Consider the following 57,671-nt stretch of genomic DNA (forward strand, 5'->3'; position numbering starts at 1 on the left):
TTCATGGGGTTGAAAAGGATTAGAAGAAACGAGGTTGAAAAGCAGGCCGCTCCTGACGCCGAAACGGCTCTCGGTACGGGGCAGGGATACAAGCGGTAGGACGGGTAGGTACACGGGCGGTAGGGCGGGCGACGGACTGAAGTCCGTGCCACAAGCAACGACCAGGCACCTGCTTGTTGTGGCACGGACTTCAGTCCGTCGCCCCACTACTCAGAGCGGTCTAAAGCTGAGTATAGGCCGAGGCGGGACCAGCCCCTGCTCCACCGTACCCTGAATCCGAAACCGCTCTAAGCTCGTGCGGCTTCGGCGCGCAGCAACGGGGCAAGCACCGCCGGGGGCTGGGCACCTTGCAGCACGCGTCCACCCAGCACAATGCCCGGCACTCCCGTGACGCCCAGCTCCCGGGCCCGTACCTGGTCGGCGTCGAAAGCCGCCCCGGCTTCTGCCGACTCCACGTAAGCCCGCACGGCGGCCGGGGCGAGGCCGAGGGAAGCCGCCAGTTCCAGCAGCACCTCCATCCGGCCGATGTCCATGCCTAGCTCGAAATATGCTTGCGTGATGAGGTCAGTGAGGGGGCTTTGTTGGTCGAGTGGCGCGGCGGCAATGACCTTGTGCGAAAGCCGGGTGTCGGGCATGTACTGAATTCGCTCGAAGCGGAACGCCACGCCCGCCGCGGCGCCAAGCTCCGTGATGCGGGCAAACGCCGCTTGCAGCCGCGCCGGCTCCCGCAGAATCGAGAGCATGTAAGTGCGGTAATCGACGCCCGCGGCCGGAATGGCCCCGTTGAGCAGGTAGGCCCGTTGCCGCACTTGCACGGCCTGGGGCGTGGCGGCCAGGGCCTGGGCGAGATACTGCTTGCCCAGGCGGCACCACGGACACACGGTGTCCTGAAAAACTTCTATCGTCATGGCAGAGAGAATCAGGCGGCCCATTCCCGCAGCAGCGGCGTTAGCTCGGTTTGCAGCGCGGCGGTGCCATCGAGACGGTACCAGGCGCTGACGGCCTGGAAAAAATCGGCCAGGGGCGCGGCGGGATATTGCTGTTTGTATTCGGCGATGAACGCTTGTACGGGGGCCGGGCGCGGACCCCAGGTGCCTAACACGCGGCTTGCTGCCGGGTCCCAGGCAATAAGCTTGGGAATAGACCGGCCGCCGTTGGTCAGAAACGCGTCCATCAGGGGCAGGTGCTGGTCGCGCAGCACCAGGCGCAGCTCAACGTGCGGCGAGCTGTCAGCCAAGCGGGCCAGCACGGGCAGGTTCTCGGCCGCATCACCGCACCACGATTCCGTGAGCACCACCCACCGCTGCGGCCGCTGTACCAGCGCCACGGCGTGCTGGAGTTCAGGCGTTAGCACTAGCTCCTGGTCCAGCGCCGCCATGCGGGCCACGTTCTGGCGCGCAAAGCCCAGGATTTCCACCGACTGCTGGCCGTTGGTGGTTTGGCCGGCATCTAGCAGCTCCTGGCTCAGGCGCTGGTACGCCGGGTACGTCAGCGCATTCTCCCAATCAAGAGATTCAAGTAGAGCAGACATGGCAGTGGCTCAGCCTAGGCGGCTATTTCCTGCACCAGCGCCCGCACATCAGCCAGCATGGCGTGGCGGGCCGCGTCGTCTACCGAGGGTACGGAGTGCAGGTATTTGTGGGCCAGCACCTCAATGCCGCAGAACTTGAGGTTGCCGTCGGCGGTGTGGTGCAAGGCTTCCTGCATGGCGGCGTACCACTGCTCGGGGTTGCCGCCGGTGCTCACCAGGAAGGCGCGTTTGCCTGTCAGCAGGCCAATGGGTCCTTCGGCGCCATAAGAGAAGGCGAAGCCGTACGAAAACACCCGGTCGATGTAGCCCTTGAGAATGGCGGGCATCCCCACCCACCAGGTCGGGTACACGAAGCTGATGACGTCCGCCCAGGCCACGTGCTCCTGCTCGGCTTGGATGTCGGCGGGCGGGTTGCCGCTGCGCAAACCCGCAAAGTCACTGCCCGACAGCACGGGGTTGAAGTTGAGCGCGTACAGGTCGCGCACCACCACGGCGTGGCCCTGGGCGCCGAGAGTTTGGGCTATGGTGTCCTGAATGGCGTGGTTGAAGCTGGCCGGATTGGGGTGGGCGTACACAAGCAAATGATTCATGGCAACGGGCTGGTTTTGAGGTTCAACTGAATGCCCAAAACTAGACCAAGCGCCACCGCGCCGAAAGTCACAAACCGCCTAACGTCGGGTACTATTCGGAAACCGCCCCCGAAAAACCTGCGGCGTGCTGCCCGTCTGCGCCCGAAAGAAACGGCTGAAGTAAGAAGGGTCCTCGAAGCCCAGCGCAAACGCAATTTCCTTGATGCTGTCGGACTGATAAGCGAGCAACCGCTGCGCCTCCAGCGCCAGCCGCTCGTGCACCAGCCGCTGCGCCGACTTCCCCAGGGCGGCCCGGCATATCTGGTCCAGCCGCTTGGAACTCACGGCCAGCTGCGCGGCATAGGGCGCCACCTGGTGCCAGCGGCGGTATTCCTGCTCCAACAAGGCCTGAAACGCGCTCAGGCGCTGAGCAGCCAGCGGCGCGGCAGCCGGGCCAGTAGTGGGCTGGTGCTGCCGCGCCACCAGTCGAAATACCACCTGGAGCACGAGGCGAAGAGCTTCGTAGTCGCGGGTGGGACGGGCGTATTCCTGCTCCAGCAGCGCCAGCAGGGGAGCGAAGGCTGCGTCCCGCACACTGGCCTGCCAGGGCGTGGCTGGGCTTATCCAGGGTGCCAAATCACGCAGCAACTCCCGGTCGGCAGCATCGCGCACTATAAATTCTTCCTTGAAGATTAGAATGGCGGCCTCGTCCAGTTGGCCCTCGCCGGAACGCAAATGGTAGACCTGCCCCGGCGCAATAATTACCAGCTGGTCGTCCTGAATGGGGTAGGCCACAAAGTCGATGTTATGCACGCCCGCACCCCGCCGAATCCAAAGCACCTCGTAGAAATTGTGGCGGTGCACGAAATCGGTGTTGCTGCGCAGGAAGCTAGCCAGTGGCACCATCCGGAAAGGCGCATCGGAGTTGGCCAGCACGTGGCGGGGAATAGCCGCCCCGGCGGATTTGGCTACGGACATCAGCCGCAATATATATGCTGATTAGCGGCTAAAGCTAGCTCCCCTCCTTTCCAAGGAGGGGTTGGGGGTGGTTGATAATCGTTGAACGATGCTAGACCTAATTTTAGTAAATCGTTCTGACGTGAATCAACCACCCCCGGCCCACGCCGCTTGATGCGCGGAATTTTCCAAGGAGGGGAGCTAGCTTTAGTCGCTAGTCGGAGACTACTCCATAGTGCTACTTACACGAAGCCGGGGCGGTCCAGCTTTTTGGCGATACGGTAGGCGGCATTCACGAGGCCCACGTGGCTGTAGGCCTGCGGGAAGTTGCCCCACTGCGAGCCGGTGCGGGCGTCCACGTCTTCGGAAAGCAGGCCCAGGTGGTTGGTGTAGGTGATGAGCTTCTCGAACTCGCGCACGGCATCGTCGAGGCGGCCCACGCAGGCCAGCGTTTCCACGTACCAGAAAGAGCAGATGAGGAAGGTAGTTTCGGGCGTGCCGAAATCGTCGGGGTGGCGGTAGCGGTAGAACAGGCCCTCGGGCGTCTTCAGGTCTTTTTCCAGGGCTATGAGGTGGGTGTGGGCCCGCTCGGAAGCCGGGTCGAGGTAGCCCATCATGATGAGCTGCAAGGTGCTGGCATCGAGGTGGGGCGAGCCGATGGCGTTGGTGTAGGCCCCGCGCTCCTCGCTGAAACATTGCTCGATGCGGCGCTCCGACTCCTGCATCAGCCGGGTAGCCAAGGCTTCCATATCGGCGTTGCCGAGCATGTGGGCCACCCGACGGGCGGCGTGGCTGCCAGCCCAGTGAAAAAGATACGTGTAGCAGTGGTATTGCGCGATGTGGCGGAACTCCCACAGGCCGGCGTCGGGCTGGTCCATGGTTTTCTCTATCATGTTCAGGGCCTCGTACACCAGTTTTTCGGGGTTGCTGCGCTCCGGGTCCAGGAAGCGGCAATCAACGTAAAGTGGCAGCAGGGCCACCAGAATCTGGCCGTACACGTCGTTCTGAATGTGGGTGTAGGCATCGTTGCCGATGCGCACGGGCTGGTTGCCGAGGTAGCCCGCCAGCGGCAGTTCCCGCTCCGTCAGCTCCGAGGCCCCGCTGATGCCATAGAGCGGCTGGTATCGGTCGTGCACCTTGCTGGAAATATTGGCGATGTACTGGAAATACCGCTCCATCTCCTCGAAGTGGCCGATGTTGTTGAAGGCCGTGAGCGTGTAGTACGTGTCGCGCATCCAGCAGTAGCGGTAGTCCCAGTTGCGGGTGCTGCCGGGCGCTTCGGGCAGGCTGGTAGTGGTAGCCGCGATAATGGCGCCCGTATCCTCGTACTGGTGCACCTTGAGCGCCAGCGCCGACCGGATAACGGCTTCCTGGTGGAAGTTGCTAATGCTGGTGCTCTTCACCCACTTACGCCAGTAGTCGATGGTACTGCGCAAAAACCGCTCGGCGGTGCTTTCCAGGGCGGCTTCCAGCGGGGCGCCATAGGTCAGCACTAAGTATTGAGGCTGATTAAGGACGAAATCTTCACCGTCGAGCACGTAGGTGAGCGGGATGTCGGTGGTGAGGCGGATTTCCTCGTCGAGGCCCAGGAAAGCAATGTGGTTGGAGCTGCGGCGCCGGCTCAGGCGGGTCTGCCCGTAGTCGCCGACGGGGTTGCAAACGACGCGCACGCGGGGCGTGCCCACCAACGGCTCCAGCTTCCGAATAATCATCAGCGGCCGGTAATACCGCTCGTACTGCGGGAAACGCGGCGCGAAGTCCGTCACCCGGTAGCGCCCGTCTTCATTCTCGATTTCGGTGCACAGCACGTTGGTGTTTTGCAGGTAGTATTGATTGGTCTGAAACTCGCCCAGTGCGGCCGGCCGGATGCTGAACTCGCCGCCTTTCTGCGTATCGAGCAAGTCGCCGAACACGAAGCTGCTATCGAAGCGCGGCCAGCAGAGCCAGGCCACGGAAGTATCCTTGCGAATGAGGGCGAGGTAGGCACAGTTGCCAATCAGGCCCATGTCGTAGGTATGTTTGGTCATTCTGGGGGAGGTTGGGCTGGTCGGTGCCAGCAGATGATAAGGCTGCCTCAGTAAGCGGCGCATTAGGCAGTAGTACCGTTCTGGCGCCGCGGAGGTTGCCGCAGCCTTCGCGGTTGAAGCGGCGAACTGCGATTCCACAGCTTGGGCTGCCCCCGAAATTTGTGCGCTCAATCACCAGTAAGAATGGGATTGATGCAAGCCAGAGCAGTTTTAAGGTTAATATTCCTGGCCCCGCTCCGTAGCCTAGGGTTTAAACTCTGGGCCACTGATACGTATGCTACCGGCAAAGACGCATTACAACCTGCTCTACCCTACTACATGACCACCGTTTCCACCGCACCCCAAGCACGCACCAGCAGCCGTTTACCACTCTATATGTCTCTCGCTTTATTAGCTAGCTTGGTTGCTGCTTATTTCCTCTGGCCGGCTTTTCAAGCAGGTGTGCAGGAAGGTTTCGAAGTGCTCAAAAGCGGCGAGCAGCAGCGTATTGCCGCCTGGATGCAGCAGTTTGGCTACTGGGGCCCAGTGGTACTGGTGCTACTAATGGTGGTACAGATGTTTCTGTTCGTGGTGAACGTGGTGGCGCTGATATTGGTGGCGGTGCTGGCCTACGGGCCGTGGTGGGGCTCGTTGCTGGCCCTAGTAGGTATCGTAGTGGCATCCACGGTAGGCTACGGGCTCGGACGGATGCTGGGCGAGTCGTTCGTGAGTCGGGTACTGGGCGCGAAAACGGAGAAGAAAGTACTTGATGTAGTGCACCGCTACGGCATGTGGGCCATCGTCATTGCCCGCCTCTCCCCCGCCCTCTCCGACGATGCCATCAGCTTCGTGGCGGGCGTGGCGCGCCTGGGCTACTGGAAATTTATGGCGGCCACAGTGGCCGGCGTAGTGCCCTTGATTGCGCTGCTGGCCTATCTGGGCGAAGAAAGCAACCGCCTGAAAACCGGTCTGCTATGGGTTTCCGGCGTGAGCGTGGTGCTCTTCGTGGGTTACGTGTGGTGGGACCAACGGCGGCAAAAAACCCATCCAAACGTGGCCTGAGACTTGCAGCGTACCTTTTTCGTGCCTTATCTTTGGGGCACCCAAACGGAAAACACCGTTTTTCTGGTCCGTTCGTCTAGGGGTTAGGACAGTAGATTTTCATTCTACCAACAGGGGTTCGATTCCCCTACGGACTACACCACAACAAACGAAAACACCCTATAAACGCTGGTTTTATAGGGTGTTTTCGTTTATAATGGTTTCGCTGCCATAGCTGCCATATTGGGGAAGCCGGTTACTAGCCTCAGAGGTACGAGTTCGAGCTGTTTTTACCACTGACAGCAACACCATATTTTTCCCGAAATTCATGCCGGAGCGAAGCCGCATCACCACCGTAATCATTGAGCGACTGAGCCATACGGATTGTTGTAGTTGCTTTGCTATTCGCGTAGTGTTTGAGTTGTGATTGGCTCAGTATTCACGCTCCTTTTTTCTAATGCACATGAACAATTACTCTTTATCATCTGGCCAGCGACTACGCCCCCGCGCATCCCGGTTGCTTCAGCTCCTACTAGCTGGATTGCTGATGCTTGCCGTGGTGTCAGCTGCTGGTCAGACCCTCAATACGAAAATCATCATGCGGAAAGCCTCCACCGGGAAACCGATTCGGCTTAGAAACCTTGATGGGGTGTCCATTGATTCTCTACGCGCACTGTTAAATAATCCCAACCTGACCGACTCTTCGCGATACCTGGCCATGAATCATCTCGGCGGCCAGCTCATAGAGGAAGGCTCCCGCGAGGCCTTGGACGTGACCTTGAGAAACCTGGCTCACGTGCGCAGAATGAAGAATGAGAATTTTATCTGTAAAACGCTATTCAACACGGGCCTCTATTATCAGGAATTCGCCGAGTACCCCAAGGCGATGAAATATTACAATGAAGGAGCCATACTGGCCGAAAGGCGGGCCTGGCCGCAGCTGACGTGGAATTTCTACAATGCAATGGGGTCCATTGAGGGGCTGTACATGGGCGACCCAGTCAAAGGTCTCAAATGGTTGAACCGCTCCCTCCGGGCTCAGCTGCAAGTTCCCCTTAATAAACTCACCTCAGAGATGCGTGCCAGTGTCCGCTTCAATCTGGCCAATCTTTACTCTCAAGCCAAAAAATACGATTCAACGAATTATTACGCTCAGCAGGCGCTCACCATTGCTAAAGCCAACAACGATCTAAGAAGCATGAGCGCTTTGTTCGGGCTCAAAGCAACTTCTTTTACCCGTATGAAACCAGAACCTCTGGGAGCCCTGGATTCAACCATTTTCTATTTGAATAAGTCGTACAACTATGGCATGGAAAGCAAATATTATGGGTTTGCTACGGCTGCTTGTTTAGGCTTGGCTGACGCCTGGCGCCAAAAAGGCAATCCAGTGGAATCACAGAAGGCCGCGCAAAGAGCCTTGGAATTGGCGCAAAGACTTCATGCTAGAGACCATGAGCATCAGGCCTTTCAGTGGCTCGCCTATGCTTATGCTGACCAAGGAGACTACAAGAAATCTATCGACCTGGGAGACCGTGCCGAGAAGCTGCGTGATTCGGTCTTGAACACGGAAAAAGCGAAGGAAATAGCTACTCTTCAGGTTCAATATGGAGTCGAGCAGTTGGAGCAGCGAAATCGTTTCGCCCTGGAACAAAACCGGGCGGTGGCGGCGCAGGCGCTGGTCCAACAGGCGCGGGTGCAGCTGCTCACGCAGCAAAACCGCGCCGCCGCAGCTCAACAGCAGGTACAGCGCACCAGCATGGAACTGCTGGCCGAGCAGAACCGCGCCGCCGCGGCCGAAACCCAGACGCAAACGGCCCGGGTGCAGCTGCTCACGCAGGAAAAGCAAGCGGCCCGGCGCGCGGCGCTACAGCAGCAGAAGAACCAACGAGCCCGCTTGCAGTCGCTCATTATCTGGCTTGGCGTGCTTGGTTTGTGCCTTTTAACTGGCCTGCTGCTCTACTGGCGCCTGCGCCGGCAAAGTGCGCGGCTCCGGCTGCAAAGCGAGTTGCTGAACGAAGCTAATGAGAAGAACAAACAGTCGGCGGCGGAAAAGGAGGTGTTGCTGCAAGAGATTCATCACCGCGTGAAGAACAACCTCGAAATCGTGAACAGCTTGCTTTCCTGGCAAAGCAGTGCTCTGCCCGACCCGACCTTGGTAGAGGTGCTGCGCAGCAGCCAGTCGCGAATTCATAGCATGGCCCTGGTGCACGAGTTCTTGTACCAGGCGGAAAACCTCTCGCAAGTGCGGCTCGACGAATACCTGTCGCGCCTGCTGAAGGAGCTTCACCAGAACCTGACCACGCCCACGCAGCGCATCTCGCTTACGTCTGAGTTGGAACCGTTGGTGTTGGAGGCCAAAGTGGCCTTCAACTTCGGCTTGCTTGTCAATGAATTAATTACCAATGCGTTGAAATATGCTTTCCGAGGCCGTAGCAGTGGGCACCTGCACGTGGAGTTGCGCGACCTGGGCGGCAAGTTTCGTCTGGTGGTGTCCGATGATGGCGTTGGGATGCCCACTGCCGAAGTGGTGCAAAAGAACTCGGCATCATTGGGCACGAAACTCATCCACACTATGGCCCGACAGTTGAAAGCCACGCTGACTATTGAGCCCAACCAGCCTTCCGGTACGCGGGTCGTCATCGCGCAAGAGGTGGCTCCTACGCCGAATTTTGCCCCTAGTGAGCGGGCCGTTGTTGCCCAGGTGTAAGTCTACCAAAAGCACAGACGCCTAGCTTGGTCCCAGTGGCGTCAGGCTCACCTTCCCGCTCTACCTCGGCGGCCACCTCTTCAGATCAAGCCTGATTGAAGGAGGAGTGAAGCACTGCGGTAGTAGTGCAACAGCCGCGAGCCGCAGCGCGGCGACATATTGGTAGTTAGTGCTGCTAATACATACCAGAGCCCCAGCGGGGCGGCACCCATCGTCCCAACGGAATGTCGCCCCGCCGGGGCTCTGTTGTTGATGGCTGACTAGTAGCTACCGATATGCCGCCGCGCCGCGGCTCACATAGAGGCCCCACTACCGCAATTCTTTGTTAAATGGCTCCGGTCTGCCCGCTTTTTCGGTGGGCTGAACGGTCGAAGGGCGCGCTAGTTGTTTAATGAGGAATGAAGAATTGAGGCGAACGAGCAGATGAAACAACATCAGCTAGCGGCGACCGGTCAGCCCGCGAAAAAGCGGGCAGACCGGCACCCACCAATTCAGAATTCCTAATTCAGAATTCACCTCACCGGCAGCTCGATGCTGACGATGGTGCCTCGGCCGGGGCGGGAGTCTAGGTTGAGGGTGCCGCCGAGCAGGCCCACGCGGTTGCGGATGCCAGGCAGCCCAATGCCGTTGATGGAGGCGTGGCTTTGGGTGGTGTCGAAGCCTTCCCCGTTGTCTTCCACCGAAATGGAAAGCTGCTCGCCTTCCCGGACCACGTGAATGAAGGCTTCCTGGGCCTGGGAGTGCTTGATGATGTTGTTGAACAGCTCCTGCACCATGCGGTACACGGCCAGTTCCAACAGCGCTGGTAGCGGCGCCTCCAGGCCCGCCACGTACACGTGGGCCTGGAGGCTGGCGCGTGGAATGCGGCGGGCTAGCTCCTCCAAAGAATATTTCAGGCCGAAATCTTCCAGAATACCCGGCGTCAGCTCGAAGGAGATGGAGCGGGTCATTTTGATGGCATCGTCGAGCAGAGACAGGCTTTGGTCGCGCTTGGTGGTGGCGTTGGTGCGCTCCAGGTGCAGCTTGGTGGCGTAGAGCAGCTGGCCCAGGCCGTTGTGCAGCGCCTCGGCAATGCGCTTCCGCTCTCCTTCCTGGGTGTTCAGAATAGCCGACAGCACTTCCTGCTGCTGGCTCAGCTTGAGGCGGGTGGCTTCTTCGGTTAGGCGGTTGCGCTCCGTTACGTCCCGGAACATGATGAGGATGCCGGTGGCTTCGGCCTCGGGGTTTTCTTTCAGGGGCACGTGATAGGCATCGTAGTGGCCGGCGCGGTGCTCAAAAGCCTGGCCTTCCCACACCACCAACTCGCCGCCCAGCACCCGCCCCACTATCTGCCGGGCGTAGTCGGTATCGAGGTAGGGCAGCACCTCGAAAAGCGGCCGACCTATAACCGCCGCTGCTGGCTGCCCAAAGTAGCGCGTGGCCTGGCTGTTCCAGGCGGTAATGCGGCCTTCCCGATCCAGCGCGACAATGCCATCCACGCTGTTTTCGAGCAGGCTCTGGGTGAATTCCTTTTCGAGCCGCAGCTGCTCGCGCGCCTCGTGCTGCTTGGTTATGTCGCGCCACACCACGTGGATGAGCTGCTCGCCGCCCACGGTAATGAGCGTGAGCACGATTTCCAGCCACATTCCTTCGCCGTGCAGGTTGTAGCGGTACCACTCGAAGCGGTGCGCGCCTTTCTTGTTGAGGTAGTGCAGGTGCTGGTGCATCAGGTCGCGGGAAGGCATACCGCCGGGCTGATACTCGGACACCAGAAACCATATGGGCTTGCGCACCAGCTCTTCCTTGGCCGTGGCTCCTATCATGCGCACGGCCGCCATGTTGCAGTCAATGATGTGCAGATCACGCACCAGCACCACGGCGTCGGCGCTCTGCTCAAAGAGCTTCCGAAACCGGGCCTCGCTCACGGCCAAAGCATCTACGGCGGCGCGACGCTCGGTCACGTCGAGCAGGGCTACGCGGTACTGGAGCGCTTGGTCGGGCAGTTGCACCTCGCTGCCCACCAGCTGGGCAAACCACTGCTTGCCAGCTTCCCGCTGCACGGCCAGCTCGCAGGTCTGGCGCTGCTCGACCCCGCGCATTTTCAGCAGAAAAGCCGCGAACTGCTCCCGGTCGGCCTCGGCCACGAACAGGGCCATGCGCCGCCCTAGCAGCCGCTGCCGCATGGTGCCCAGCTGTTGCGCCGCGCTCAGGTTAAGCTGCTGAATAATGCCCTGAGCGTCGAGGGTGAGGTAGCCGATGGGGGCGAAATCATAGAGACTCAGCAACTCAGCGCGGGCACTCTCAGCTTCGGCCTGGGCCAGCAGCAGCTCCTCGTACTGCATTTCCAGCTCTATCTGGTGGGTTTGCAGCTCCTGCACCAAGCGCTCCACCTCCTCGGGCGTTTTGTTGGTTATAGCCTGCGTTACGAGGCTGCGGCGCTTCTCGGCCCGCTCACGCAGGGCCAGCAGCGCTTCGTGGGCATTCAGGCGGCCACTGGAGTCGTGTTCGTTCATAGCGGAGCATACCTGGCCAGGTCCTGTACCTTGCCCTGCGGTGAAAGGAAACTACGGCAATAAGGGCCGCATGGCTGTACGCGTAGGTTCCTAACAGCGTTATGCTTGAGTTCCTTCCGCGTGCTGCACACCCAGCAGCAAATGCTCCGTAGGAGAGCCGTCGCTCAGAATCCGTCGCCCGTAGAGCACTACTGGCCTTTTGCCCTCGCCCGGCAGCTTCAGCTCCAGCACGAAATCGTCGAAGGCGGCGGTTTCCTCTTCCAGCAGCTGGTGCAGCAGCTGGTTGAGGCGGGGCTGGTTCCAGGCGCCCTTGCTGAGCGAGGACAGCGGCTGCCCTTTCACGGTATCGGCCCGCACCCCAAACGCTTCGGCGAAGGATTGGCTCACGGTCAGGATTTTTAGCTGCCCGTCGAGCACCACCAGCGGGTCGCGCACGGTTTCGACGATGCTCTCGGCCAGACGGCGGCTGGCTTCCATCTGCTCTTCCATCTGCTTCATGGCCGTGACGTCGGTGAAGGTGATGACGGCCCCGCTGATGTAGTTTTCGAGGGTGCGGTAGGGCAGGATGCGCATGGCGTACCAGGCCCCGTTGGTGGCCTGAATGGTGGCTTCGGTGCTAATGAGCCGGTCGAGCACCTGCTGCACGGTTTCGGCCAGCTTGTCGTAGCGCAAGTTGCTGGCAAAGTGCGTGATGGGCCGGCCCACGTCGGTGGGCAGCAGGGAGATGATGCGCGCCACGGGCGGCGTGAAGCGCTTAATCACGAGGTCGTTGTCGAGGAAGATGGTGGCTATTTCGGTGGCGTCGAGCAGGTTCCGCATGTCGTTGACTGCCTGCGAGAGTTCCTCCGTCTTGCTCAGGTACTGCATGTTGAGCGTCATCAGCTCCTCGTTGAGGCTCTGCATCTCCTCCTTGTTGGTCATGGCCTCCTCGTTGGTGCTTTGCAGCTCCTCGTTGGCGCTTTGCAGCTCCTCGTTGGTGCTTTTCAGCTCTTCGAGGCTGCTTTCCATTTCCTCGATGGTGGTTTGGAGGCGGTGGCGGGTGTATTGCAGCTCTTTTTCGAGGGAGGCCACCAGATCGGCGCGGCCGGCGTCGGTGGGCGGGGTCTTGCCCTGGCGCACCCGGCGCGGCGTGGGCACATCCTCGAACGAAACCAGCAGCAGGCCGCTCAGCAGCTCGGGCTCCGCGAGGTATTTCACCCGCAGGCGCAGCAGCTGGTAGCCAATCTCGGTTTTCACCTTCACGCTCTCGCTCACCACGTCCTGCCGCTGCTGGCTGGCCCGGTGCACGGCGTCGCTGAGGTCGAAGTGCAGCTCTTCGCGGGCCATCTCGAAGATGTTCATGCCGCTCAGGCCAGGTGCCGGCTCCAGGTACTTGCCGGTGCGGCCGTGCACGTACAGAATGTCGCCTTTGGCATTGACCACCACGGCAGGCGGGGCGTAGGTGCTCAGCATGGCGCGCTGCACGAGGCCGGCAAAAGTATTGTCGCGGCGGGGGGTGGAGGGAGTCATGCTGTGGGAGCTGGGGGGAAGAGCGGCCGTATACGGCGGCACGGAAGAGAGAGGAAAATTGGCGAACCGCATCACCGACGGCGAGAAGTCGGTGCGGCGCGATATCTTCCACTTTACGTCCAGGGGCGTAAACAAGTCCTGAAACCCGGTCAGGTTCTCGCTGGGGCCGAGAAACAATAGGCCATTGGGCTTGAGGGCGTAGTGAAAGATGGGAATGAGGTTTTTTTGCAGCGCGCTCGACAGGTAGATGAGCAGGTTGCGGCAGCAGAGCAAATCGAGCTTGGTGAAAGGGGCGTCCTTGTTGAGGTTGTGCAAGGCGAAGATTACCGCGTCGCGCACGTCCTTGCGAATCTGGTACAGGTCGCCGGTTTTCATGAAGAAGCGCCGCAGCCGGTCGGGGCTCACGTCGGCCACGATGTTGCTGGAGTAGAGCCCGGCGCGGGCCGTATCGATGCCCTCGGCGCTGATATCGGTGGCGAAGATTTGCAGCTTAAGGTTGCGGTCCGGCTCGGCATCGAAGCATTCAATCAGCAGCATGGCCAGCGAGTAGGCTTCTTCGCCGGTGGAGCAGCCGGGCGCCCACACCCGAATGATAGTGTCCGGCTCCTGCTGCCGCAGCATGAGCATGATCTGGCGCCGCAACGACACGAAAGCCTCCGGGTCGCGGAAAAACTTGGTGACGCCGATGAGCAGCTCCTTGAAGAGCTGCTCCACTTCCGGCGGGTTTTCTTGCAGGTAGCGCACGTAGTGCGTAAACTCCCGGATCTGGTGCCCGTTCATGCGGCGCTCAATGCGCCGGAACACGGTGTTGCGCTTGTAGAAGGAAAAGTCGTGGCCGGTTTGGTTGCGGATCAGGATGAAGATCTTCTGCAAGGCGTGGGCCGGCATGGTTTGCCGGACGCCGGCTGCTGCCGCCGCGGCCCGCAGCGGGCGGCGCAGCGGCGGCTGCTTCACGTATTCGAGCAGGCGGGTGGGCATTTCGGCGGCGGGCAGCACATAATCCACGAACTCGGTGGCAATGGCGGCCCGCGGCATACTGTCGAACTCGGCCTCGTCGGGGTCCTGCACCATCACCATCCCGAAGTTTTCCATCACCAGCTTCAGCCCCAGGCTGCCGTCGGAGCCCATGCCCGAGAGGATGACGCACACCGCCCGGTCGCGGGCATCTTTGGCCAGGCTCTGCAAGAAATAGTCGATGGGCAGGCGGCGGCCCGGGGCCTGGGTGGGCTCAAACAAGTGCAGCGCCCCGTGCAGCAAGGCCATATCCTTGCCGGGCGGAATTACATAGACGTGGTTGGGGCGCACTTTCAGGCCGTCCGCTACCTCGTGCACTAGCAGCTGGGTGAAGTGCTGGAGCACCGGGGCCAGCTCGCCGCGCGGGGCGTCCATCTGGTGCGTCACCACGATGTAGGCCAGGCCGCTGCTCACGGGCACGGCCTGCAGAAACCGCTCCAGGGCGCTGAGCGAGCCCGCCGAGCCGCCCAGGCACACGATGGGAAACGTGGTGCGGGAGCCGGCCTCCACGAGCCCCACGCTGGCTACCGGGTCGGGCCGCACTTCCAGGTGGCCGCCGGATGCAGCCGGAGAGGAATCAAGCAGGGGCTCGTCGTCGGGGACAGACGGAACGGGGGACGTCATAACAAGGCGGGGCGCAATCGGTGGGGGAAGGAAAAAAGAAGCGAGCGGGGACGTCAAAAGTAGCCAGAAACCCATTACCCCATAACGACGAGCTTCGTGCCCAGCTGGCCCTTCTGCCCGGCAAAATGAAGCTCGACACACAGCCAAAGCCCACTTTCACCCGTAAGAGCCTTACGTAAGCGGCTGCCCGGTGCTCTGGTTGCCGGCCTTGTTTTGCTTCGATGCCTCCTCAAAATCAACCTCCTTATCTTATTGTGGTGGGTACCTCGGCCGGAGGGCTACCGGCCCTCACGCGGCTGGTAGAGCAGCTGCCCGCCGCGCTGCCCGCCGCCGTGCTGGTGGTGCAGCACCTGGCCCCCGATTCGTCGGGGGAGTTTTTGGTGCGCCGCCTGAGCCAGCACACTACGCTGCGCTGCCACCTGGCCGCGCATCAGCAGCCCATTGAAGCCGGCCACCTCTACTTCGCCCCCGCCGACCGCCACCTGCTGGCCAAAAACGGGCAGCTGCTGGTCACAAAAGGCCCGCGCGAAAACAATTTCCGCCCCGCCGTCGACGCGCTATTCCGCTCGGCGGCCGTGAGCTACGGCTCGGCCGTGGTGGGGGTGGTGCTCACGGGCATGCTGCACGACGGCACGGCGGGCCTCGAATTTATCAAGCGCTGCGGGGGCCGGGCCGTGGTGCAGGACCCCCATGATGCCGAGTTCCCCAGTATGCCCGAAACGGCCCTCCGCAACGTCGCCATCGACTACGTGGTGCCGCTGGCCCAGCTGGGCTCCCTTTTGCAGAAGCTGACGAGCCAGCCGCCGCCCGCTCCCACCCCCATTCCCCAGGACTTAATCGCTGAAGCCGCCATCGCGGAACGTATTGTGGGTACTATCGAAGAAATTGACCGCCTGGGCAAGCCCGTGGCCATGACCTGCCCCGACTGCGGGGGCTCTCTCTGGCAGCTGGAACACGGCAATGTGCTGCGCTTCCGCTGCCACACCGGCCACTCCTTCACGGCCGAGGTCCTGCTCGACGGCACTCGCCACGCCCTCGAAGAAACGCTGTGGGTGGCCCTGCGCATGATGGAGGAGCGCAAAAACCTGCTCAGCAGTATGGCTTCCCGCGAGCCGGGCTTCTGGAACGTGCAGCAGGCCGAGCGCATCGAGGAAATCAAGCGCCACATCAACCGCCTGCGCGAGTTCATGCTCAACGGAGTAAGCGGCACGGGCAGCCGCGCTGGCCAGAACGACGAGGGCACCATACGCAGCCTGGACAACGCCGGCTAACCAGAAACTCCAACGAGCATTCCCGCAAGGGCAATCGGCACCGCGCCGGTTGCCCCTGTTGGCGTTTAGGCAGCATGAGACGGAGTGGGTAGCATGGGTTTCGGATGAGATATGAGAAGTGATACAGGCGAATGTTTTCGGAATCTTACAGCCTGGGCTTTATTTCCAACCACCTATTTATCTCCAGTGTAGGGTGGGTAAGGTAGGCCCGGCGGGGCGGCATATCGGTAGCAAAAACAATACTAAGGTTGTAGAGTCCCAGCGGGGCGACACTGAATCGTTGGCCGGTTTGTGCCGCCCCGCTGGGCCTTTGCAACGTTATACACATCATTACTACCGACATGCCGCCCCGCTGGGGCTACACTGCTTGCACTGCGCCGAGAAGGCGAAGACATATTAATATGGCAAAGTCTAAACTTAACTGTCCCCGTTACGCTTCACCTTCTACCGACAGTAGTGGTAGCGACACGTATGCCAGTGGCAGAGCCAGCTTTCTGTGGGTTAAGTACAACGTTTCGAACGTATTCTGTCCCGCTGACGACGGCGGGGAGCATCTGGCGTGCTGCGCGCAATGCTCCGCCAAACTGAGTACTTACCCAGCGCCTGGTCTTACTTCTCTATTCCCACCTGCCTCTCGTGCTACTCTCCTACCAGCCCTCAGCCGAGCTTCTCCAAGCATTCGGCTTTACGCGGTATTCCTCGCCGGCCCGCCAACTGCGCTATAGCCGCCCAAGCGAGCGTGGTCAGGAAACCATCGTGCTCTACGAGGATGGCGAGATGCTCCTGCTCGAAGCCATTGACGGCCAACTGCTCTATAACTTTCAGGGGCGCGTGGCCTCCGAAGCGGAGTTTCGGGTGTTGCTGCGGCAGGTTAACTGGCCCGCTGAAATCCTGCCTTCTCTCTAACTTTTTTCCGTAGTACCATGACAGATGCTTACCTGCGAAGCCTCGGCTTTACGCCCGCTCAGCAAGACCAAACCGGCAGCCGCCCAGCCTTCGCCGTGGCCTGGCGCTACCAGCACGAGCGCCGGGCCAACGACGGGTCCTTGCTTTATCTCGAACACCCTTTGGGCGTGCCGTACTGCCGCTTGAGCACCCTGGTGGCGCCCATTGCCGCCGAAGACATCTTTGCCAGCACCTCCCTGCACGACCGGCCGGGCTTGGAGGCCGCCATTCAGGCCTTCTATACCGCCCACGGGGGCGTAGGCGAAGTGGAGCCGGCCTTTGTACCCTTCGTCTACCAGCCCTTCCGCCGGTTGCCGTAGCTGCCGGAGCGCCACCTCCGTCACCTGTGCAAGTCCACGCGCAGCACGTGAGCGGCACGTTTAGACATATACTCAAAGAGCGTTCGGTTTCATCTAGCGTCTGCTTGTGGAAGCAGGGCGCGCTTTTGGCTTCGGAACACAGCTTCATTGTTACCGCTCATCTTGACCAAGCCTCCGATGAGGTGGAAAGCAGGGCACCGTTTTATTTGGCCGTCATGGGCTTGAGTTGCTTGATGCCAGTTTGCACGCCTTCTATCAATAGTTATAACTCTGGTAAGTATACCCAGAAAACCTGAGAAAAGAGCCCGTTGTAGACAGCAAACCGGAGCTGGGTCAGCAACGGCTAGTAGGCCAGTTGGCACTTGGTAGGTTGCACGCCTCCGTACGTATATTCTGGCCCGTGGCGGCTAGGATCAGGTGGGCGGCTGAAGGGGAAGTACGGACCAGGAAATACGTGCTTAACCACGAGCTTTTCCGTAGTTATTGGGCCTCTTTTTGACCGTTAAGTGGCGTTAAAGGACCGAGTAGGCTGCACGGTTGCGGGTACCGACGGAAAGAGTGGTATCTGCCGCTAGTGCGGTCAGCCGACTAGGCTCAATCAGGCACAAGGCTCTGATTGCGGCATACTTTCCGTCACACACCTTCTGGTCGGAAGAGCATCCGCCCGTAGTGGGGTGGGTGCCCTTCCCAATAGGCGGGCAGCTCTGGCCTCAGCTGTGTCCGGCCTTATTCTTTCCATTCGCTCTCTTCTTCATGAGTTGTTCTTTGCCGCTTTCTACCCACCCTTGTATGCATACGCTTCGCTTTGAGCTTCGCCAATCGGCGGGCGGCGGTTCCTACCAGCATTTGGCCCTGTTTGCGGGCCAAGCCCCTGCTGGCACTGCCCCACTGGCTCACTGGGTGCTGCCCCACGAGTTGCGTCGCCGGGTGGAGCCCTTGGCGCAGGTCCTACTGACCGAAGTACCAAGCGGACTGGGGCTACCCTCGCGCCTGCTCGATAGCGGGACTGGCCTACTGCCTACCACTTCGTTGCCGCTGGCCCGCAGCCTCAACCACGTGCAACTCACTTTGCGCGGGGTTCACCTAAACGGGCACTACTCGCTGCAACGGCTACAACCCGGTGGCACTAGCTGGCTGCTGGGGCCCATTCAGGGTACGCCCGAACGCCATCGGCAGCACCGCCACTCGCCTGGTAGCATTCCCCTACTGGACAGTATAAGCCGCAGTTTCTGCTGTGGTTATACGCAGGCCTAATTTGGTTATTTACACGCACTTGGGGCAGCAATACTCCCTCTAGTTTTGTAGAACCAACGGTTGCTTCGGCGCCGAGGACCTCACCACATGCCCATTTCCACCCGCGTGTTCCTTCCTACCACACAACCAAACGAGTTTCAATCATGTCTGTCCCATCATCCTTGCAAGAGGCCACGGCCCACATGCACACGGTGGATATCAACACCACCGACCCGGTACAGCTAGCGCGCCGCCTCCACGCCAGCGCGGCCAACCCCGACCAGCGTCCCTGCCTGCTCATCGACTGCCAACGCCTGCGCTGCCTACATACCCGCGGCGTGAGCTTTCTGGTATCGCAGTTGTTGCTCACCCGCGCCGCCGGCGCCGATGTGCTCCTGTACAACGTGGGCCCCGTGCTGGAGCGCGTTCTGCGTTTGCTCCGCCTCGACCAGCTTTTCCACCTGCGGCCCACTCCCGCCGTTGGCCTGAACGGCCAGCACGGGCTAGCCTAGTCCTGATTCCTTATTTCCTCCTTTCTCTTTTTCCTTTCCACTTTTCCTTTCCATCATGGCAACCTCCCAATCACAGCGTAATTCGCAGGGCGCAGCACCCCGCACTCCTAGCCGTCGCGGCTTTGCTTCTATGGACCCCGAGCAGCAGCGCCGTATCGCCAGCGAAGGCGGTAAGGCTTCGCACGAAAGTGGCCGTGGCCACCGCTGGACTTCCGAAGAAGCCCGCATGGCGGGTCGTAAAGGCGGTCAGGCTCGCCGCTCGGCTCCTAACGCGTAAGTTGTAGAACTGAGAAGTGAGAGGTTAGAACTTAGAGTTGAGAAGTGAGACGCTGTTCTAGCTTACTACCATATCGGCACGACTCTAAGCTCTCAGCTCTCACTTCTAAGCTCCAACAAAAAAGGCGTCTCCCGTGCGGGAGACGCCTTTTCTTGTCCGCGCATGAAAGACGCTATTCTTTTATCAGGCGCAGGGGTTTCTGCAATCCATTGCCACTGACTAGCACATTGTATGCCCCCGCCGGCAGCCCGGCTACGGGCAGCGGCACCAGCTGACCACCAGCGTGGCGGCCCTGGTACACGAGGCGACTGGCGGCATCCCGTAGTTCCACTTGGTAGATGGCACTGGCGGGCAGGCTGCTCAGGTCGAGGCTAGTGGCCTGCTGGGCCGGGTTGGGGAACAGGCTGACGGCGGTGGCGTCAAACTGCACCGTACGCACGCTCGAATACGCAGTCGTGCCATCGAGGTCTACTTGCCGCAGGCGGTAGTAGAGCAAACGGCCCTGATAAGCCGCCCCAACGTCGGTGAGGCGGTAGCTCCGGCCGGTGCTGGAGTTACCTGCTCCACGCACCGTGCCAGCCGCCACGAAGGTTTGCCCATCCACGCTGCGCTCCACCACGAAATAATCGTTTTGCAGCTCCGAGGCGGTGGCCCAGGTCAGCAGCGCGTCGGGGCCTTTCGCGGCCGCCTCAAAGCTCACCAGCTCCACGGGCAGCGGCTGGCCCACCCGCACCGGAATGCTACCCGAGAACTCCGAGGTGGCCCGGTTGGAACTTACTATCAGCGTAGAAGTAGCCGTGATGCGGGAGGCACCCGTGAGGGTTACACCCGCGGGCAGGCTGCTGAGCGGAATCCGGTACAGGAAGCGGTTGGCATTGGTTTCCGAGCCTTGGTCGAGGTCGGAGATAATGCCGCTGTAGCTGCCGCGGTTGGCGTCCAGGTCGGAGTTGGTAGTAGTGCCCGTAGTGCCTTCGGTCCGGCTGAAGAGGTAGGTCTGACCCTGCCCGAAAGCGGCCGTCGTGCGGTCGGCCAGGAAGAACTCCAGCACCGCCCCCGCCGGAGCGTAGCCCGTCAGCTGCAAGACATTCGTGCCGCTGACAGTGGTGGTAACGGCTTGGGTGATGACCGGGAAATTGAGCAGTCCATTGGCGCCGCTGGCGCTGGTTTTGGTGCTGCTGTTGCGGGAAGCATAGTCGCTGGTGCCCGTCTGCGGGTTGTCGGTGCTACTAAGCAGGTCGATGCCCAGTTGGCCGTTGGTAGCCCCGTTCTGGTAGATGCTGTTTTGGCTGATGAGCGTCACGGCGGTGTTTGCCATGCCCAGCACCCCGGCCCCGAAGTTACCGTTAATCACGTTGAGCGTGAGGCTGCTGGCCGTGCCATCGAGGCGCACGCCGGCGGTTTGGGCACCGCTCATGCCGTTGCCGCTGATGGTATTGCCCGTGGCCGTCACGCTACCCGTGGTGCCTTCCAGGTCCAGGCCCATGCCGTTGTTGGCTATGAGCAGGTTGTTGCGCACTGTCCCACCGTAGTTGCCCATCCGAATCCCATCGGCAGCCGCATTACTCTGGGCATTGCCGCGGATTTCGTTGTTCTGCACCAGCAGGTTGGTCAGGGAGCCGTACGCCAGATTATCGATGCCGCTGGCCCCATGGAACCCAATGAGGTTGTTGCTGATGGTGGCCGTAACGGCCGCGTTGCTGGGGTTGTTGAACCCAGCCAGACGGATGCCGCTGCCAGGGCTCCGAACCGCCGAGCCGGGGTCGGTGAAGCTCGTGGCCGAAGCGCCCAGCACGTTGCCCGTCAGCGTCGTGCCATTCAGCGCGTTGCTGGTCACGAAGATGTCGGCCCCGTTGAGGTTGCCGGCCGTGTTGCCGAAACCGTACACCGCCAGTCCCGTCACCGACAGGCTGCTGGCGGCCAGCGTGAGGCCGTACTGCGAGTTGGCCTGCCCAGGGGTGCCCACGAGCTGCACTTCGGGGCCGTTGAGCTGGCTCAGCGTAGCAGCGGCCGTACCCAGGCCCACCGTGCCGCCGGCGCCGAGGGTCGCGTTATTAGTGTTGCCGATATTTTGGGTTTGCGTGCCGCCGTTCAGGGCTGTGCGCTCATCCGTGAGGGCCGGCAGCGCGCCGCTGGCCGCCGTGTTCAGCACAATAGAAGCGACGCCCCCGCTCAGCTGCGAGGTCAGGCCCGCCCGCAGGCCGGGGTGGGCTTGGCCGTCCGTAATCATGAAAATGCTGGTTTCCGTGCCGGCCGCTGGGTTGGGCCCGCCGGAGGAAGCTGCCACTTGGTCGAGTTGCAGGTTGGGCAGGGCGTTGGCGTTGGTGATAAACTGCCGCAGCGAGCCTTGCCCCGCATCCCGGGTGCTGACGATGGTGCTGAAGTTGAAACCGAAATCCACGCCCGTTACGCGCGGCTGCGAGCCAAACGTGACCATTGCCACCGACTGTGCCGTGGTGGTGCCCGTCGTGAGGCTGGCCAGGTTCTGGCCGCTGCTACGGGGCCCCGCATCCACGAGGTTAGGAGCTTCGCCGCCGACCCGCTCGGTATCAGCGATGCCGCTCTGCACCCGGAACGTCTGCACCGGCACTACGCCACTGGCGCTGCTGTTGCGCGCCGACCGCACCGTCGAATTCACCACCCGCACCGTGTAGCTGGTGCCGGTGGTCGATACGATGCCCGAGAAGCCGTAGAGGCCATCGGGGCCGGTGGTGGTGGTGGCTACGAAGACGCCGCTGGCATCGTAGAGTTCTACCACCGTGCCGCTGCTGCCGGTGGCCGTGCCGCTACTGCCTACCGGCACGCCGGAACTAGCCGCCGAAGCCTCGGCCGTAGCATAGTCGCGGCCGCTGCCGCCCCCGTAGTTCACATCGTCGAAGATGCGGCCTGCCACGTCGAATATGGGTTCTACCCGTACGTTGGCCGCAGCCACGGTACCGTCGTTGTTGGCCGTGCGCGGGTCAAGGTCGCCTTCCGAAGTGGAAATACCCTTGCCCAGCACCGTTTGGGAGGGCATGGTGAAAGTCACCGCTTTCACGAGCGTCACGCCGCTGCCCATTTGCAGGGTTGTGGCATCCACCGGAAACGTCACGACGCCGGTTGCCGGGTCATATGTGCCGCCATCAAGCGAGGTGAAGGCTGAAGCCGGCAGGTTGGGCACCAGATTCAGGGTGCGTACCACGCTCTGCGCCACACCAGGCCCGATGTTGGTGGTGGTGAGCGTAAACGTAACGGGCGTGCCCGGATACGCCGTAGTCACCGATGTTGCGAGCGTCGTCACGACGTCGGCAGCGCAACCGGAAAGTTGGTTGGGCACGTCGGCGCGCGTAATACCGGTCTGGGCCTGGCCATTGTCGGCCGCCGCTACCCCCGAGCCATACGATTCAAAGCCAAACGTGGTACCGTTGGCAGCAGGGTTGGAGGTAGTGGCCGCTGCCAGCTGCGAGGAAGCGAAAATGACGCCACCCGCGCCGCCGCCACCGGGGCCGTGGGGCGAGCCACCGCCCGTGTTGGAGCCGCCTTTGCCCCCATTGGCCAGCACCGTAATAGTGCTGAGCACGCTGCTATTGGCGTTATTGTTGGAAGCATTGCAGAGCAGCACCACGGAACCGCCGGCCCCGCCCCCGCCCGAGGCGTCGTTGGAAGCAACGAAGGGCATAGCCGCCCCACTCACGTCAATCGTGCCCGTGCCACTCACGGTGGCGGCCCGCACCAGCACAATGCCGCCACCGGCCGCGCCGGAGCTGGCAAAGCCGTTGGTTGGTACTCCCGTATTAGCCGGGTAAGTGCCTGTTGCAGCCACGGTACCGTTGTTGGTAGTGCCGCTGCCGCCACCGCCACCCATTACGAGGCGGCTAGGCGTAGCCTGCGTGAAGTCGGCGCCACCGTAGCCCCCGGAAGGGTCGTTGGAATCCCAGGCGTTACCGCCTTGGCCGCCCCGGCCGGCGTTGCCGCCGCCGCCGCCCCCGGCATTCTGTTCGTTGTTGCTCGGGTTGCCATCGGTACCGCCGCCCCCGGCGTTGCCGGGTGCGCCGCGGCCCCGGTCGCCGCCGGGGTAGCCATCCGTGATACTGGTCGGCAGCAAGCCACTCGCCTGCGTATCCAGGAAGGGCGTGGTAGCCGACGGATTGGCGCGGTAGGCCGCAAACTGGTCGACATCGTACACGTAACGGGGCGTACCCGTGGCGCCTTCGCCTTTGTTGGCACTGGTCGTGATGGTATTGCTATGGCGGTAGTCGGTATCGAGTACGCCGCTGGCGCCGCCGAGCTGCTGCCCGGCCCCACCGCGGAAGCCCCGGCCGGCCATGTCAATCTTGCGGCCGTTGAAGTTGAGCGTACCACTTACATCCAGCACCACTACCCCACCGCTACGGCCGTTCCAGCGCGGTCCTACGATGTCACCGCTAAGCGTGAGGTTGAAGTTGCGCGGCACCCGAATCACCTGGAACCGCTGCTGCCCGCTGCTGGCCGTAGCATCGGCCGAAATGTAGGTGTTGATGAGCGGCGTAGTCGTCGTGACGGTGCTGCCGCTCACGGAACTGACCACCACGTACTCGTACTGGCCCACTCGGAAATTGGCGTTTTGCAAGCTGCCGGAGGCAATATTATTGCCCACAATACCGTCGCCGTAGGCATCGGTGTTCGTGTTGTCGATATCAGCGCCTTGCATTTGCATCAATACCAGCAGGTCACCGGCTTGAACGGGCACTTGGCTGCTGTTGGTCATGGCCGCGCCTATTACCACTGTGTTCGTGTTGGCGCTGGCCGTCCCTATACCGGGGAAGTAGGTGTTGGGCGAAGCCACATAGCCGAGGCCCGTTTCGGGTACCACGCACTCCGTAGCCGCCGCCGTGGTGCTGATGATTTGGGTTGTGATTTGAGCGGCGCCATTGCTGCCGTCGTTGTTGGTTGGGGCTGGGTCGCCATCAGCAGTGGTGCTGGTAGCGGAACCCGTTGCACTAACCGAGGTGCCGGGCGTAGCCGACGCATTGAAGCGCACGGTGTAGCCCAGAAAGCCGCCCACGGACAGAGTGCCCACCGTAGGCCACGTTACGGCCCCGTTGGTAGCGTTGTAAGAACCACCGTCCGACACCACCACGCCCGTCAGGCTAGCGGGTAGTTGGGCTCGCATGGTCACGCCGGTGGCAACGCTCGGGCCCTGGTTGGTGCCTATTAAGGTGTAGGTAATGGTTTGGTTGGTTACCACCCGTACGGGTCCCGTGATGGCCACGCTGATATCGGCTATCTGCGTGGGAGCCGTGTAGGCATTGCCTTCGTTGTTGGCCGGGTTAGGGTCCGTGAAGCTAGCCGAAGCGGCCGAAGCACGGCCACTTACTGGCTGGCCGGGCATCGTAAAGGCAATGCTACGCGAGACCGTACCGCCCGAATTCACCGAGTAAGGGGGAAACGTGGCCTGCCCGTTGGTAGCATTGTACGTACCGCTGTTCGAGAGCGAAACTCCCGTCAGACCGGCTGGCAGGAAAATAGTCGTGACGACGTTGCTGGCGTTGGCGGGTCCGTTGTTGCGAGTAACGGCCGTGAAGTACACCAAGCTGCCTTGCGGGGCCGTAGCCGGGGCCGTCAGCGTAGTGGAGAAGTCGGAGGAGGCATTAGCTACCGGAATGGTATACGTAGCAGTGTTGCTAGTGGCCCCTAGGTTGTCGATGGCCTGGTACTGGAACGAGTAGTTGCCCGAGGTGCCAGCGCCCGTAACATAGCTCAGCAGGCTAGGATTGGCCACCTGAAATGGCAGCTGGGCGCTGGTGATGGCGGTACCATTGTAGCGCAGCGTACCGGCCGACGGCAGAGTAGTGACCCAAAACGTAAAGGAGCCATCCAGATCGTACCCGCTGAGCAAGGGGTTGAGGTTGATGGTCGAGCCGTTGCCGAAGGGAGTAGCCGAACTGGTAACATTGTACGCTTGCGGAGCCTGATTAGTGGCCGCGTAAGCACGGCTGGCAGGCCCAGCACAAAGGGCCGAAGCTGGTACTACTTGCCGGCTCAAGCCGCTCGGACCACCCGCATACTCCAGTCGCAGAACGCTGCCGCCATTCCCCTGCCCGTACAGGATTTGCACGTCGTAGAGGCCATCGGTGGGCGCCGTGAAGGTTTGCGTTACCGTAATAGCGCCATGGCTGCCACCGTTCTTGATGAACGAGTTGACCGGCCGGGGGCTCGCCAGGGTTGCTTCCTGGCCCAGAAAAAAGTACGCTCCATCGTCGGCAGTGAAATAGAACGTGTAGGCGGCACCGGCCAGCAAGTACACGCTGCCCCGTTGCCGGGCGCTGAATACTGTGGGTGCCGTGGCGGTGCCGGAAGCGGGCGGCACAATGCTGCCAAAAGAAGCCCCATCGAAGTTGACGGTGGCATCAATGCGGGCCAGGGGCGCGGTTCGGCTGGAGAAATACGTGTTGGCGTTGTTTTCACTGAAGCCAGCTTCGGTGTTGAACGTGCCCGCATAGTATTCGCCGTAGAGCCCCGCGGTACCGCCTGGCGTGGTGCCAGTGCCCGTGAAGGTGCTACTGCAGCCAGTCGGTTGGGCCAATAGTCGGCCCGGCCCGAACAAAGCCACACTCAGAAAACCTAGAAGTTTCAGAGTAGGGAGTAAAGGTTTTCGCATACGCACGCAGGTTGGTTAGTGAAAGATGTTGCAGGTGTGTGAAAAAGGGGACTAATGGAAAGGAAGCGGGGTATAGTATAGCTAGAAAAGCTTTCAAAATTACGATATACATATGGTAACTCCACTATTACAACTTATTCATTCCAAAGAAATTTTTCTTGAAATCAGTCAAACTTGAAAATCAGCTAGTGTTGTGCTTCTCATCATCAAAAGCCGGACTAGCGTAGACCTCAGAATTGCCTATATTTTCTTCCATGTCTGCCCCCGTCACGCTGCCTACTAGCCCCGCTGCTTCCTCTTCCTTCACCCCACTACGCATTCCTTTTTTTCGAATGCTGTGGGTGGCGTCTTTCATTTCCAACATTGGCACCTGGATGCAAAACGTGGGGGCCGTGGGACTGATGACGGAGCTTACGCCCTCGCCAGTGCTGGTGGCGCTGCTGCAAACGGCTTCGGCGCTACCCGTATTTCTACTGAGTTTGCCCGCTGGCGCCCTGGCCGACCTCGTGGACCGGCGCCGGATGCTGCTGTTCACGCAGGCTTGGATGGCGGCGGTGGCGCTGCTGCTAGCCGCCCTCACGCTACTGGGCTACACCACGCCCTGGGTGCTGCTCACGCTCACGTTTCTGCTGGGCCTGGGCGGGGCACTCAACAACCCAGTGTGGCAAACCGTGACGCCCGAGCTGGTGCCGCGCCAGGAGTTGCCACAAGCCCTGGCTCTCAACAGCGTCAGCTTCAACCTGGCCCGAGCTTTCGGGCCGGCCCTGGGCGGGCTGCTGATCGGCTACTTTTCGGCGGGCGCGGCGTTTATGCTGAACGGACTGTCGTTTCTGGCAACCATCTACATGGTGTGGCGCTGGCAGCGCGAACCGCAAGCCACGGCTACGCTGGCCTCAGAACGGGTGCTGGCCGCCATTCGGGGCGGGATACGCTACGCCCGGTTTGCGCCGCCGGTGCAGCACATTCTGGTGCGCGGCGTGTGTTTCACGTTTGGAGCCAGCGCCTTGTTTGCGCTTATGCCGGCCGTAGTGGCCCGGCAGCTGCACCTGCCCACTTCCTTCTACTCCATTCTGCTTTCGTGCATGGGCGCGGGGGCGGTGCTGGGCGCCGTGGTGCTGCCGCGCCTCAACCGCCGCCTCTCCATCGACTGGCGCGTGACGCTGGCTACCGTCGCATTTGCGCTTGGGCTGCTAGGTTTGGCGTATTCGGGTAGTCGGCCGCTGCTGATGGGCTTGCTGGTGCTAGTGGGGCTGGCCTGGATGCTGGTACTCAACTCATTTAGCGTGGGCGTGCAAACCGTGGTGCCGCGCTGGGTGCAGGCGCGCACCATTAGCTTGTATCTGCTTACTATTCAGGGCGGCATGGCGCTGGGTAGCGTGGCCTGGGGCACCGTGGCCAGCCATTGGGGATTGCCATTGGCTCTCACCGGGGCGGCCACCTGGCTGGCACTAAGCACGCTGCTGGCCCTGAAATTTTCCCTGCAAACCCCGGCCGAAGCATTGGACTTTACCCCTGCCCGGCCCCGTCCTGAACCCGTTCTGGCCCTGGCCGAGCCGGCACCCGCCGAAGGTCCCATCATCATCACTACCACCTACCACATCCGCCCCGCCGACCGGCCCGCTTTCACGCTGCTCATGGACCAACTCAGCCGTATCCGCCGCCGCGAAGGCGCCATCCGGGTGGGCCTCTACGCCGACCTCGCCGACCCGGAGCGACTGGTAGAATATTTCATGGTGGAATCCTGGGAGGAGTACGAGCAGCTCCACGACCGGGGAGTGAGCCGCGAAGAAGCCGACGTCAAAACCCTGGCTCGCCAACTCCACCATGGCCCCGATAAGCCCGTAGTGGCCCGGCTGCTGGCTCTGCACCCGCAGCCCCCGCGGCCGGAGCATCTCATGGTGCCCGGCAGCACCCGGCTCGTGGCTAGCACGGCCGGCGAAACGGCTAGTTGAGCCCAGCCTGTCTTTGCGAGGAGGCACGACGACGCAATCCTTCCTCTACTTACTGAAAACTTCACTTGTAAGACAACTCCTTCGCGTTGGGGTATCAAGCTGATATGTAGTAAGACCTGGAAAGTCAGGGCGGCTTCCAGGTCCGCGTACGATTGTCATTCCGACCAGCGGGAGGAATCTGGGTTACACAGTTCCAACCTAGATTCCTCCTGCTGGTCGGAATGACAATCGTATTTTACGTCGTGCCTCCTTGCTTTAAGGGCTTCTCGCTTCAGTAGGCTCGGTGCGTAGAGAGGAAGGATTGCCACGGCCTCTGGCCTCGCAATGACACTCCTGCACCCTCCAGATCTTCCCCTCTTGCGGTTGCTCTTTGAAACCTTCCGGGCAACTCAACGCTTTTGTTCTATCTTTCCTCTCTCAGAATCTATGAAACTGCTCTATAGCTACCTGCGGCACTACTGGGGCCTGCTGGCCCTGGCGTTGCTGCTAGCTACTATCAACCAGGTCTTTTCACTGCTCGACCCCTACATCTTCCGCAAAATCATCGACCAGTACGTAGTGAAGCCCGGCGGCACCTTCCACGAAATCGACTTTCGGGGCTTTTTGCGCGGAGCCGGGCCGCTTGTGCTGGCAACAATGGGCGTGGCCATGGTGTCGCGCATCGCCAAAAACTTCCAGGACTACTACGTCAACGTCATCACGCAGCGGCTGGGGGCGCAGCTGTACTCCGATGGACTGCGGCATTCACTGGAACTGCCTTACCAGGTGTTCGAAGACCAACGCTCCGGCGAAACCCTGGGCAAGCTCCAGAAGGTGCGCTCCGACGTGGAAAAGCTCATTCAGAACTTCGTAAACGTGCTGTTTACGGCGTTGGTGGGTATCATCTTCGTGATGTGGTACGCCGCTACAGTGTACTGGCCCATCGCGCCGGTGTACTTCCTGACCATTCCGCTTTTGGGTTTCATTAGCTCCCTGCTGAGCCGCAAAATCAAGGTGGTGCAGAAGACCATTGTGGCCGAAACTACGGCTTTGGCGGGCGCTACCACCGAGAGTTTGCGCAACATTGAGCTGGTGAAAAGCCTGGGCCTGGCCCAGCAAGAAACCACGCGCCTCAACAACACCACTGCCAAAATCCTGAAGCTGGAACTGAAGAAAGTGCGCTACATCCGCAGTTTGTCGTTCGTGCAGGGCACTTTCGTGAACCTGCTGCGCAACGCCATTCTGCTCATGATGCTGTTTCTGGTGGTGCAGGGCCGCATTACGGTGGGCGAGTTCTTCTCGCTGTTCATCTACTCCTTCGCCATCTTTGGGCCCTTGCAGGAGCTAGGCAACATCATCAACATCTACCGCGAAACCGAAGCCTCGCTGGCCAACTTTCAGCAGATTCTCGACACGCCCCGGGAGGTGAAACCCACGCACCCAAAGGCGGTGGAGAAGATAGAAACCCTAGCTTTCGAGGACGTGCGCTTCAAGCACCTTTCGGCCGCCAGCGCGGCACTGGACGGTATTTCCTTCGAGACGCGCCTCGGCGAAACCATTGCGTTTGTGGGGCCTTCGGGCTCGGGCAAAACTACGCTTGTTAAGCTGCTGGTGGGTCTTTACCCGCCGGCCGCGGGCCAGATTCTCTACAACGGCATTCCCGGCACTGAGCTGGACCTGGACCTGCTGCGCGAGCAAATCGGGTTCGTGACGCAGGACACGCAGCTATTTGCCGGCACCATCCGCGAAAACCTGCTCTTCGTCGCTCCGCAAGCCACCGACGAACAATGCCTGCGCGCCCTGCACGAAGCCGCCGCCGACTCCCTACTAGCCCGCGCCCCGCAAGGCCTAGACACGGTAATTGGCGAAGGCGGCGTGAAGGTATCGGGCGGTGAAAAGCAGCGTCTGAGCATCGCCCGGGCCTTGTTGCGCCGCCCTACCCTGCTTGTGTTCGATGAAGCCACCTCCGCGCTGGACTCGCTTACGGAAGAAGAAATCAGCCATACGGTGCGCGAATTGTCGGGCTCCCGCCAGCACATCACCATCCTCATTGCCCACCGCCTAAGCACCGTGCTGCACGCCGACCGTATTTTCGTGCTAGAGCGGGGCCACGTGGCCGAAGCCGGCCGCCACGAGGAGCTGCTGGCCCAGCGCGGGCTCTACTACGCTATGTGGCGCCAGCAAATTGGCGAGCGTCCTCAGGCCCAAGCCGTGGCGCAGGCCCTGCCGGCATAGCGCGGTTCTTGGGTCCAGGCTTCATGCTAGCGTGGGTCTCACTCCCTCTTCTTCAGAAAGGCGGCGCCCAACCGTAAGATACACGCCGACTAAAGAGTTTCGATAGGTAGAAGCCACGCTGGTTTTTCTATACCTTTCTATCTAAGCAGGTAGAGGGGGTGTCATAAAAGTGGGATGCCTTCTACCTACGTAGGTAGAAGGCATCCCACTTTTATGACACCCCCTCTACCTCACGAATCCTTCATTGGCATAAGTGGAGGAAGGCTTTGCTGCCCTTGGGGCCTGTGTGAGCATAAGGAAAAGCCATCGGCATTGAAATTGGACTCGCGCGCACGAAAAAGCGGGTGTCAACGTTACCAAGACAGTTAGTTCGGCACGATTCTGGACTTCTCCCTTCTCGTTAATTTCTGCCCTTAAAAGGACATTTCGATGACGCTTCACCCTCGCCTTCTTCGTCGCTTTGCCGGCTTACTGCTGGCCGGGTGGCTGCTTTTGGCTGGCTCGGCCAGCGCCCAATCCACCGCCGCACCCCGCGACGTACTGCGTGAAATCACCGACGTAGTGGGCCTCAAGCCGCGCTTCGAGTTGCAGGCTACTTCGCAGGTGCAAAACGCGGCGGCCGTCGTGTACGGCGGCAAACGCTACTTGTTATATAACCCGCAATTTGTGGCCGCCGTGAACCGCGCCGGCCGCACCGACTGGGCCGGCATCAGCATTCTGGCTCATGAAATGGGCCACCACCTCAACGGCCACACCCTACGCTCCGGCGGCTCCAACCCCGCCGATGAGTTGGAAGCCGACGAGTTTTCGGGGTTTGTGCTGCGGAAGATGGGTGCCAGCTTGGCCCAGGCGCAAGCCGGTATGGCCGTGGTATCGGATGAGCAGGCTTCGCCCACGCACCCCGGCCGCAGCATCCGCCTCAAGGCCATCAGCGAAGGCTGGCAGCGCGCCAGCCAGCAGATTGCCGCCAGCAACCGCACCACGGCGCCGTCGGCCGCTCCGGCGATGGTGCCCGCCCGACCCGCGCCTGCTCCGGTAGTAGCTACCGCCGCGCCAACTCGCTCCACCATCGGCAGCATGATTGGCAAAATCACGTTCCGCAACAACCCCGACGAGCTGTACTACCTCACCAGCCAGCTCCATATCATCCGCCTCGACCAGGAAGAGCAGACGGCCCAAGTGGTAGGCCGCCTGACCCGCTCCAACAGCACCGCTTTCCCCTACGTGCTAGTCGACGGCCAGCAGCGCCGCCTGTTTGTGAGTGCCAGCGGTGGCGTTTTCGATAAGAACGGCCGCCAAGTGGCCATGCTCTCCGACCCCTCGTAACCAGATGAAGCGCGGCAATCCGTTCCGCGCACGAGCGGAGCGAGTATGTGGAACTGCGCCACACGAATGTAGCGCGAAGCTCCAGCTTCGCGCATCGTTGCTGAGGTTGCACGACTGACGGCCGCACTGCTGCAACGACATCGTTCAACGATGCGCGAAGCTCCAGCTTCGCGCATCGTTGCTGAGGTTGCACGACTGACGGCCGCACTGCTGCAACGACATCGTTCAACGATGCGCGAAGCTGGAGCTTCGCGCTACGGTACAAGCCGATTTCCCATCTGGAAGTCGGCTTTTTTGTTGCTTTGCGGGAAACAGTGCTGCCGCTGCCAGCTGCGGCATAACCTGCTTAGCCTTTCGCCATGCCCACTCTACCCTTTCTACTGGTTGATGCTTTCACGGAAACCGCTCTCGGTGGCAATCCTTGCGCGGTGGTGCTCGACGCCGACGAGCTGAGCGACGAGCAAATGCAACGCCTGGCGCGGGAGTTCAACCAGTCGGAAACGGCTTTCGTGCGCCACTCGGCGGTGGCGGAGTTTGGGGTGCGCTACTTCACGCCAGCCGAGGAGATTCCGCTGGCCGGCCACCCGACTATTGCCACCATCACCGCATTGCTGCACACCGGCCGGTTGCCTTTCACCGGCGCTCCGTTGGACTTACAGCTCGAATTGCTGCACGGTCCCATCCGCATTGATGTGGCGCCGGGCCGGGAAGCGGGCAGTCCGCCGCAGGTGCTCATGACACAACGCCGCCCGGTCTTCGGCCTCACCCACGACCCCGCCGTGGTGCTGCCCCTCTTTGGCCTCACCCCCGACGACCTGCTGCCCGGCGCGCCCATCCAAACGGTAAGCACTGGCACGCCCCAGCTCATGATTCTGCTCCGCGACCACGCGGCCCTGCGCCGAACTCACGTAGCCGATGCCGCTGCACTAGCCAGCTACCGCGCCAGCTCCGATTTCTTCAGCCCGCACCTGTTTTGCCTGGGCGGCGCTACGCCCGCCGGCCATACCTTCGCCCGCCATTTCGGCACGCCCCCCGATGTAGCCGAAGACCCCGTAACCGGCTCCGCTACCGGTGGTATGGCAGCTTACTTGTGGCACCACGGCTACGTTGCCGAACCCGATTTCGTGGCCGAGCAAGGTCACTGGATGGGCCGGCCGGGCACCGTGAGCGTGCACATTGAAGGCCCCCGTGAAGCTATAGAATCAGTGCAAATAGGCGGCACCGGCGTAGTAGTGGTGGAGGGAAAATTATTGATGTGCTGATTTTTGATGTGCTGATTAGATGATGAGGTGACAGGTAACTGGTGATGAGGCAGTACGAAGCAGAAATGAGCCCTCGCCTTAGCAACTCAACGGCGGTAAAAGCTGTTCTCAGGCAGAAGCCTGAGCCTCTATAGATGCGGCTCTACGTAATTCCTAATTCTCAATTCTTAATTCCCAGAGGTGCCTGAATTACCTGAAGTCGAAACCTACCGCCGTTTTCTCGATAACATCATTCTCGACCAGCCCATTACGGCGCTGGAAGTCAAAGATGCTCACGTATTAGCCGTGGACGAAGACACGCTGCGCCAAGCCGTGGTAGGCCGCCGCGTGCGGGCCACGCGCCGCCTAGGCAAAAACTGCTTCTTGGAACTCGACAACGACCAAGTGCTGGTGCTGCACTTTGGCATGACCGGCGACGTAGACGCCTACCGCGCCGACCACGACGCCCCGCGTTTCACCCGCGTAGCCCTACACCTCGCCGACGGCCTGCGCGTAGCCTTTGTCGATCCGCGCAAGTTTGGCCGTATCCGTCTCGTGGAAAGCGTGGCCCAGTACCAGAAAGCCAAGAAGCTAGGTCCCGATGCCCTCGACGTGACGGCCGCGCATTTGCAGGCCGTGCTAGGTTCCAAAAAAACCATGATCAAGCCGCTGCTGCTCGACCAGAGCATCACAGCGGGCCTAGGCAATTGGATTGTGGATGAGGTGCTGTTTCAGGCGAAACTTCATCCTGAGCGCCGCGCAAATACGCTTACGAGTAAGGAGTTCGGGGCCTTGCACGCCGCTATTCAATTGGTGCTCACTACGGCCATTCAGCACGAGGCTACCTACCGGCACTTCCCGGCTTCCTTCCTGATTCACGCCCGTGAATGGGACGACTCGGCCACGCCCGGCACGGACAGCCACAATTTTTGCCCGCGCCACCCCAAAACTGAAATCGCCAAAAGCTACGTTGGCGGGCGGGCCACCTACGTGTGCCCGCGCTGCCAACCAGCGCCGAATCTCGCTTCAGATGGTAATGGCGGCTCCCGCATAGCAAGCGCCAAAGCCGATTAGGAGCACCAGCAACGCGCTCAAAAGGTACGCTTGCCGTTCTTCCGCCGTCTCTGATAGTGCCCCAAGCAACGCATTCGCCAGAAACATCAGGAGAACAGCCAAAGCCATTATTATAAGAAAGCTAAAGCCCTGTTCGCTGCCTCGGTTGAATAGCCGGAGCAGCACCGCCAGCCCCAGCACGATGGCCAGGTTGTAGCTCAGGATGCGCTGGAATTTCGTTTTCATGGGTAACTGTTCTACCATTAATTTCTGAAGCTCACATTGCTTAGCAGAAGAGCACACGTACCCAACCCCACCAACCCTACCAGGAGACCCGACAGCACTAGCGCGAGCCCCAGCCGCTTCTTGCCTGAAGCTAGTAACGCCACGCCGATTACGATGTTGAGCACCGGCAGGGCCAGTACCGCTCCCAGACTGCCCGTCACCCCGAGTAGCACCATTGCCCCAAAGTTGCCGCCTATCACCATGCCTACCAGCTCGCTGGTAGTGGGTTGGGAGGGTTCTGGTTCAGATTGTTGGGGACTTTCCATTACAACACCGGAATATCGCGCAGCGCTTGCAGACGGGCCACTTTTTGCTTGTCGCGGTAGAAGATATTCATCGTTTCGAAGGGAATGATTTTGAGGTCCTTGCTGACGATGTGGACGCAGGATTTCTTCACGGCGCGCACGTCGAAGTTCCAGGCGTCCATGAATTGCAGGATGATGACGCGAAACAGGTTTTCGTACTTGAGGTTGGGCGCCTGAATGCTAGGCAAGCAGCACAACAGCTGGTTCAGCTCCGGCGTGATAGTATCCACGGTGTTGGCCGTGCTGAACAGGCGCAGTAGGTGCTGGCGCAGGCGCGGGTCGTGCTCGTACACGATGGTGTTGCCGCTGCTTTGGAGCAGCTCAGCCGGGTGCACGTAGCGCGTGAGCGGGTAGACCTCGCCTTCCAGCTTCAGAGCGTACCCCATCACTAGGGCATCGGGGTTGCAGGGCACGGGCAGCAGGTCGTCGGCGGTGAAGCGCGGGCTTTGCGCCAAGATGCGCTGGCGGGTTTCGGTGAGCGTGAGCCGGTCGGTGGCGGGGTCGAAATTGGCGAGGCGGCCGGCGGCCTGGGTGGGCTGAAACGTAACGCCGCGCACGCAGCGCTGCTGGAGGGCATACTCGATGATGTCGCCCATTTCGTCGTCGTTGAGGCCCTTTTGCAGGGTCACGACGAGCGTGGTACTGAGGTTGTACTGGTTGAGGTGGGCCAAGGCCTGGGTGCGCACGTCGCGCAGGTCGCGCCCACGCAGGCTTTCCAGAGCTTGCTGCTTGAAGGAATCGAATTGCAGATAGACTTCGAAGGCGCCCGCGTAGGTAGCCAGCCGGGCCACGAAGGCCTCGTCCTTGGCCAGCCGCACGCCGTTGGTGTTCACCATCAGGTGCTTGATGGGCTTGCGCTTGCACATATCGAGTATCTCCCAGAACTGCGGATGCAGCGTGGGCTCGCCACCCGAAATCTGCACCACATCCGGCTCGCCCTCGTTTTCCACCAGCACGTCTACCATAGCTTCCACTTCTTCCAGCGTGCGGTGCCGCCCGTGCAGCGGACTGCTCTCGGCGTAGCAGGTGGGGCAGGTGAGGTTGCAGCGGTCGGTTATCTCGATGACGGTGAGGCAGCTGTGTTGCTCGTGGTCTTGGCAGAGGCCGCAGTCGTAGGGGCAGCCGTAGTGGGTGGCGGTGTTGAAGCGGCGCGGCGTTTCGCTAGGCTTGACGTAGTTGCGGATGCTCTTGTAGTATTCGATATCAGTGGCGATGAGCACGCGCTGGCGGCCGTGGGTGGGGCAGCGCTTGAGCATGTACACGCCACCCTCTTCAAACACGATTTTGGCCTCCACGCGGCGCAGGCAGTGCGGGCACAGGCTCAGGGTGAAGTCGTAGTAGGTATAAGGCCGTTCGGGCATGGGAAAAAGAATAAGCAGTACCCGCGCAAGGTAGAGTTTCCCGCAAAAACGGCCTTGCCTTACCAGAGAAATATTGGCGGCTTTTTGCGCGGCTTTCGATCAAAGACGATGCACCATTGGAAATGTGAAGCGTCCTGCTCGCCGCCGGGGCTAAAGCTCCTCTTCCCAGCTGCCGCTTTGCGGGTTGTACTTGGCGAACTCGCCGGTATCGGTGAACTCCGAGACCGTCATTTCTGCTTCAAAAAAGGCTTCTTCATCTGCTCCCGACAACTGAAAAAACAGGCCGCAATCCATGAGTGACACTAGAATACTGGGGTGTTCAGGAGTGGTGTATTCGGTATGAGAAGAAGTTCCTCCGGCCACTACGTAGCCGTATCTGAGCAGCCGTTCGTGCAAGGCTTGATGCTGTTCGGCGGTGAAAGGCAGGATGAACTCGTCATGTTCAAAGAAGTCCTCGATGCCCAGCTCCAGCTCTTTCTCTTTCACCTCCCGCCGATACAGTTCAGTGTTATAGCCCATAGGTATGGAAGTTTGCTAACCTAGCCGTGGTACCAGCCACGTTGCAGCACAGCTAAAGTATTGGATTTCTGACTGTCCGCGACTGTGCAAACAGCCACACGTAATAGCCAAGCCCCGCCACGCAAGCCCACTGAATGGCCGTAAGCCCCAGGTCAGCGGGTGTGGGCTTGATGAACTCCACCAGTAACCGAAACACCAGGTAGCCAATCATGAACCAGCGGAAACGCCAGCCGTTGGGCAGCGGACCGCGCCGCTCGGCCAGCCACAGCGCCGTGCCCAGCAGCAGCAGCCACAGGATTTCGTAGAGGTTGGTGGGGTGGCGCGTTACGCCGTCGCCGAAATTGATGCCCCAGGGCAGAGCGGTGGCCGTGCCGAAAGTGCCATCTTCGAGGCCAGAAAGGTGACAGCCGAGCCGGCCCACGCACATGCCCAGGATGATGGGATACACCATCAGGTCGCCGCTGGAAGCCGTGATGCCGAGTCGCTTCTTGGTTAGCTCTACACCCACCAATCCGCCCAACAGGCCACCCACGATGGTTTTGTTGGTGAAATAGTAGAGCCAGCCGCCGGGCGGGTGCAATAGCAGCTCCGGATGCTCCAGCAACCCCAGCACCCGCGAGCCAAGCAGCGCCCCGGCCGCGCAGCCCACGAAAATCCACAGCCGATGCTCTTCCGAAATAGGGTCCGTAGTGCGGGCGCGCAGGCGCTGGTAGAGGCGGTAGCCTAACGAGTAGGCCAGCACCTCCAGCAGCAGATGAATCGGCAGCACGAAAGGGCCAAGCGCAAGATGAACGGGATAAGTCAAGCAGAGCGAGTGGAGGAAACGGCCCTCAAGATGCGAAAAAGCCGCTAACGCAGCTAAACGCCCCACCCCGCGCCTGTCATCCTGACGAAGGAAGGACCTTAGGGGAGAATAGCACGAGTCGTTGTGAGGCTTGTCGTTCTACTTTCCTAAGGTCACCTTATTGCCTTTCCGCCCACCTCCCCAGGCCGTCGGGCAGTCGTTGTGACGATTGTCGTTCTACTTTCTTAAGGTCCTTCCTTCGTCAGGATGACAGGCGCGGGGGTGGGGCACTCTCTTTAGAAGAGGCGAAGAGTCGCCTTGCTACACCTGGTTGTTCTTATGCTCGGCTGCGCGCGTAGTGGCCGTTAGGGGAGAACGGGTGAGGGGCGTTTCGCTTTCCGCACCGGATTGTCGCTCGTTGCCTTCGGGGCCGGTGGCGCCAGGCAGCACGCGGTTGACCAGACTCAGCAGATCGGAGGTGGTACCGGGGAACAGGCCGTGGAAGGCGGAAAGCAGCTTGGCCGGCAGCCCCACAATTAGTTCGGCGTCGCCGCGGCGGCAGGCATTCCAGATTTGGCGCGCCGCCTCATCGGCATCTTCCGTGACGAAAGGCAGCGAATCGGCGATGGTGAAAATGGTGTACTCCTTCTCGTGCTGACCCTTGATGATGGCGTGGCGGGGGCTGCCGGTGCGCAGCAGGTTGGGGCACACCGTCGTGACTTTGATGCCGCGTTGCAACAGCTCGGCGCGGAAGCTTTCCGACAAGCCCACCAACGCAAACTTGCTGGCGCAGTACGGCGCCAGGTGCGGCACGGCTACCTTACCACCTACCGAGGCAATATTGATGATGCGGCCTTCCCCCCGACGGCGCATGGCGGGCAGCGCGGCCCGCATAGCGTGTAGCGGCGCCCAAAAGTGCGTATCCATAGAATCTTCGTAGTCGCGCAGCTCCGCGTGCTCAAGCGGCCCGGCCGTGATGATACCGGCATTGTTGACGAGCACATCGATGGTGCCGAGTTGCTGCTCCACGTCATCCACGAGGCGGCGCACTTCTTCGGGTTGGGTTACGTCGCAGAGCAGGGCTAGCACTTCGGCTCCGCCGGCAGCCAGCTCTTTGCGGGCACGCTCCAGTTCTTCGGTATCGCGGGCGCAGATGGCCACTTTCGCGCCTTCGGCTACGGCTTGCCGGGCTAAGATGAGGCCCAGCCCGCGCGAGCCGCCAGTGATGAGGATCACGCGGCCTTCTAGGCTATAGGCACCGCGGCGGCCAGACCAGAATGTAGCGGCGGCCACGAGGGCGCCCACGCCGGCCGCGGCCAGCCAGTTGTTTCGGGTAGCTTGCTTCATAGACTTCTTGTAAGGAAAGCGCCGGGAAAGGTTGCGCCAGGGGCACGCACGAAACTGGGCTTAGCAACGTTGTGGACGCAGCTTTCACGAATTGGCATCATATTTACAGGCCGTTTCGCGCTGCCACTCATGCCACCCCACATTGCCGCGGCAGCCCACAGAAACGGCCTTTTCGCTTTACCGCCCATGAGAATCTTGCTTGCCACCGCTCTTCTGCTGAGTGCCCCTACCCTGCTGTTGGCTCAAACCAAGCCGGCCGCCAAGCCCAAACCCAAGCCTGAAACCAGCGCTAGCACCCAACCAAAGCCTACGGCATCGGCTACCGCCAGTGCGCCTACTCGCCCGGCTGCCACCCCGCCTGCTTCGGCCCAGGTGGAAGCCCGCGCCAACGCCCTCACCGACAACATGCAGAAGGCGTTAGGCCTGAATCCGCAGCAGGTAGAAAAGGTGCGCCAAATCAACCTGATTAGTGTGCGCGGCGTGGAAACGGCCCGCCAGACCTACCGCCAAGACGTGCGCAAAATGGCCTCCGTGGTCGACGACATTGGACAGTCGCGGCTGGCGATGCTGAAAGAGACGCTCACGCCCGCACAGTTCGATAAGTACCAGCGCAAGCGCGAGGAGAAAATGGGCGTACCAAGCTCCAAAGCCGCCCAGGGCAACCCCGTGCCCGGCCTGCCGGGAGGGGAATGAAGGATTAAGAATGGCTACGCGACCTTCGACCAGCCGGGTTGCGCGAATTCTTCACTCCTCATTCTTCATTAAAATCACCCGCCGGTCTGCCCGCTTTTTTAGCGGGCTGAACGGTCGCCGTGAGCTGACGTTGTTTGGTCTGGTCGGTTACCGCAATTGCTCATTGTTAATTGTTCATTGACTGACCGGCGCGCTCTTCGACCGGTCAGCCCGCCGAAAAAGCGGGTAGACCGGAGCCCACGACCAATTCTTAATTCCTCATTAAAAGACGAAAGGTGCAGATAGCTGGCTTTTTTGGCCGGCTATCTGCACCTTTCGTCTTTCATCCAAACACTTGCAGGCTCAGCTTTATGATAAAGGCGCTGACAACCACCAGAAACAGCACCCGCACGAAGCCAGTGCCGTGGCGCAAGGCCAGGTGAGCCCCCAGCGTGGAGCCGATGATATTGCTGACGGCCATGGGCAGCGCTACGGCCCACAGGATTTGGCCAGTGTAGGCAAAGTAGGCTAGAGCGGTAAGGTTGGTGGCTACATTCACGAGCTTGGCGGAGGCAGAAGACGTGATGAAGTCGAAGCCAAACAAACCGACGAAGGCGAATAGCAGAAAAGAACCCGTGCCAGGGCCGAAAAATCCGTCGTAGAAGCCAATGACCAAGCCGACCAGTGCCCCGTAGAGCGGCTCCTTGCTAGGGGCCAAACGGGGCGCGTGAATGGAGCCGAAATCTTTGCGCCAGAAGGTGTAAAGGGCAATAACGACCAGCAAGCCCAGCACTAGCGGCGGCAATAGCTGCTGCGGCAAATGGCTTACCACCCGCGCCCCCAGAAACGAAAATATTCCCGCTGCCCCCGCCGCCGTGCCCACCGCCCGCCACCGGATGGGCACCTGTCCGGCGTAGCGCCGTAGTGCTGCTGCCGTCCCCATCAACGACGAAACCTTGCCCGTCCCGAAAATAGTGGGCACGGGCGTGCCTTCGAGCAGCACCATCATGGCCGGCAACTGAATAAGGCCGCCCCCGCCCACTATAGCATCAATAAAGCCCGCCAAGAAGGCGAATAGGCACAGCAGGCCGAGAGTAAGCGTGGAAATCATAGAGCCGCGAAGGTAGCACGTACTATGTAGCGGCGCTTATCACAGTGCTTTAGAGCACCCTGTCTGCTACACTTTGCGCGCAGGGCAGGGTACGTTCAGGCAGGCGTACTGCGTCAGAAACGAAGTGAAGTTTGCTTCAGTGAGGCTAGCGGGTGTTTCATGCGGAAGAACAAAGCTCCACCAGCCCTGCATTAAAGGGCTTTTGTGGATACAACCGCCGTCCCCTTGGTTCGTAAAGCGCATTCTATGACCGACAACCTGACCCGCCGGCAGAAGATGCTCACGTTTGCCGGCGTGCTGCTAGCCATGTTCCTGGGCTCCCTCGACCAAACGATTGTCAGTACCGCGCTGCCACGCATCGTAGCCGACTTGCACGGGCTCGACCGGTTCACGTGGGTGGCCACCGCCTATTTAGTGGCCAGCACGGCGCTGGTGCCCATCTACGGTAAGCTGGCCGACACCTACTCGCGGCGCACGATTGAAATTGGGGCCGTAAGCGTGTTTCTGGTGGGCTCGATGCTGTGCGGACTCGCCGGCGAGTTTGGCACTTTGCCGCTGCTCGGCGACGGTATGACCCAGCTGATTCTGTTCCGGGCCGTGCAGGGCGTGGGCGGTGCGGGCTTGTTTGCCATGGCCTTCATTATCATTGCCGATTTATTTCCGCCCGCTGAGCGGGGCAAGTATCAGGGATTCACGGGCGCCGTATTCGGCACTTCTTCGGTGCTGGGGCCGTTCCTGGGCGGCTTCCTCACCGACCGGGGCACGGGCTTGATTCCGGGCGTGGAAGGCTGGCGGCTGGTATTCTACGTGAACCTGCCGCTGGGCCTGCTGGCGCTTTGGTTTATCCTGACCCAAATGCCCGCCCTGCGCCCCGGCACCGAACCCAAGCCCATCGACTACTTTTCGGCGCTGCTGCTGATGGCCGGGCTGGTGCCGCTGGTTGTGGGCCTGCAACTCAACAAGAACGAGTACGGCTGGACCGACCCAGTTACGCTGGGGTTGCTGGCGGTGGCCGTAGTGGCGCTGCTACTGTTCGTGCGCCGCAGCCTGCGCCACTCCAACCCGATTCTGGATTTCGGGCTATTCGATAACCACGTGTTTCGGATGGCCAATGCGGCGCTGTTTCTGCTGGGCGGAGCGTTCCTAGGTATCATCATTTTCGAGCCGCTTTTCATGGTGAACGTGCTGGGTGTATCGGCCACGCGGGCCGGCGTAAGCTTGATTCCGCTCTCAATGGGCGTGGTGGCGGGGTCCATGCTGGCAGGGCAGATGGTGTCGCGCTTCGGCCACTACCGCCGCTGGATGCTAGCCGGCCTGATGATTTTGCTCGGCGGATTATCGTTACTGGCTACTATGCCAGTTACCGTGAGCTACGGGCAGGTGCTGGGGTATTTGTTGCTGTGTGGCATCGGGCTGGGGCCTACCATGCCGCTGTACACGCTGGCTATTCAGAACGCCATTGAGCCGCGCTTGCTGGGCCAGGCCACCTCAGCCAGCCAGTTTTTTCGGCAGATTGGCGGTGCTATTACGGCTTCTTTTCTAGGGGCCATTCTCACCCTAACGCTCAGCCAAAGCCTGCCCGCCTCGTCCGCGCCAGGGTCGGCGGCTACGCAGAAAACGGTGGTAGCGGAAGGTCCGGCGCTGCCTTCGGCCGCGGCTACGGCACCGGCTTCCCCACAAGTCAAGGCGGCGTTTTCCAAGGCCATTTCGCGGGTATATCTCTTCAATATATTTCTGGTGCTCGGGGGCTTGGTGATGACGCTGTTCGTGCCCGAGCTACCGTTGCGCAAAAGCAACGCCGAAGCGCCAGCCCTGGTGGCAGAAATGAGTTAGTTTCGTTGCGCCAGTTGCACGCACAACGTCATTTCGCTCCCTTATGCACGGTCCCAGTCCCGATACGCTTCACCCCCTGCCCCATCATCGTAAGCTGGTGTTTCTAAAGAACATCATCACCCGTCCCAACATTATCGTCGGCGACTACACCTATTATGATGATCTTGAAGACCCCGCCAACTTCGAGCGCAACGTGCTGTATCACTTTGATTTCATCGGGGACCGGCTCATTATCGGCCGATTTTGCGCGCTGGCTTCCGGTGTAAAATTCATTATGAATGGCGGCAACCACGAAACAGCCCCCATTTCCACGTTTCCCTTCGCCATTTTTGGCGGCGGCTGGGAGCAGCTGATGACGGGCCAGGCAATAGCCGACAAGTACCCCTCAAAAGGCGATACCGTGGTGGGCCATGATGTCTGGATTGGGCACGAGGCTACCATCATGCCCGGCGTGCGCATCGGCAATGGCGCCGTGATAGCCGCCAAATCCGTTGTGACGCGCGATGTACCAGATTATGCCATTGTGGGCGGCAATCCGGCTCAGGTGCTTCGTTATCGGTTTGATGAGGACGCTATTCAGCGGCTCAATCAGTTGGCATGGTGGGAATGGCCAGCCGAAAGAATCACCCGGCACCTGGCGTTGCTCAATGCCTCCGACATTGCAGCCTTGGAGCAAGCCGATTAGCCTTCCATCGAAGAGCGGCGCAAACTTCCGGGGCCGCGCCGGGGTTATGGAGGCTATTCCGTCTCCTACCATGAAAAATTCAGCTCGTATTCGCCTGAGCGTGCTCGATCAGTCGCCGGTGCCGCTAGGGCGCACGCCGCGCGAGGCGCTGTTGCATAGCATAGAACTGGCCCAGCTGGCGGACCGGCTCGGCTTTACCCGTTTCTGGGTGTCGGAGCACCACAATACCCGCACGCTGGCGGGCTCGGCGCCGGAGGTGCTGCTGGCGCGATTAGGCGCCGAAACCTCGCGCATCCGGCTAGGCTCAGGTGGCGTGATGCTGCCCCACTATGCCGCCCTGAAAGTGGCCGAAACCTTCCGCGTACTCGAAACGCTCTATCCGGGCCGCATTGATCTGGGTATCGGGCGTGCCCCCGGCACCGACCGAATAACGGCCCACGCCCTCAACCCGCACAACAAGTTTCGCGACGAAGACTTTGCCGAGCAGCTCATGGATTTGCGGGCTTTCTTGCGCGATGAGGTGGTGGAAGACACCATTCACGCCAAGGTGAAGGCCGCGCCGTTCGTGACTACGGTGCCGGAAATGTGGCTGCTGAGCAGCAGCGGGCAAAGCGGCCTGTTCGCGGCGCACGTCGGCGCGGCGTTTTCTTTCGCTCACTTCATCAATCCCAACGGCGGCCCCCGCATGGTGGAGCTGTATCGGGAACGGTTTAGGCCCTCGCCAGAACTAGCCGCACCGCAGGCCAACGTCGCCATTTTCGTGGTGTGCGCCGATACGATGGGCCACGCCCAGGCACTAGCCGACAACCTGGCCCTGCAAATGCTTAAGCTCGAAACTGGCAGTTTCACTCCCATTGAACCCGTGGAGCAGGTGAACGTGGCAGCCTTGTCGCCGGACTTGCAGTCCCGGCTGGCTTACCACCATCAACGCATCATCAGCGGCACACCCGACAAGGTGAAAGCCGAGCTAACAGCCTTGGCCGCCAGTTACGGTGTGGAAGAAATAGTTGCCGTCACCATCACCCACGACTTCGACGACCGGCTACGCTCTTACGAGTTGCTAGCTGATGCTTTTGCGCTGGCGCCCCAAGCGGAGCCCGCTTTAGCTACGAGTCTGTAGCCCTGTCACGCTGAGCAGGGCATCTGGGCCTGGGTACAGTCGCAATAGATAAGGCAATGATGCCAGCCAGATGCCTCGTCGCCGCTTAATACGCGGAATTCTCAGCATGACAACTGCCATGAAAGCCCGGCAATGCCGGGCTTTTTTGTGCACTATGATTTCATTCCTATTGAAAGTCAGAGGAAAATGGGGCTTATGTAGAATTTTTCTAGCTAGCTATTTTGAATCTATCCAAATAGACCCGTGCTTTGCGTTGTTTTTAATGGTTCTAAACAAGCCAAAGCATCTGCTCTATGCCTCGACCTCTCTCTCTGCTACTTTCCGTATTACTTGCTGGTTCTGTTCAGACGCCTCTGTTGGCTGCAACCAACGACGGCTTTGGCTTACACGAACCTTCTACCGGCGCTGACGATCCAGCCCGCCGCGGCTGGCTAACAAGCCGCGTAACGAACAGCAACGGGCAGCCAGTAGAAGGAGTATCGGTAGCGCTGAAAGGCACTTCGTACGGCGCCAGCACGGGCACCGATGGCAGCTTCCGGCTAGCTGCGCAAGCGGGTTCTTACCAACTGGTAGTGAGCAGCATTGGCTACGCTACGCAGGAACTGGCCGTGACCGTAACGGGCGGCGAAACCACCGCGCTGCCGGTTTTCACGCTGGCCGTTAGCAACCAGCAGCTTTCGGAAGTAACCGTGACGGGCGCTAAATCGCTCAACCAGCGAGCAGTGAATGTGGGTAAGTTGCCCGTCGCTACTCTCGACCTGCCGCAGAGCGCCGTAACAGTGGAGCGTCAGGTGCTGGAGCAACAGCAAGTACTGCGCCTCAGCGATGCCCTCGTGAACGTGAGTGGCCTGTACGTGACCAGCACTACCGGCGGCACGCAGGAAGAGCTGGGCAGCCGTGGTTTTGCCTACGGCTCGAACAATACCTTCAAGAATGGCGTGCGCTTTAATAATGGCGTGATGCCGGAAGCCAGCTCACTGGAGCGGCTGGAGGTGCTGAAAGGCAGCGCGGCCATCTTGTACGGCAACGTAGCAGCCGGCGGCGTGCTCAACCTCGTAACCAAGAAGCCGCAGTTTGCGCGGGGCGGCTCGGTGGGTTTGCGCGTGGGCAGCTTCGGCCTGTGGAAACCAATATTCGACGTGTACGGCGGCGTGGGCCAGAGCGAGAAAGTGGCTTTCCGCCTGAACGGCACTTACGAAAACGCCAAGAGCTTCCGCGACGAAGTGGAGTCCAACCGCGTGTACGTAAATCCCTCCCTCCTCTTCGAGCTGACGCCCAAAACCACCCTGGTGCTGGAAGGCGACTACCTGCGCGATAACCGCACGCCCGACTTTGGCGTGGGCTCTATCGACTATCAGGTTCAGGAATCCCGCACGCGCTTTTTGAATGTGCCTGGCGCTAATTACGCTACCAACCAGACCAGCACCACGGCCACGCTCACCTCGCGCCTCAATGATGTGTGGCAAATCCGGGCGGTAGGTGGTTTCCAGCGCTACGACAACGAGCAGCGCAGTGCCACGCGCCCAGTGGGTATTCTCACGCCCGGCCCCACGTACGGCAACTTGGTGAGAGGCCTACAGCGTACCGAAATAGCCGAAAACTACTTCCTTGGACAGCTTGATCTTACGGGCACGTTCCGAACGGGCTTTTTAGGCCACACCTTGCTGGTAGGTGCCGATGCCGACCAATACCAAACCAACACGACAGCCTACACCAATCCCGCTGCCACTGACCCCACCAAAGCCGTATCGACCTACGACATCATTAGTCTGCTGGATCGTGACAAGACCATTGCCCAGCCCGCCGAGCGGCTGTCTGGCTTCGACGACTTGGTGCGCAACACGCTAACCAAAGGCAATACTCGTCGGGCTGGCTTCTACGTGCAGGATTTGCTGAGCGTGAGCGAGAAAGTGAAAGTGCTGGCCGGCCTGCGCTGGAGCTACCAGGAAACGCCTAGCGACGTGTATTACTACAATACTGTCGCCAACACGACCAACAAGACGGCCAACACCTACGTGGAAAACCGCCGCTACGACAACGCCTTCTCGCCGCGCCTGGGCCTGGTGTACCAGCCGGTGAAGACGATGGCCCTGTTTGCCTCGTACTCCAACTCCTTCACGCCGCAGGCCAATACCGTCACCGACAACCAGGGCAACGGCCTGCCGCCGTCCCTCATCGACCAGTATGAGGTTGGCATCAAGAATGACCTGTTCAAAGGCGCTTTGTCGGCTAACGTAACGGCGTACCGCATCGTGAACAGCAACCAGACGCAGGTGATCCAGCAGTTCATCAACGGCGACCCGAACAACGCCAACCCAAACTTCAACCCGAACCTGCCAAACGCCCAGGAAATGGCGGGTCAGGTGACCAGCAAAGGCGTGGAAGTGGACGTGCAAAGCAAGCCGATGATGGGTTGGTCGGTGATTACGGGCTACAGTTACAACAACACGGCTTACACTCGCAGCAACCTCTACGAAAACGGCAGCCGCATCCGCTACAACCCGGCGCATACGGCCAACCTGAGCCTGTTCTACAACTTCGGCAGTGCCTTCGGGGAAAGCACCTTCCTGCGCGGCCTTACGGCCGGCATCACGACCTACTACGTGGGCGATAAGCTGGCGGGCCGCAACCCGCGCATCCTCTACGACAAGGATGGCCAGCGCATCAACGACGTCAACAAGTTTATTACCATTCCCGATTACGTGCTCTTCGATGCCTCGCTGGGCTACACCTACGAGCGGTTTTCGGTGCGCGTGAAGCTGGCTAACATCTTGGATGAGCTGAGCTACAACATGCACGACGACAACAGCGTGAACCCCATTGCGCCGCGCAACTTCTCGGCCTCGCTGGGCTACAAACTATAACATACTTGAGTGAAGAAAGAACTGAGTGAGTGAAAGTGCAGAAGACCCGGACTTAGCTAGCTGCAACTGGCAACCGTCCGGGTTTTTTGCCTGCGCTTCACCTTTCTTCTCTTTTTTCCGCAGTCCATGAAAATCTTCTTCCGCAACATTCACCTGTATCTGAGCCTGGTTTCGGGGCTGGTTATTGCCGTGGTGTGTTTTACAGGCGGCGTACTCGTGTTCGAGAAAGAACTGGAGCAAGCCTGGCACCCGGAGCGCTACTTCCTGACGCCAGCTTCTACGCCGCGCTTGCCTCTGGCCCGGCTCACCGAAGCCGTACGCGCCTACAAGCCCAAGGCGACTATCACGGGCGTAAAAGTGTACGCCGACCCCGCCCGCACCGTGGAAATCAGCCTGGCCGGAGCACCCCAGGGCGGCCCCAAAGGCGACGGAGCCGAAGGCAAGAGCCGCAACGAAACCCGGCCCGAAACGGCTGGCGGGCAGAAAGCTGAGGGCCAGAACCAGCCCGGCGGCAAGACTGGCGAGAGCAAAGCGGGCGAAGGCAAGGGCGGTAAAGGCGGTGGCGAAGGCGGCGGACCGAAAGTTTTCGTGAACCCTTACAACGCCGCCGTTACGGGCGAGCTGAACTACCGCGAAACGTTCTTCTTCACGATGATGGCCGTGCACCGCGGCATGGTAGGCGGCCCCGTTGGTAAGCTCGTAGTAGGCGTGAGCACACTCATGTTTCTGTTCATCATCGGGACGGGACTGGTGCTATGGTGGCCGGCCACGCGCAACATCGTGCGGCAGCGGCTGACGGTGAAGTGGAGCGGCGGCTGGAAACGCCTCAACCACGACTTGCACATCACGCTAGGCTTCTACTCGGCGCTGTTTCTGTTCGTGTTTGCCTTTACGGGCCTGGCGTGGTCGTTTGAGTGGTTCAACAAAGGCATCTACGCCGTCACGAACTCGCCCATGCAGCGGCCCGAGCCACCGAAGTCGGAGCTGTCGGCGGCAACTGCCGAACCAACCGTAGCCCTTACGCCCGATGCAGCGCTGGCGCTGGCCCGCCAGCAAGCGCCCCGCGCCGAATACTACTCGCTGCAACTGCCCAAAGACGCCACTGGCAGCATCAAAGTGGCGACGCTGCGGCCCCACGCGGCCTACGAAAACGCCACCGACGAAGTGTACCTCGACCAGTATTCTGGGCGCGTTATCAGTGAGCAAACTTACGAGCAGCGCAACCTGGGCCAGCGCGTGCGAGGCATGTTTAAGCCGGTGCATACGGGCGCCATTTTCGGCTGGCCTTCCAAAATCATCGGCCTCGTGGTGTGTTTGCTGGGCTTCACCTTCCCCATTACGGGTACTATTATGTGGCTGAATCGCCTGAAGAAGGCCCGCAAGAAACAACGCAAGCTGTTCACGGCCAACGCATAAGCTCTTACAATTCTTTGGTAGCTGAAGGACTTGCTCTCTTCACTCCCTAGCTCCGGGCTTCAGCCCTGGGAAATCTGAACGAGCTGGCCCGGCGTCCCAGGGTTGAAACCCTGGGCTATGGAACGGTGCATACAGCTGCTGACCCATTAACCCCAATGGAGCAGCAGCCGTAGAATTCCGAAAGCGTCAGGCTACTTCCGGCCTGGCGCTTTTATTTTGCTGCCCTATGCTGCCACCCGCTCCACCCGCGCCTGAAAACCAACTCACCGCCCTGCTTCGCCGCGCGGGCCTGCTCGATTGGTTTCTGCTGGGGCTAGGCGGCGTGGTGGGGTTGGCTTACCTCGTGCCGGGACTAGGAAGCAAGGCCAGCCCCGTGCCGTGGAAGCTGTTCACGACGGGCGGCGTGGCGCTTATCTTCTTCTTCTATGGTCTGCGGCTGAGCGCGGAAAAGCTGCGGGCGGGCATGCGCAACTGGCAGCTACACGTGGTGGTGCAGTTGGTTACGTTCGTGGCTTTTCCGCTGCTGGCGCTGGCGGCGCGGCCTTTTTTCGGGAGTGAAAAAGCCGATTTGCTGTGGCAAAGCATCTTCTTTCTCTGCACGCTGCCGAGCACGGTTTCGACGTCGGTGGTGATGGTAAGCATAGCGGGCGGCAACCTGCCGGCGGCCATTTTCAACGCCAGCATCAGCAGCCTCATCGGCATCGTGCTCACGCCGGTCTGGACCAGCCTTATTCTGCACACGGGCACTGGGGGCGGCCACCTCTGGCGTCTTGCCCTCGACCTCACTTGGCAGGTGGTGCTGCCTGTGGTGGCGGGCGTGCTGCTCAATGCCCGCTTCGGCAGTTTCGCCGAGCGGCACCGCCAGGCCCTGCGCACCTTCGATCAGGTTATCATTCTGCTCATTGTCTTCACCTCATTCTGCGAGTCCTTCGCGCAGGGCGTGTTTCGCAGTTACGGTCCCGCCGATGTCCTGCTGCTAGGCTTGGGCATGGTGGCGCTGTACTTCCTGATATTCGGGGCGGTGTGGAGCCTGAGCGGGGTGCTGGGTTTTTCCCGCGAAGACCAGATAGTGGCGCTGTTCTGCGGTTCCAAGAAGTCCTTGGTGCACGGCAGCGTAATGGCCAGCCTGCTGTTTCCAGCTACCGCCGCTACGGGCGCGCTGCTCTTGCCGCTCATGCTCTACCACGCCTTGCAAATCATTCTGGCCAGCATCATGGCCCAGCGCATGGGCCGGGCAGTGGCGGCGTAAGCTCGGCCGCTCCCATCTGCCCGCTTTTTCGCGGACTGATGAGTCGAAGAGCGGGCCGTCAGAAACGTTGATGAGCGGGAGCAGACGGCCCGGTTTGGCTTAAAATCTCCTCCTGAGGCGGCCAACCGGCATACTTACCCAACTACCACGGTAGGCTTGGCAGCTTGATGGGTTTCTGCTACTACAACATCAGCCTGCGGCGACCGGTCAGCTGGCGAAAAAGCCAGCTGACCGGCGGAATGAACCGTTTTACTTATCAGGACATAGCAATACTTCCATGCGGCGCGGCGTTAAGGAGGCGAACCAACTTCTCCTCTATGCGCCTCACTTCTGCCCTCCCCCTCGTGCTGCTGCTGGCTGGCGGCTGCCAATCTGCTACGGCTCCTTCTACCACCGCGCCGCATCAGGTGAAGGCTCTGGGCTACGGTAGCGTAACCAGCTACCCCGATTACGCCGAAATTTCGGTGGAAGTCTCCTTCACCAAGCCCAAGCTCAAAGAGGCCGTTGCCGAAGTGCAAGGCGTAGTGGATGAAGTGCTTAAACTCTCCAAATCCTACACCCGCACGCCGCAGGATGTGCGCCTGAGCAACGTGTCGGCCAACAAGGAATACGTATACCTACGCAACGACCAGCAAAAATTCGTCGGCTTTAACTCGGCGCAGTCCGTGACGGTGAAGATTACTGACCTCAGCAAGCTGGAGCTATACATGGAGGCGCTGCTCGCCACGCGCATCAGCCGCATCAAGCAAATCAACTACTCCCACACCCGCGCCGATAGCCTACAGCGCGAAGCCAGCGTAATGGCGCTGCAAGACGCGCTGCACACCGTGGACAAGATGTGTGTGGCTATGAAGGCTAAGCGCGGCGCGGTGCTCGAAGCCACCAACTACCAGGAGCTGAGTGGGGCGCGGGACTACCACGGCTGGGAGCCGCAGCAGGAGATGGAGCTGTACGGTAAGGGCTTCGGCGGCCGGGGCTTCAAATTGTCGCCGGAGTTGTTGCGCTACTCGGCTACCACGCACGTAATTGCGGCTATCGAATAGTGCATTTATGGCGGATTTTGACTTATTTTTGGAAGCGTTTTTTGCTCCAATTTTCAAATTCCCGGTATGAAAAAACTTCTTCTCCTTTTTGCCTTATTTCTAGGAGTTTCCACTGCCACCCACGCCCAGACGCCCACTCAAAAAGTATACGCGGCCGTCATCAAAAACCAGGCTACCGTAGTCGATGGCCTGCTTGCTGCGGGGGCCGACGTGAATGCTCCCGTGGAAATGATGCCCGGCTTCCCTACCACTTTTCTTATTCTCGCCGCGGGAAACGGCCACCTGGAACTGGTGAAAACCTTGGTAAAGCATAAGGCTCAAATTGATAAGACCGATTCCTTCAATGCCACCGCGCTGATGGCCGCCGCCACCAACGGTAGCCTCGAGGTAGTAGCGTTTCTGCTCGCCAGCGGCGCCAACCCCAAAGCCAAGGACAACGACGGCAAAGACGTGCTGGCAAGTGCCAAGGAGGGGGGCAACGCCGAAGTAATCAAGCTGATCAAGAGCAAGATTTAACCATCGAGCCCCTACAAAAAACGGCCTGGCAAATTACCAGGCCGTTTTTTGTAGGGGCTCGATGGAGACATGAGACAGTGAGATATGAGAAGTGAGACTATTTTGCGGTTGTCAGATTCTTATATAACGCCTGGTGCGATTAGAATTGCTTCCTCACTTAGACCATCAGGTGCAAGGAGGCTCGGACTGGTTCAGTAGTTAGCGCCGGAGCCACTGCGGCGCGTCCATTACCAGCGTCACGAGCAGGGCGTGGGGCAGCGTCACGATGGAGGCCACTACCAGGGCCAAGCTAAACCAGGCGGCCTCGTTGGGTAGGCGGGCAGCTAGTACGTACCCCAGCAACAGCAAGGCTACGCAGCTCACAAGCAGCAGTGGGGCTGCCCGACGCAGGAAAAACCATAGCTGCGGCAGCAAGTCGGGTTGGATGGCTCGGTTTCTAGCGGCAGTATAGCCCAGCCAGCCGTTCAGCCGTAATACGTGCTGCAAACTGTGCCAGAACACGAAGTACACCCCCAATGCCAGGCGCGGTGGCAATACCACGAACATAGCCGTCAGTAGCAGCACCTCCGCCGCTTCCGCCAGCACTAGCTGCCACTCACGCCGCACGGCATACAGGCCCCACAGCCCTAGCTGCCCACCCACGACCAGCCAGCCTAAAGCAGTGGCCGCGCTGGTGAACACGGCGGCCGACACAGCAACCGCCCCGGCAAATGCCAGTAGCTCATTGATGATAGCAGCTGTTTCGCGGGGCCACCACCAGGCTGGTACCGCAAACACCAGCAGCCCCCGCAGCAAGCTTTGCCACAACCACCACCCAACCGACGGCACCTGTGAAACGGCGGGCGCATCGGCTGAGCCCCAGTGCCAGATCGTGAGCAGAAAAAAGCTGGCCACGGTAGCTGCCGGCCACAGCCACCATAGCACACCTACCACGGCGGCCAGTCCCAAATAACTGAGCAGAAAGTGCAGCCAGTATCGCCAGCCACGCGGCGCCGTGCCGCTCAACGTGGGGCTAGCTGGCACCACTAGTTGGTCGCAGGCGCCGTGGGCTACGCCTAGCACCACCATGCCCACGGCCAGCGGTGGCCAGAGCACCGCTCCAGCTGCCGCCGGAAAAGCCAGGCCCAAACCCGTAGCAGCCAGCAAAGCAGCGTAGGAATATCGCCGCTGAGACCAGGTGGGTATAGTCATGATATGGACATTGGAGTAGCGGAAAAACGGGTGTGGCTAGTACAAGCCGTTGCACAGGCAATGTAGTGTGCAACGGCTTGTAAGTAGTTGGCGCCGGCCGATTGAGTGAGTTGCCTGAAGCAGAGTCAGCGGTGAACTTTGCCCCTGGTGGCCGGCTACCAGAACAGGCGGAGCCGTTCAGCTATGCCTATACGACAGAAGCTGCCCCCACGGGTGCCACTTTCACCACCGATTCGCTGCGGGCGATGCCGTAAACAACCAGCCCAAACCCAATCTTGTTGATGGCGTCGCCGATGTTATAGATTAGGTCGAGGTCGTGCGGGCGGAGCAGGCCGGCGCCGTCGGGCCCGAGCCAGCCGCCGGGCATAGCCATGTAGCCAATGGGATAGATGGCCCAGCCCACGAGCACGAACCACGCCAAGGCCCGCACCCCTTTCTGCACCGCCACCGATTCGGAAGCCGCCGCGAGCTTCGCCACTTCGCCCATCCAGGCAGAGTACAGAATGTAGAGGTAGCCCAGCGTAGAGAGAGAACCCCACAATACCGAGTGGCGCATGGAGCCATCGGTGAAGGCTTCGCCGATGTAGCCGAAGACGAGCATGATGACGGCCGCAACAATGAGCTTGTAGAGCAAAGCCGTTTTGGCTCCCGCCGCGCGCACCAGTAAGTAGAATTCCACTACCATCAGCGGCACGGTCAGCGTCCAGTCGATGTAGCGCAGGGCGATGGCAGTTTCTTTGGTGCTCACGTAGTAGTCGCGCATGTAGTAGTAATGCACGGCCGCAATGCCCGTAATCAGCCCAGAAATCAACAAAGACGTTTTCCATTTGTCGGCAACGGTGCCGCGCTCAAATAGAAAAAACACGGCCGCCGCAAACATGGCCATGTACCCCGTGAAGAAAGTGAAAGCCACCGGATCATCGACCGGAATCTGCATGACATCAAGTACCAAGGTTTTCATGAGAAAAAATGGTTGAGGTTGAAGTGTACAGTATCAATTTTCACCTATGTATTAATGTTTAACTTATCGTTATCAAAAGTTAAACAAAGAGCGAGTTCTTACACCGCTCAGCTATCTAGGGATAAGACAATTTTGCTCATAATCGGTCACTACAGCCTCATCAAGCCATTTCACAAATAGTGAGTGAACACTCACCAATTTATTCTCAATTATCACATTTAACGAGCAGATCATCTACCTATAGACCTCTGCACTGAGGAGCAACCCGCTGCTCAAAGTCTAAACTTTGAAGCCTAAGTCAGCCCTGACTTTCTTAGCAAAGAGATGGCCGGAGAAAAAACCAGAATGGCTTCACTCCGGCACCAGCCAGGGCAAAGCCATTCTCACTCAATCCAGAATTTTTGTGGTGGCCGTAATGTCTGGGCCTTGCGCCTATTCTTGCATGGTGAGTAGGCGCACGATGAGGCCAGTCCAGCCGGTTTGGTGGTTGGCGCCGAGGCCGTAGCCAGTGTCGCCGTGGAAGTACTCGTGGAAGAGCAGGTTGTCGCGGAAGTGGGGGTCGTTTTGCAGCAGCTCGTTGTTGCCGAAGGCGGGGCGGCGGCCATTTTCGTCTTTGAGCAGCAGCTTGTTGAGGCGGCCAGCCAGAGCATTGGCTACTTCCTGCAAGTTGAGATGGCGGCCCGAGCCGGTGGGGTATTCCACCTTGAACTTGCCATCGTAGTAGAAATGGAACCGCTGCAACGACTCAATGATGAGGTAGTTGATGGGGAACCAGATGGGCCCGCGCCAGTTGGAATTGCCGCCAAACATGCTCGATTCTGCCTCGCCCGGCACGTACTGCACTTCGAAATCGTTGTCTTCGGTGCTGTACACGTAGGGGTGTTCCAGGTGGTGGCGCGACATGGACCGGATGCCGTACTCGGAGAGAAACTCGGTTTCGTCGAGCATGCGGGCGAGCAGCTGCTTGAGGCGCGAGCGGCGCAGCAGGCCCAGCAAGTGGCGCGCACCTTTGCCGGGTTCTTCCCAGCGGCTTACCAATGGGGCCAGGTGGGGTCGGTTTTCCAGCACCCAGCGGGCCCGCGCCGTGAATTCGGGCAGCGCATCGAGCAAGCCTTCCTCTATCACCTCCACCGCAAACAGTGGAATCAAACCCACGATGGAGCGCACTTTGAGCTTGGTGCGCTCCTCGTCGGGGGTGTGGAGCACGTCGTAGTAGAAGCCGTCTTCCTCGTCCCAGAGGTTGAACAGGCCGTCGCCACCGCGGGTCATGGCATCGGCGATGTAGAGGAAGTGCTCGAAGAATTTGCCGGCCATTTCCTGGTAGATGGGGTTGGTCTGGGCTAGTTCCAGGGCCATGCGCATCATGTTCAGGGCAAACATGGCCATCCAGCTCGTTCCGTCCGACTGCTCAATGAAGCCGCCCGTCGGCAGCGGCGCACTCCTATCGAACACGCCAATATTATCGAGGCCCAGGAAGCCGCCCTCGAAGATGTTCCGCTCGCTCTTGTCTTTGCGGTTCACCCACCACGTAAAGTTGAGGGCCAGCTTGTGGAACACAGTTTCCAGAAACGCCGTGTCGCCCTGGCCTTCGCGCAGCTTCTTGTCCATTTTGTACACGCGCCAGGTGGCCCAGGCATGCACGGGCGGGTTCACGTCGGAGAGGTTCCACTCGTAGGCCGGCAGCTGGCCGTTGGGGTGCAGGTAGGAGTCGCGGCAGAGCAGGCGCAGCTGGCTTTTGGCGAATTCGGCATCCACCATCGCCAGCGGGATGCAGTGGAAAGCCAGGTCCCAGGCCGCGTACCAGGGATATTCCCACTTGTCGGGCATCGAGATAATGTCCTCGTTGTGCAAGTGGCGCCAGTGGCGGTTGCGGCCGTTGCGGCGTTCGGGCGGGGGCGTTAGTACGGCTGGGTCGCCGTCGAGCCACTTCGTGACGTCGTAGTAATAGAACTGTTTGCTCCACAGCATGCCCGCAAAAGCCTGGCGCTGGATGTTGCGGGCGTCGGGGTCGGGCAGGTTTTCCTGAATGCAGTCGTAGAACTCATCGGCATCGGCCCGGCGAGCCGCGAAGATGTGGTCGAAGTCCAGGAATGGAGCTTCCTGCTCGCCGTGGCGCAGTCGCAGCCGCACGGTGGCAGACTGGCCAGGCTGGAGATTGAGGGCGTACTGGGCGGCTACTTTGGTGCCCTCCTGCTCGGCGTTGATAGCCTCTTCGTCGCCGTGCACCACGTAGTCGTTGATGCCGTCTTTGAAGTGGCGGCCCTCGGCGGGCAGGTCATAGAGGCGGGCGCCGTTGGTGTCATTTTCGCAGAACAGCAGCCGGGGGACCTCGTCGCAATAGAGGTAGTACGCGCCTAGCTCGGGGTGCTCGGCGCGCACGGTGCCGGGGGCGGTTTCGCGCAACGTGGGCCGGGTGGTGTGGTGGCTCCAGCTCCAGGTGTTGCGAAACCAGAGCTGCGGCAGCACCTGCACCTTGGCTTTCTTGGGGCCGCGATTGTGCACGGTTATCTGCGCCAGCAGGTCGTCGGGGCCGGCTTTGGCGTATTCGATGAACACGTCGAAGTAGCGGCCTTTGGCGAAGATGCCGGTGTCGAGCAACTCGAATTCGGGGTCTTGGCGGCCGCGGCGGGCGTTTTCTTTTACCAGCTTCTGGTACGGAAAGGCGCGCTGCGGATACTTGTAGAGCATCCGCATGTAGGAGTGCGTGGGCGTGCTGTCGAGGTAGTAATACAGCTCCTTCACGTCTTCGCCGTGGTTGCCCTGGCCGTTGGTGAGGCCGAAGAGGCGTTCCTTCAGAATCTCGTCTTGCCCGTTCCAGAGGGCCAGCCCAAAACAGAGCAGCTGCCGGTCATCGGAGATGCCGCCTATGCCTTCCTCGCCCCAGCGGTAGGCTTTGCTGCGGGCCATGTCGTGGCTGATGTACTCCCAGGCATTGCCTTCGGCGCTGTAGTCTTCGCGCACCGTGCCCCACTGGCGCTCGGTGAGGTAGGGTCCAAATTTCTTCCAAAGAGCTGTTTGCGCGTTGGCTTCCGCTAAGCGTAGTTGTTCTTGCGTCATAAGTAGATTGCTCGTGGGCCTTGCGTACTTGGGTAGCCACGTACGCGCGGGTGGCGGCGCCCGGCGAGGGCGCACAAATCACCTCTTCTCGGAAGGCCCAGTCTCGCTGCACTGAGGTTTGCCGTACTCCATTTTGGGGCCTACGGTTGCTACAGTGGAGGTAAACGGGGACTGGGGGCTACCTTTACGTCCCCTATTCTTACCTCGTGATCATGCACTTCTTTCTTCGTTTGAAACCCTGGGCACTATTCGGTTTAACCTTCGCGGCTCCGCTTGCTGTTCAACTGGCCACCAGCCTTCTATTCTTCGTTCAAACGGCTCATTATCCAATATTCCTGCTTGGGTTTGGTCTGAGTGTGGCTCTCATGGCCGGTGGGCTGTTTGGCTGGCTGTGGGCTTTGGGCACTCGATTGCCTGAAAAGCTTCCGAACCCGGTGTTACTGTCCGTTAACACGCTTCGTGTTGCTCTTGCTGTGCCCGTTGCCTACCTTCTCGCGCTGCTGGGTGTTCTGCTGGGCGGAATGGCTGGTATATCCTTTAGTCCGAAGCTTATCTTTCTGTTCTTGCCCATACACCTGCTGTCGATGCTCGGGATTTTCTACAGCCTTTACTTCGTAGCCCGAGCCCTCAAGAGCGTGGAGCAGCAGCGCCTCGTAAGTGTAAACGAGTTTCTTCCTGAACTCCTCCTGCTCGGCGTTTTTCCAGTTGGCGTTTGGCTGCTTCAGCCGCGAGTCAATCGTCTTTTCTCCTCGCGCGATGCCAATTGACAAGGCTCTTTGACCAAAGAACAGCAGGAACTCTCCTTTTAACGCTTGGTGTGCGTTGGCCTCAGCGGGGCAGTGCGAGCCGCCGAGCGGCCAGAGCAGAGGGTGGTAGAAACACGGCTACACCAGAAGGCCACCGCACCACGGTGGCCCGAAACCAAGCGACCATTTCTGGCACCGCTACGCAGCGCGGGAATCATCCTAGCCTTCTCGTTACAAACCCGTGGCCGCGCTGCGGCCGGAGAGCAGCTCACAATAAGAACAGGACTTGCGCCGCGGGGGTGCTTCCAGCCCCGGCGGGGCGGCATATTAGTAGTACTTCTCGGCAAGCGAAGGAACAAGCCCCGGCGGGACGACACCCAACGATTGGTGTCGCCCCGCCGGGGCTTAGGGGTTACTACTTCAACTGGCTACTACCAATATGCCGCCCCGCCGGGGCTGGAAGCACCCTGTGGCCTCCCTCCTACTTCGCCGCCCCTATTTCCGTTACGGCTTGCTCTACCAGCGTGGTAACCTGCGCGGCATTTGGGCGAGTAGCCTGCTGCTGCTGGATTTGCCGCAACAACTCAATGAGGCGCTTGTCGATGCCGTAGGGCTTGAATCGCACGGCCATCTCCTTGATGCGCGTAATGCCTTGCGTGAGGGCGGCGGGATCGTCGAGGCGGAATAGAAAATCGGCAACACCGGGCATCATCTCGAACCGGTTGCGCGAGTTGGCGGCGTCGTATTTGGTTAGCACCAGCGGCCACTGCGCGGGGCTGCCGGCTTTGCCGTATACTTCTACCATCGCCACGGTCAGGCGCTCTTTGTGGTCGGCCTCGAAAGCCGTGGCGCGGGCCAATGCTTCCTTGGAATCTAGCGGCAGCAGTCCGCGCAAAGCCGCCCCCTGCACCTGGTACGATTTGCTGGCCAACGCCTGCGTGAACAGCTTGGTGTAACGCTTGTCCTGGAGCGTACCGAGCGCCAAGAGGGCCGCCGCCCGCACCTGCACCGACGAATCTTTTTCGGCGAGCTTGGCCAGTACGGGCGCGGCGGCCTTGCGCAAGCTGGCGTTCTTCAGATCGAGCACCTCAATAGCCAAGGTTTGCAAAGCGTCCGACTTATCGGTCAGCCCGGCTACGAGGGTTTTCTGGGCCAGTGGGTTGGTCATTTGTTCCTGGGCAGCCGTTAAGGCTTCG

General features: G+C 60.4%; 43 protein-coding genes and 1 tRNA gene (2 of these 44 cut by a window edge). 24 read left to right on the forward strand and 20 right to left on the reverse strand.

All coding sequences use genetic code 11. The annotated features are described in order from the left end of the window. From ACYSMN_RS16105 to ACYSMN_RS16130, 6 genes are all read right to left on the reverse strand, one after another. A protein-coding gene (locus tag ACYSMN_RS16105) for a YceI family protein (RefSeq protein WP_488924934.1) crosses the window boundary here: on the reverse strand, positions 1 to 114 show its start. 591 nt of this gene lie to the left of the window's left edge; the window shows 114 of its 705 coding nt (coding positions 1–114); it begins with the start codon at positions 112 to 114; the stop codon falls past the left edge of the window. Between the two features lie 173 nt (positions 115 to 287). Beyond that, positions 288 to 908, reverse strand: coding sequence for a DsbA family oxidoreductase (locus ACYSMN_RS16110; protein WP_488924935.1), 621 nt, complete (start codon positions 906 to 908; stop codon positions 288 to 290). A gap of 11 nt (positions 909 to 919) precedes the next feature. Next, complete coding sequence (locus ACYSMN_RS16115) at positions 920 to 1,531, reverse strand: thioredoxin family protein (RefSeq protein ID WP_488924936.1); 612 nt, start codon at positions 1,529 to 1,531, stop codon at positions 920 to 922. A gap of 14 nt (positions 1,532 to 1,545) precedes the next feature. Further along, positions 1,546 to 2,121 carry an NAD(P)H-dependent oxidoreductase gene (locus tag ACYSMN_RS16120; RefSeq protein WP_488924937.1) on the reverse strand — a complete coding sequence of 192 codons (576 nt, stop codon included), beginning with the start codon at positions 2,119 to 2,121 and terminating at the stop codon, positions 1,546 to 1,548. 78 nt (positions 2,122 to 2,199) lie between these two features. Further along, the gene (locus ACYSMN_RS16125) at positions 2,200 to 3,078 is read right to left on the reverse strand and encodes a helix-turn-helix domain-containing protein (RefSeq protein WP_488924938.1); all 879 of its coding nucleotides are present in this window, start codon (positions 3,076 to 3,078) and stop codon (positions 2,200 to 2,202) included. Between the two features lie 221 nt (positions 3,079 to 3,299). After that, the gene (locus tag ACYSMN_RS16130) at positions 3,300 to 5,084 is read right to left on the reverse strand and encodes a glycoside hydrolase family 15 protein (protein ID WP_488924939.1); all 1,785 of its coding nucleotides are present in this window, start codon (positions 5,082 to 5,084) and stop codon (positions 3,300 to 3,302) included. A 375-nt stretch (positions 5,085 to 5,459) separates the two neighbouring features. Between ACYSMN_RS16130 and ACYSMN_RS16135 the strand changes: the two genes are divergently transcribed. The 3 genes from ACYSMN_RS16135 (at position 5,460) to ACYSMN_RS16145 (ending at position 8,811) form a co-directional block, all read left to right on the forward strand. Beyond that, entirely contained in the window at positions 5,460 to 6,125 is a 666-nt protein-coding gene (locus ACYSMN_RS16135; protein WP_488924940.1) for a TVP38/TMEM64 family protein, read from the forward strand. A 65-nt stretch (positions 6,126 to 6,190) separates the two neighbouring features. Further along, a tRNA-Glu gene (locus ACYSMN_RS16140) sits at positions 6,191 to 6,262 on the forward strand. Positions 6,263 to 6,567: 305 nt separating this feature from the next. After that, complete coding sequence (locus ACYSMN_RS16145) at positions 6,568 to 8,811, forward strand: sensor histidine kinase (RefSeq protein WP_488924941.1); 2,244 nt, start codon at positions 6,568 to 6,570, stop codon at positions 8,809 to 8,811. Positions 8,812 to 9,323: 512 nt separating this feature from the next. Here ACYSMN_RS16145 and ACYSMN_RS16150 read toward each other — a convergent pair. Both ACYSMN_RS16150 and ACYSMN_RS16155 read right to left on the reverse strand, forming a co-directional pair. After that, complete coding sequence (locus ACYSMN_RS16150; protein ID WP_488924942.1) at positions 9,324 to 11,303, reverse strand: PAS domain S-box protein; 1,980 nt, start codon at positions 11,301 to 11,303, stop codon at positions 9,324 to 9,326. 99 nt (positions 11,304 to 11,402) lie between these two features. Continuing rightward, the gene (locus ACYSMN_RS16155) at positions 11,403 to 14,450 is read right to left on the reverse strand and encodes a CheR family methyltransferase (RefSeq protein ID WP_488924943.1); all 3,048 of its coding nucleotides are present in this window, start codon (positions 14,448 to 14,450) and stop codon (positions 11,403 to 11,405) included. A 221-nt stretch (positions 14,451 to 14,671) separates the two neighbouring features. Between ACYSMN_RS16155 and ACYSMN_RS16160 the strand changes: the two genes are divergently transcribed. The 6 genes from ACYSMN_RS16160 (at position 14,672) to ACYSMN_RS16185 (ending at position 19,008) form a co-directional block, all read left to right on the forward strand. Then, a complete protein-coding gene (locus ACYSMN_RS16160; RefSeq protein WP_488924944.1) occupies positions 14,672 to 15,721 on the forward strand; it encodes a chemotaxis protein CheB in 1,050 nt (349 codons plus the stop codon). 636 nt (positions 15,722 to 16,357) lie between these two features. After that, a complete protein-coding gene (locus ACYSMN_RS16165) occupies positions 16,358 to 16,627 on the forward strand; it encodes a hypothetical protein (protein ID WP_488924945.1) in 270 nt (89 codons plus the stop codon). Positions 16,628 to 16,644: 17 nt separating this feature from the next. Then, positions 16,645 to 16,986 (forward strand): hypothetical protein, encoded by a 342-nt coding sequence (locus ACYSMN_RS16170; RefSeq protein ID WP_488924946.1) that lies wholly within the window; start codon positions 16,645 to 16,647, stop codon positions 16,984 to 16,986. Positions 16,987 to 17,775: 789 nt separating this feature from the next. Further along, positions 17,776 to 18,240 (forward strand): hypothetical protein, encoded by a 465-nt coding sequence (locus ACYSMN_RS16175; RefSeq protein ID WP_488924947.1) that lies wholly within the window; start codon positions 17,776 to 17,778, stop codon positions 18,238 to 18,240. 143 nt (positions 18,241 to 18,383) lie between these two features. After that, entirely contained in the window at positions 18,384 to 18,731 is a 348-nt protein-coding gene (locus ACYSMN_RS16180) for an STAS domain-containing protein (RefSeq protein ID WP_488924948.1), read from the forward strand. Between the two features lie 55 nt (positions 18,732 to 18,786). After that, positions 18,787 to 19,008, forward strand: a complete 222-nt coding sequence (locus tag ACYSMN_RS16185; protein ID WP_488924949.1) for a KGG domain-containing protein — start codon at positions 18,787 to 18,789, stop codon at positions 19,006 to 19,008. A 172-nt stretch (positions 19,009 to 19,180) separates the two neighbouring features. Here the strand turns inward: ACYSMN_RS16185 and ACYSMN_RS16190 are convergent, their stop codons facing one another. Then, positions 19,181 to 25,624, reverse strand: coding sequence for a hypothetical protein (locus ACYSMN_RS16190; protein ID WP_488924950.1), 6,444 nt, complete (start codon positions 25,622 to 25,624; stop codon positions 19,181 to 19,183). Positions 25,625 to 25,878: 254 nt separating this feature from the next. Between ACYSMN_RS16190 and ACYSMN_RS16195 the strand changes: the two genes are divergently transcribed. The 5 genes from ACYSMN_RS16195 (at position 25,879) to mutM (ending at position 33,431) form a co-directional block, all read left to right on the forward strand. Next, positions 25,879 to 27,576: an MFS transporter gene (locus ACYSMN_RS16195; protein WP_488924951.1), complete on the forward strand. Its 1,698-nt coding sequence runs from the start codon at positions 25,879 to 25,881 to the stop codon at positions 27,574 to 27,576. Positions 27,577 to 28,002: 426 nt separating this feature from the next. After that, positions 28,003 to 29,790: an ABC transporter ATP-binding protein gene (locus tag ACYSMN_RS16200; RefSeq protein WP_488924952.1), complete on the forward strand. Its 1,788-nt coding sequence runs from the start codon at positions 28,003 to 28,005 to the stop codon at positions 29,788 to 29,790. A 429-nt stretch (positions 29,791 to 30,219) separates the two neighbouring features. Continuing rightward, complete coding sequence (locus ACYSMN_RS16205; protein WP_488924953.1) at positions 30,220 to 31,116, forward strand: M48 family metalloprotease; 897 nt, start codon at positions 30,220 to 30,222, stop codon at positions 31,114 to 31,116. A 359-nt stretch (positions 31,117 to 31,475) separates the two neighbouring features. Beyond that, positions 31,476 to 32,378 (forward strand): PhzF family phenazine biosynthesis protein, encoded by a 903-nt coding sequence (locus ACYSMN_RS16210; protein WP_488924954.1) that lies wholly within the window; start codon positions 31,476 to 31,478, stop codon positions 32,376 to 32,378. Positions 32,379 to 32,558: 180 nt separating this feature from the next. Next, positions 32,559 to 33,431, forward strand: coding sequence for a DNA-formamidopyrimidine glycosylase (gene mutM, locus ACYSMN_RS16215; RefSeq protein ID WP_488924955.1), 873 nt, complete (start codon positions 32,559 to 32,561; stop codon positions 33,429 to 33,431). Here the strand turns inward: mutM and ACYSMN_RS16220 are convergent. The 6 genes from ACYSMN_RS16220 to ACYSMN_RS16245 all read right to left on the reverse strand — a co-directional run bounded on the left by ACYSMN_RS16220 (position 33,384) and on the right by ACYSMN_RS16245 (position 38,011). After that, positions 33,384 to 33,656, reverse strand: a complete 273-nt coding sequence (locus ACYSMN_RS16220) for a hypothetical protein (protein ID WP_488924956.1) — start codon at positions 33,654 to 33,656, stop codon at positions 33,384 to 33,386. The genes mutM and ACYSMN_RS16220 overlap by 48 nt on opposite strands. Before the next feature lie 17 nt (positions 33,657 to 33,673). Further along, positions 33,674 to 33,961 (reverse strand): hypothetical protein, encoded by a 288-nt coding sequence (locus tag ACYSMN_RS16225; protein WP_488924957.1) that lies wholly within the window; start codon positions 33,959 to 33,961, stop codon positions 33,674 to 33,676. Beyond that, a complete protein-coding gene (locus tag ACYSMN_RS16230) occupies positions 33,961 to 35,361 on the reverse strand; it encodes a radical SAM protein (RefSeq protein WP_488924958.1) in 1,401 nt (466 codons plus the stop codon). The genes ACYSMN_RS16225 and ACYSMN_RS16230 overlap by 1 nt, the downstream gene beginning before the upstream one ends. Before the next feature lie 150 nt (positions 35,362 to 35,511). Beyond that, entirely contained in the window at positions 35,512 to 35,880 is a 369-nt protein-coding gene (locus tag ACYSMN_RS16235) for a hypothetical protein (RefSeq protein ID WP_488924959.1), read from the reverse strand. Between the two features lie 52 nt (positions 35,881 to 35,932). After that, on the reverse strand, positions 35,933 to 36,685 hold the full coding sequence (locus ACYSMN_RS16240) for a prolipoprotein diacylglyceryl transferase (RefSeq protein ID WP_488924960.1): 753 nt from the start codon (positions 36,683 to 36,685) through the stop codon (positions 35,933 to 35,935). A 300-nt stretch (positions 36,686 to 36,985) separates the two neighbouring features. Continuing rightward, entirely contained in the window at positions 36,986 to 38,011 is a 1,026-nt protein-coding gene (locus ACYSMN_RS16245) for an SDR family NAD(P)-dependent oxidoreductase (protein WP_488924961.1), read from the reverse strand. A gap of 186 nt (positions 38,012 to 38,197) precedes the next feature. On the opposite strand from ACYSMN_RS16245, the gene ACYSMN_RS16250 reads away from it, so the two are divergent. Next, on the forward strand, positions 38,198 to 38,704 hold the full coding sequence (locus ACYSMN_RS16250; protein WP_488924962.1) for a DUF4890 domain-containing protein: 507 nt from the start codon (positions 38,198 to 38,200) through the stop codon (positions 38,702 to 38,704). A gap of 322 nt (positions 38,705 to 39,026) precedes the next feature. Here ACYSMN_RS16250 and ACYSMN_RS16255 read toward each other — a convergent pair whose 3' ends face one another. Further along, on the reverse strand, positions 39,027 to 39,794 hold the full coding sequence (locus ACYSMN_RS16255) for a sulfite exporter TauE/SafE family protein (RefSeq protein WP_488924963.1): 768 nt from the start codon (positions 39,792 to 39,794) through the stop codon (positions 39,027 to 39,029). 246 nt (positions 39,795 to 40,040) lie between these two features. Between ACYSMN_RS16255 and ACYSMN_RS16260 the strand changes: the two genes are divergently transcribed. From ACYSMN_RS16260 to ACYSMN_RS16295, 8 genes are all read left to right on the forward strand, one after another. Continuing rightward, a complete protein-coding gene (locus ACYSMN_RS16260; RefSeq protein ID WP_488924964.1) occupies positions 40,041 to 41,627 on the forward strand; it encodes an MDR family MFS transporter in 1,587 nt (528 codons plus the stop codon). A 43-nt stretch (positions 41,628 to 41,670) separates the two neighbouring features. After that, complete coding sequence (locus ACYSMN_RS16265) at positions 41,671 to 42,312, forward strand: CatB-related O-acetyltransferase (protein ID WP_488924965.1); 642 nt, start codon at positions 41,671 to 41,673, stop codon at positions 42,310 to 42,312. Positions 42,313 to 42,382: 70 nt separating this feature from the next. Beyond that, entirely contained in the window at positions 42,383 to 43,432 is a 1,050-nt protein-coding gene (locus ACYSMN_RS16270) for an LLM class flavin-dependent oxidoreductase (RefSeq protein ID WP_488924966.1), read from the forward strand. A 293-nt stretch (positions 43,433 to 43,725) separates the two neighbouring features. Further along, the gene (locus ACYSMN_RS16275; RefSeq protein ID WP_488924967.1) at positions 43,726 to 46,296 is read left to right on the forward strand and encodes a TonB-dependent receptor domain-containing protein; all 2,571 of its coding nucleotides are present in this window, start codon (positions 43,726 to 43,728) and stop codon (positions 46,294 to 46,296) included. Positions 46,297 to 46,422: 126 nt separating this feature from the next. Beyond that, on the forward strand, positions 46,423 to 47,712 hold the full coding sequence (locus ACYSMN_RS16280; protein WP_488924968.1) for a PepSY-associated TM helix domain-containing protein: 1,290 nt from the start codon (positions 46,423 to 46,425) through the stop codon (positions 47,710 to 47,712). Positions 47,713 to 47,938: 226 nt separating this feature from the next. Continuing rightward, positions 47,939 to 48,961: a bile acid:sodium symporter family protein gene (locus ACYSMN_RS16285; RefSeq protein WP_488924969.1), complete on the forward strand. Its 1,023-nt coding sequence runs from the start codon at positions 47,939 to 47,941 to the stop codon at positions 48,959 to 48,961. Positions 48,962 to 49,278: 317 nt separating this feature from the next. Continuing rightward, positions 49,279 to 50,004, forward strand: a complete 726-nt coding sequence (locus ACYSMN_RS16290; protein ID WP_488924970.1) for an SIMPL domain-containing protein — start codon at positions 49,279 to 49,281, stop codon at positions 50,002 to 50,004. Between the two features lie 66 nt (positions 50,005 to 50,070). Further along, positions 50,071 to 50,520, forward strand: a complete 450-nt coding sequence (locus ACYSMN_RS16295) for an ankyrin repeat domain-containing protein (RefSeq protein WP_488924971.1) — start codon at positions 50,071 to 50,073, stop codon at positions 50,518 to 50,520. Positions 50,521 to 50,718: 198 nt separating this feature from the next. Here ACYSMN_RS16295 and ACYSMN_RS16300 read toward each other — a convergent pair whose 3' ends face one another. From ACYSMN_RS16300 to ACYSMN_RS16310, 3 genes are all read right to left on the reverse strand, one after another. Further along, entirely contained in the window at positions 50,719 to 51,711 is a 993-nt protein-coding gene (locus tag ACYSMN_RS16300; RefSeq protein WP_488924972.1) for a Brp/Blh family beta-carotene 15,15'-dioxygenase, read from the reverse strand. 187 nt (positions 51,712 to 51,898) lie between these two features. Further along, the gene (locus ACYSMN_RS16305; protein WP_488924973.1) at positions 51,899 to 52,672 is read right to left on the reverse strand and encodes a bacteriorhodopsin; all 774 of its coding nucleotides are present in this window, start codon (positions 52,670 to 52,672) and stop codon (positions 51,899 to 51,901) included. A gap of 432 nt (positions 52,673 to 53,104) precedes the next feature. Then, positions 53,105 to 55,729, reverse strand: coding sequence for an MGH1-like glycoside hydrolase domain-containing protein (locus ACYSMN_RS16310; RefSeq protein WP_488924974.1), 2,625 nt, complete (start codon positions 55,727 to 55,729; stop codon positions 53,105 to 53,107). A gap of 212 nt (positions 55,730 to 55,941) precedes the next feature. On the opposite strand from ACYSMN_RS16310, the gene ACYSMN_RS16315 reads away from it, so the two are divergent. Then, positions 55,942 to 56,496, forward strand: coding sequence for a hypothetical protein (locus tag ACYSMN_RS16315; RefSeq protein ID WP_488924975.1), 555 nt, complete (start codon positions 55,942 to 55,944; stop codon positions 56,494 to 56,496). A gap of 460 nt (positions 56,497 to 56,956) precedes the next feature. On the opposite strand, the gene ACYSMN_RS16320 is transcribed toward ACYSMN_RS16315, so the two are convergent. Continuing rightward, positions 56,957 to 57,671 carry the 3' portion of a M1 family aminopeptidase gene (locus ACYSMN_RS16320; RefSeq protein WP_488924976.1) on the reverse strand. Its footprint extends 1,742 nt past the window's final position, so 715 of the gene's 2,457 nt are visible here — the last part of the coding sequence; its start codon lies off the right edge, out of view; it ends in the stop codon at positions 56,957 to 56,959.

The sequence above is a fragment of the Hymenobacter sp. M1-2 genome (assembly GCF_057808495.1).

What these genes read in the sequence shown, in the direction of transcription:
- ACYSMN_RS16110 (WP_488924935.1), bottom strand. Translation starts at nt 908, where the DNA reads ATGACGATAGAAGTTTTTCAGGACACCGTGTGTCCGTGGTGCCGCCTG.
- ACYSMN_RS16115 (WP_488924936.1), bottom strand. Translation starts at nt 1,531, where the DNA reads ATGTCTGCTCTACTTGAATCTCTTGATTGGGAGAATGCGCTGACGTAC.
- ACYSMN_RS16120 (WP_488924937.1), bottom strand. Translation starts at nt 2,121, where the DNA reads ATGAATCATTTGCTTGTGTACGCCCACCCCAATCCGGCCAGCTTCAAC.
- ACYSMN_RS16125 (WP_488924938.1), bottom strand. Translation starts at nt 3,078, where the DNA reads ATGTCCGTAGCCAAATCCGCCGGGGCGGCTATTCCCCGCCACGTGCTG.
- ACYSMN_RS16130 (WP_488924939.1), bottom strand. Translation starts at nt 5,084, where the DNA reads ATGACCAAACATACCTACGACATGGGCCTGATTGGCAACTGTGCCTAC.
- ACYSMN_RS16135 (WP_488924940.1), top strand. Translation starts at nt 5,460, where the DNA reads ATGTCTCTCGCTTTATTAGCTAGCTTGGTTGCTGCTTATTTCCTCTGG.
- ACYSMN_RS16145 (WP_488924941.1), top strand. Translation starts at nt 6,568, where the DNA reads ATGAACAATTACTCTTTATCATCTGGCCAGCGACTACGCCCCCGCGCA.
- ACYSMN_RS16150 (WP_488924942.1), bottom strand. Translation starts at nt 11,303, where the DNA reads ATGAACGAACACGACTCCAGTGGCCGCCTGAATGCCCACGAAGCGCTG.
- ACYSMN_RS16155 (WP_488924943.1), bottom strand. Translation starts at nt 14,450, where the DNA reads ATGACGTCCCCCGTTCCGTCTGTCCCCGACGACGAGCCCCTGCTTGAT.
- ACYSMN_RS16160 (WP_488924944.1), top strand. Translation starts at nt 14,672, where the DNA reads ATGCCTCCTCAAAATCAACCTCCTTATCTTATTGTGGTGGGTACCTCG.
- ACYSMN_RS16170 (WP_488924946.1), top strand. Translation starts at nt 16,645, where the DNA reads ATGACAGATGCTTACCTGCGAAGCCTCGGCTTTACGCCCGCTCAGCAA.
- ACYSMN_RS16175 (WP_488924947.1), top strand. Translation starts at nt 17,776, where the DNA reads ATGCATACGCTTCGCTTTGAGCTTCGCCAATCGGCGGGCGGCGGTTCC.
- ACYSMN_RS16180 (WP_488924948.1), top strand. Translation starts at nt 18,384, where the DNA reads ATGTCTGTCCCATCATCCTTGCAAGAGGCCACGGCCCACATGCACACG.
- ACYSMN_RS16185 (WP_488924949.1), top strand. Translation starts at nt 18,787, where the DNA reads ATGGCAACCTCCCAATCACAGCGTAATTCGCAGGGCGCAGCACCCCGC.
- ACYSMN_RS16190 (WP_488924950.1), bottom strand. Translation starts at nt 25,624, where the DNA reads ATGCGAAAACCTTTACTCCCTACTCTGAAACTTCTAGGTTTTCTGAGT.
- ACYSMN_RS16195 (WP_488924951.1), top strand. Translation starts at nt 25,879, where the DNA reads ATGTCTGCCCCCGTCACGCTGCCTACTAGCCCCGCTGCTTCCTCTTCC.
- ACYSMN_RS16200 (WP_488924952.1), top strand. Translation starts at nt 28,003, where the DNA reads ATGAAACTGCTCTATAGCTACCTGCGGCACTACTGGGGCCTGCTGGCC.
- ACYSMN_RS16205 (WP_488924953.1), top strand. Translation starts at nt 30,220, where the DNA reads ATGACGCTTCACCCTCGCCTTCTTCGTCGCTTTGCCGGCTTACTGCTG.
- ACYSMN_RS16210 (WP_488924954.1), top strand. Translation starts at nt 31,476, where the DNA reads ATGCCCACTCTACCCTTTCTACTGGTTGATGCTTTCACGGAAACCGCT.
- ACYSMN_RS16220 (WP_488924956.1), bottom strand. Translation starts at nt 33,656, where the DNA reads ATGAAAACGAAATTCCAGCGCATCCTGAGCTACAACCTGGCCATCGTG.
- ACYSMN_RS16225 (WP_488924957.1), bottom strand. Translation starts at nt 33,961, where the DNA reads ATGGAAAGTCCCCAACAATCTGAACCAGAACCCTCCCAACCCACTACC.
- ACYSMN_RS16230 (WP_488924958.1), bottom strand. Translation starts at nt 35,361, where the DNA reads ATGCCCGAACGGCCTTATACCTACTACGACTTCACCCTGAGCCTGTGC.
- ACYSMN_RS16235 (WP_488924959.1), bottom strand. Translation starts at nt 35,880, where the DNA reads ATGGGCTATAACACTGAACTGTATCGGCGGGAGGTGAAAGAGAAAGAG.
- ACYSMN_RS16245 (WP_488924961.1), bottom strand. Translation starts at nt 38,011, where the DNA reads ATGAAGCAAGCTACCCGAAACAACTGGCTGGCCGCGGCCGGCGTGGGC.
- ACYSMN_RS16250 (WP_488924962.1), top strand. Translation starts at nt 38,198, where the DNA reads ATGAGAATCTTGCTTGCCACCGCTCTTCTGCTGAGTGCCCCTACCCTG.
- ACYSMN_RS16255 (WP_488924963.1), bottom strand. Translation starts at nt 39,794, where the DNA reads ATGATTTCCACGCTTACTCTCGGCCTGCTGTGCCTATTCGCCTTCTTG.
- ACYSMN_RS16260 (WP_488924964.1), top strand. Translation starts at nt 40,041, where the DNA reads ATGACCGACAACCTGACCCGCCGGCAGAAGATGCTCACGTTTGCCGGC.
- ACYSMN_RS16265 (WP_488924965.1), top strand. Translation starts at nt 41,671, where the DNA reads ATGCACGGTCCCAGTCCCGATACGCTTCACCCCCTGCCCCATCATCGT.
- ACYSMN_RS16270 (WP_488924966.1), top strand. Translation starts at nt 42,383, where the DNA reads ATGAAAAATTCAGCTCGTATTCGCCTGAGCGTGCTCGATCAGTCGCCG.
- ACYSMN_RS16275 (WP_488924967.1), top strand. Translation starts at nt 43,726, where the DNA reads ATGCCTCGACCTCTCTCTCTGCTACTTTCCGTATTACTTGCTGGTTCT.
- ACYSMN_RS16280 (WP_488924968.1), top strand. Translation starts at nt 46,423, where the DNA reads ATGAAAATCTTCTTCCGCAACATTCACCTGTATCTGAGCCTGGTTTCG.
- ACYSMN_RS16285 (WP_488924969.1), top strand. Translation starts at nt 47,939, where the DNA reads ATGCTGCCACCCGCTCCACCCGCGCCTGAAAACCAACTCACCGCCCTG.
- ACYSMN_RS16290 (WP_488924970.1), top strand. Translation starts at nt 49,279, where the DNA reads ATGCGCCTCACTTCTGCCCTCCCCCTCGTGCTGCTGCTGGCTGGCGGC.
- ACYSMN_RS16295 (WP_488924971.1), top strand. Translation starts at nt 50,071, where the DNA reads ATGAAAAAACTTCTTCTCCTTTTTGCCTTATTTCTAGGAGTTTCCACT.
- ACYSMN_RS16300 (WP_488924972.1), bottom strand. Translation starts at nt 51,711, where the DNA reads ATGACTATACCCACCTGGTCTCAGCGGCGATATTCCTACGCTGCTTTG.
- ACYSMN_RS16305 (WP_488924973.1), bottom strand. Translation starts at nt 52,672, where the DNA reads ATGAAAACCTTGGTACTTGATGTCATGCAGATTCCGGTCGATGATCCG.
- ACYSMN_RS16310 (WP_488924974.1), bottom strand. Translation starts at nt 55,729, where the DNA reads ATGACGCAAGAACAACTACGCTTAGCGGAAGCCAACGCGCAAACAGCT.
- ACYSMN_RS16315 (WP_488924975.1), top strand. Translation starts at nt 55,942, where the DNA reads ATGCACTTCTTTCTTCGTTTGAAACCCTGGGCACTATTCGGTTTAACC.